The sequence below is a fragment of the Xanthomonas axonopodis genome, from assembly GCF_001304695.1.
GTDB lineage: Bacteria > Pseudomonadota > Gammaproteobacteria > Xanthomonadales > Xanthomonadaceae > Xanthomonas > Xanthomonas axonopodis.
The window spans coordinates 1-42,708 of the sequence record NZ_JFAQ01000075.1 but is presented as its reverse complement, the minus strand read 5'-3'; the positions used below and the strand labels follow the sequence as shown (position 1 = coordinate 42,708).

Below are 42,708 nucleotides of genomic sequence, written 5' to 3'. Positions count from 1 at the left end.
GCTCGGAATCGGCATGTACCACTTGGACACTGCGGTTCTGAGCGCCGTCCACACCCGCCTGACGACTGCTCGCTACGTTTTGTTAGCCGCTCTAAATGCCTTCGCGATCCAGTTCCCCTGCCTGTTCATGACATCTGTTTTGGCTTGGGGAAACAAGCACCTGTGACCAGCAGCCTTTCGGTCTTCCACCCAGCCCCAAACCCTAGTGCCAACAGCTCCGGATGCAGCGGCACCGTGCGCAGACTCATTTCGGTCTTGACCTTTCTGGTGCTCGCCTTCATCCGAAATCCGGATGCAAAGGATGTTGTCCTTCTTGAACACATCGGCAACCCGGGGTGGCGTCACCGCGGAGTTGATCGAATAGGCGAATAACACGCTGGCTTCGTAGTACAGCAAGACCAGGGCGCTTTTATTGGGCTCTTCCATTGCACTTGCTCCAGAGACGCTCGACGGCGTCCTGATCAAGTCAGAGCAACCGCGTGCCAGCGGTCAGGACTTCTCGCTCAGACGTGCTCGCGCTGCTCTTGCGTCTTGGCGTACATGGCTTCCAGCGTGACCATGCCGGCAATGCGGGCGGCGGCCATGGCGCTGCGATGATCGGGAAAGGTCGACGACAGCGCAGCGTCTGCCAGGTTGGCGCCCCGCCCGATGCCGATCTGCGCGATATTCCAGCCGGCAACCCAGCCATGGGCCGGAGTATCGCCTTTTGCGGCATGACAGGTGAGCTGGTAATTGCCTAGAAAAATGACCAACGGACGCCCTTTTTGGTGACTGCTTGCCAGGATACCGCCCTGCCGCCACGGTCGGGGGCAATGTGCCGTCTGCCAGCTGACTCGGTAAGCGAAGTGGAGCTTAGGCACGCGGCTTGCATCGGACTCGACCAGACAATCATGCCGGGGAACGCGGTGTTGACCAAAAGAACCAAACGTCGCGCTGCCGGAGCCTTGGTGGTGGGCGGGCTGATCTTTGTCCTGATCGGCGTGGGCGGGTACGCAGCGTTCGCTGTCGGACGCCGGCTGGGTGACGCATACGCAGGAAGTGATTGCCAGCATCGACGAAATCCAGGCGGGCATGCTGTCGGCCGAATCGTCGGCGCGCGGCTATGTCTTGACCGACAACGAGGCCTTTTTGGGTGTGTATGCCGACGCGATCGGCCGTCTGCCCGAGCGCATCGTGCGGCTGGACGCCTTGGTGCAGGACAACCCGGTGCAGCGGCGCAATGTGGTCGTGCTGGACCGTTTGGTGGACGCGCGCCTGGTGCAGATCGACGAATTGCTGCATCGCTATCACACGCAAGGCCTGGATGGCGCGCGGGCTGCCATCGCGCGCGGGGTGTTCCAGACCTCTTCATCGCTGCGCCGCCAGGTGCAGACCATGACGGAGCTGGAGCGGCAGCAACTGGTCAGGCGCAACGCAGCCACCACCCGCAGCGCGCAGTGGGTGCTGTGGGTGACTGTGATCGGCACTGTCAGCGGCTTGTTGGTGATGCTGCTGGCCTACCGCTTGTTGTCGCGCGAGCTGGAACGGCGTACGCGTGCCGAAGACGACGCCAGCCGGACAAGCGAGCGCCTGATCGAGTCATTTGCCGCACTCGAACGCACCTCCGCTGGTCTGGAGGCGCTGGCACGCTACTCCGGGCTGCTGCAGAACTGCCGCGATGCCGAAGAAGCGCTGGAAATCACTGCACGCACGATTGCACCGCTGATTCCCGGTGCCGCCGGTGCGGTCTACCTGCTGCGCGCCTCGCGCGATCGTGCCGAACAGGTGGTCGCCTGGGGCGAGATGGCCGACGACGCCAGTGCCAGCATCGCACCGGACAACTGCTGGGCGCTGCGACGCGACCGCACCCATGTGGTGATGGACGCCAGCGCCGGCATGCTGTGCCAGCATGCCGGCGTCAACCTCCCGGCGAAGGCGGCCACGGCCTGCATTCCGCTATCGGCGCAGGGCACGCAGTTGGGAATGTTGGCATTGCGTAGCGAAGACCTGGGCGATCTGGCCTCGTTGACCGTGGCCGAGGCAGCAGCGGAACAACTCTCCCTGGCACTGCACAACCTGCGCTTGCGCGAGACGCTGCGCCAGCAATCGATCCGCGACCCGCTGACAGGTCTGTACAACCGCCGCTATCTGGAAGAAACCCTCAATCACGAATTGGCGCGCTGCACGCGTCGGGTGCTGCCGTTGTCGGTGTTGATGCTGGATGTGGATCACTTCAAGCGGTTCAACGACCTGCATGAGCACAGCGGCGGCGACCGCGTACTGGCGGCCATTGGCGAATTGTTGCTGGCGCACACGCGTGGCGAGGACATCTGTTGCCGGTACGGCGGCGAAGAATTGACGATCATCCTGCCCGAGGTGGATCTGCAAACCGCGTGCATGATGGCGGAGAAACTGCGCGCAGCCATCGAGGCCTTGCAGGTGATGGGCGATGGCGTCTGTCTGCCGAAGGTTACCGCCTCGTTCGGTGTAGCGAGCTTTCCCGATCACGCCGGCACCGTGGCGCAGTTGCTGCGGCGCGCGGACGAGGCGCTGTATCGTGCCAAACAGGGTGGCCGTAATCAGGTGGTGAGTGCGCACTTGCTCGCAACCGCGGCCTGAGTGCAGCCAGCCGGGTGTGCTTCTGTGGTCTGCTGCAGAGACTTGTGGTGCCCGGTCGGCGCTCAGATCCGCATCGCGCGCGCGCGTCGCGAACCCGGGTGCGAGCACCTGCACGAACATGCTCGGATCATTCGCCGCCGTGCGCGTTGCAGCGATAAACGCTCAGGCACATGGGCTCATGCAAAGACGAAGCCTCACCGACAGGCTTGATCCACGTCGTCGGTGGGGATCAGACTGCAGCGGCCAGCATGCGGTCGATACGGGTGCGCACATAGGCGGCATCGTCCTGTGCGGCGCTGCTCAGAATCGCTTCGGCACGCGCCTGAAAATCCAGGTAGTCGAAGTCGGCATCTTCATCTGCCGACAACTTGGGCAACTCTTCCTGCAACGCGTCCAGGCGCGTGGCCAGTTCTTCGCGGGTGGGCATGGCAGACTCCGACAACCAAAACGATACGTTTGCGGCACAGCCGTCAAGGATGTGCGAAGCCTTGCGCTGCAACGCTTCACTTTCCTACCCGTTGCGGCAATGAAGACACGCTCAACTTTTGACCGCACTCAGCCGATAATGATGCCGACTCCTACAGAACCTTGCCTGTGATCCTCCACCTGCGGCGGGATTTCCGACTCGGCATCGTCAAGATGCTCGGGCCAATCACCGCGCTGTTGCTTTGCCTCTATGCGGTGTACCTGGCCATGACCGGTCAGGCAGTTGCGTGTCTGATCACCGCGGCGCTGGGCGTGCTGGCGGTCTGGCGCGGCTGGCAGATGCGCAGTGCCGAAGGCACCGACGCCGGCGGCGTATGGCTGGCATCGATCAATGTCGGCGGGTGCCTGGTGGCCTGCTGGACCGGTGGCGACGTCGCCCTGCCCTGGCTGTTTCCGGTGCTGGCCACCAATTATCTCTTGTGCGGGCCGCGACGCGCGGTGTTGTTGAGCTTGCCGCTGCTGGCCGCCTTGTTATTCTTGCCCGGCCTGATCATCAGCCCAGGCCAGGGCGCGTCGACGATCGTGGTGACACTCGTAACGCTGGCGGTGGGCTACGCATTTTCGCTGCGGATGCAGGTCGACCGCGTGCACCTGGAGGAACTGGCCTCGCTGGATGCGCTGACCGGCTTGCCCAACCGCCGCATGCTGGAACGTGCGCTGACCCACCAGATCAATCAAAGCCAATCGCGCGACCGGCTCGACAGCCTGATCATCCTGGATCTGGATCACTTCAAGGAGGTCAACGATCTGTACGGGCATGCCGCCGGCGATGCGGCGCTCTCGGACCTGGCCACCATCCTGCGCTTCGAAGTACGCGAACCGCACCAGGTGTTCCGTTTTGGCGGCGAAGAATTCGTGGTGCTGCTGCGTGCTGGCTCGCTGGCCGAACTGGAAGCGGCCACCGAACGCTTGCGCAATGTGATACGCAACGGCTTGCGCGGACCCGGCGGGCGCATCACCGTCTCGCTGGGCGCGGCGCGCCATGACGGCGAAACGCATTGGCAGGACTGGTTTTCGCGTGCCGATGCAGCGCTGTATCTGGCCAAGAACGGCGGACGCGACAGCGTGCGGGTTGCCGAATAAGCGCCTGGCGGGGCATGCGCAGGCGTGCGTGTAGGCACAGCTACGTGGCAGATGGGTCGATCGCATTGATCACAATGCGATGGTGCTGACCAGGGCGCCGGTAGCGCGCTTGTCAGGCAAGGCGAGCGAACTGTCGGCGTCGCAGGCATGGCCGGTGTCGCCAGCCATTACCCGCACACGTTCGACCACCTCGTTTAGCGCTGACACTGCAGCCAGGACTGCGGGGCGACCCACTGGCCGCCCCGCCTGCATCGTTCAACGATTGACCACGGCCACCGGTGCCGCAGGCGCCTGGTCCTGCTTCCAGCCACCCAGCGCCTTGTACACGCCAACCACGCCCACATTCACCGCCACTTCGGCCTGCGCCAACGCATCATCGGCGGCCAGTTGGGTGCGCTGCGCATCCAGCAGCGTGAGGAAGTCTTCCGAGCCCTCGCGGTAACGGATCTGCGCCAGCTGCTCGGCACGCCGCGCGGCATTGGCCTGCTCCACCACGATGGCCAGACGCGCCTGCTGGCGGCCATAGCCGATCAACGCGTTTTCGGTGTCTTCCAGCGCCAGCAACACAGTTTGCCGATACTGCGCCAACGCGCCTTCGGCCTGTGCCTTGCTGGCGCGCAAGCGCGCACGCACGGTGCCGAAATCGAAGGCGGCCCAGCTGATCGACGGCGTCACCGACCAGGCCTTGGCATTGCCTTCGGTCAACCTGGCTGCATCGCCGGTCAGGAAGCCGACGAACCCGCTCACGCTGATGCGCGGAAACAGGTCGGCAGTGGCCACGCCCACTTGCGCGGTGGCTGCCGCCAGCCGGCGCTCGGCACCGCGCACATCCGGACGCTGACGCAGCAAGCCGGCGGTATCGCCCAGCGGCAGCGACCGCGCGAACGCCGGCATCGCGCGCGCGGCCAAGGTGGCATCCAACGCATCCGGTTGCTGGCCCAGCAACACCGCCAGACGATGGCGGTATTGCGCCTCGGCGGTTTCCAGCAACGGAATATCCGCTTCGATCGCCTTCAACCGCGCCAGGCTGCTCTGCACATCCAGCTCGCTGCCGCCCCCCAGATCCCAACGCGTCTGCGTCAGCTTCTGGGTGTCGCGCAGGTTGGTGAGCGTGCGCTTGGAGACATCCAGCCGCTTCTGGGTACCACGCAGTTCGAAATAATTACGCGCCACTTCGGCTGCAACGGTGACCTGCACGTCCTGCAGGTTGGCCTGCTCGGCATCCAGGTCGGCACGCACGGCCTCCGATGCACGCCGTTGACGGCCGAACAGGTCCAGCTCCCAGGCCGCATCCAGACCAAGCGTGGTCTGCTCGGTCAGAAAGCGCTGATTGCCGGCGATCACCTGCTGCTGTTCGCGACGATCGAAGCTGCCCTGCGCCGTGATATGCGGCGCCTGGTCCAGACGGCGCTCGACGAACACCGCGCGCGCCTGCTTGACGCGCGCCACCGCGATGCGCAGGTCGTGGTTGGCAAACAAGGCGTCGCGCACCAGTTGCTCCAGCACCGGGTCGTCGAACTGCGACCACCAGTTGCCCACCGGCGACTGCGCGCTGTATGCCGGGTCTTGCGCGCCTTGCAGCGTCACCGCCGCCGGCGGATCGGGGCGGTAATCCGGCCCGACCGCGCAACCGCTGAGCACCAATGCGGCCAGGGCCACGCTCAGGACATTCCTTACCATGGCAACACCTCTCCCAGATGCGTAAAGCTGCCGGTGGCGCCGTGCGCATCCAACAGCGCCATTTGCACGCTGCTGGCAGCACCCTGCTCCACATCGAGTTCCCCACCACCGTTCATGTCGGTCTTGACCGAGCCCGGATGCACGGCATTGACCTTGATGACGGTGTCGCGCAATTCGTGGGCCAGATGCACCGTCCAGCTGTTCAAGGCGCTCTTGGAGATGTTGTAAGCCGGAATCTTGAAATCGTAGATCGGCGAGCCGGGTTGGCTATGCAAGGTCAGCGAGCCGAGGAGGCTGGACACATTGACGATGCGCCCGGCCAGCGAGCGACGCAGCAGCGGCAGGAAGGCCTTGGTCACCTCGACGACGGCGAACAGGTTGGTGTCGAAGGTGCGCTTCCACACCTCCAGGCTCTGCTGCGACGGTGTGCGCTGCATGTCATCGACCATGATGCCGGCGTTGTTGATCAGGATGTCCAGATGGCCATGGCGCTGCTCCACCGTGCCCACGGCGGTAGCAATGCTGATGTCGTCGTTGACGTCGAGCTGGATGGCCTCCACCGGCAGGCCCTTCGGCCTGCAATTTCAGCGCGGCGGCCACGGCGTCGTCGCGCTTGCGGCCGGCCAGCAGCGTGTGCACGCCGGACTGTGCGAGTTGACGAACGGTTTCCAGGCCGATGCCGCGGGTAGCGCCGGTGACCAATGCGATCTTGGTGTTACTCATGTGTAAATCCTTCGAATGTATGTAGGGGGAAGTAACGCGCGCTTAGGCGTTGACGTGGGCGTGATCGTGCGCAACCGCGGGCGGTGTCGCGGGCCCGCGACGGGTCACCCACTTACGCAGCGCCACATAGAACAGCGGCGTCAGGAACAGGCCGAACAGGGTCACACCCAGCATGCCGGCGAACACCGTGATACCGGTGACCGAGCGCACTTCGGCGCCGGCACCATGGCCGAACACCAGCGGCACGGTGCCGGCGATGAAGGCGATGGAGGTCATCACGATCGGACGCAGACGCAGGCGGCAGGCTTCCAGTGCGGCTTCGACAATGCCCTTGCCGTGCATTTCCAGTTCGCGGGCGAACTCCACGATCAGGATCGCGTTCTTGCACGCCAGGCCCATCAACACCACCAGACCCACCTGCACGAACACATTGTTGTCACCACTGGTGAGCCACACACCGAACAACGCCGACAGCAAGGTCATCGGCACGATCAGGATCACTGCCAGCGGCAGGGTCCAGCTTTCGTACAGCGCAGCCAGTACCAGGAACGCCAGCAACACCGCCATCGGGAACACGATCAATGCCGAGTTGCCTTGCGTGGACTGCTGATAGCTCAGGTCGGTCCACTCGATGTTCATGCCGTTGGGCAGCACCTGCGGCGCCATGCCGGCCAGCTTCTGCATGGCTTCGGTGGACGACAGCACGTGCGGATCGGCCTCGCCGATGAGATCGGCAGCCGGGTAGCCGTTGTAGCGGATCACCGGGTCCGGGCCGTAGGTCTGGCCCAGCGTGACCATGCTGCCGATCGGCACCATGTCGCCGTTGGCATTGCGCGTACGCAGGTTGGCGATGTCTTCCACGCTATCGCGAAACTGTCCATCGGCCTGGGCGATCACCTGGTAGGTGCGACCGAAGCGATTGAAGTCGTTGATGTAGGACGAACCCAGGTAGGTCTGCAGCGTGTCGAACAGATTGGTCAGCGGCACGCCCTGCGCCTTGGCCTTGTCGCGGTCGACCTTGGCGTCGAGCTGCGGCACGTTGGCCTGGTAGGTACCGATCGGGAATTGCATGCCCGGCGTTTGCGAAATCGCACTGGACATCGCATTCACCGCACTCTGCAACTGGCCATAGCCCAGGCCGGCACGGTCCTGGATGTACAGCGAATAGCCCGAGCCCTGGCCCAAGCCCAGAATCGGCGGCGGCATGAAGGCGAACGCGAAGCCCTGCTGGATCTGGCTGATGCGTGCGTTGATTTCCGCATTGATCTGCGCGGCGGTGCGGCTGCGCTGACTGAACGGCTTGAGCGTCAGGAACACCGTGCCGGTATTGGGTGTATTGGTGAACTGCAGCGGGTTCAGGCCGGGGAACGCGATTGCATGATCCACACCGTCGGTCTGCAGCGCGATCTGGGTGATCTGGCGGATCACTTCATTGGTGCGCTCCAGCGACGATCCTTCCGGCAGTTTGGTACCGGCGATCAGATACAGCTTGTCCTGGGTCGGAATGAAGCCGCCCGGCACCAGCTTGAACATGAAACCGGTACCGACCAGCAGCAGCAGGTAGACCACGAACACCGCACCTCGCTTGCCCAGCGCACGCGACACCGCACCTTGGTACTTGTGCGAGCTGGTGTTGAAGAAACGGTTGAACGGGCGGAACAACCAGCCGAACAAGCGGTCGATCAACCGCGACGGACCGTCCTTGGGCGCGTCGTGCGACTTGAGCAGCATCGCTGCCAGCGCCGGCGACAAGGTCAGCGAATTGATCGCCGAAATCACCGTGGAAATGGCGATGGTCACCGCGAACTGCTTGTAGAACTGGCCGGTCACACCCAACAGGAACGCCATCGGCACGAACACCGCGCACAGCACCAACGCGATGGCGATGATCGGCCCGGACACTTCGCGCATGGCCTGATGCGCTGCCGCCAGCGGGCTCAAACCTTCTTCGATGTTGCGCTCGACGTTTTCCACCATCACGATCGCGTCATCGACCACGATGCCGATCGCCAGCACCAAGCCGAACAGGCTCAGGGTATTGATCGAAAAGCCCAGCAGGTACAACGCCGCGAACGTGCCGACCACCGACACCGGCACCGCCAGCAACGGAATGACCGAAGCGCGCCAGGTCTGCAGGAACAGGATCACCACCAGCACCACCAGCAGCACCGCTTCCAGCAGCGTGTGCACCACCGCGCTGATCGAATCGCGCACGAACACGGTCGGGTCGTACGCCGCCGACCACGCCATATCCTGCGGGAACTGTTTTTGCAGCTCGGCCATCTTGGCGCGCACCGCATCGGACAATTCGATCGCGTTGGCACCGGGCGACTGGAACACGCCCATCCCCACCGCGTTCTGATTATCCAGCTGCGAGCGCAAGGTGTAGTTGCCGGCACCCAGTTCCAGACGTGCCACATCGCTCAAGCGCACGATCTCGCCGTTATTGCCGCTGCGGATGACGATATTGCCGAACTCTTCTTCGGTGGTGAGGCGGCCCTGCGCATTGATCGAGAGCAGGAAATCGCTCTTGTTGGGCATGGGCTCGGCACCGAGCTGGCCGGCCGAGACCTGCACGTTCTGCTCGCGGATGGCGGCGACCACATCGCTGGCGGTGAGCCCGCGTGTGGCCACCTTATCCGGGTTCAACTAGATGCGCATGGCGTAGTCGCCGGCACCGAAGATCTGGATCTGGCCCACGCCCGGCAGTCGCGACAGCTCGTCTTTGACCTTCAAGGTGGCGTAGTTGCTCAGGTACAGCGAGTTGTACTTGCCCTTGGGCGAGGTCAGATGCACCACCATGGTCAGCATCGGCGATTGCTTCTGCGTGGTCACGCCCTGGCGGCGCACGTCTTCGGGCAGGCGCGCCTGCGCCTGGCTGACGCGATTTTGCACCTGCACCTGCGCCTGGTCAGGATCGGTGCCGGGCTTGAAGGTCACGGTGACCACCAGCACGCCGTCCGAGCCGGCCACCGACTTCATGTACATCATGTTTTCCACGCCATTGATGGCTTCTTCAAGCGGCGTGGCGACGGTTTCGGCGATGACCTTGGGGTTGGCGCCCGGATACACCGCGCGCACCTGCACGCTCGGCGGCACCACGTCGGGGTATTCGCTGATCGGCAGCAGCGGCATGGCAATCAGGCCGGCGGCGAAGATGATGATCGACAGCACCGCGGCAAAGATCGGCCGGTCGATGAAAAAACGGGAAAAGTCCATTGGGATGGTCCTGAAAGAGGTTGCCGCCGGGTGGCGGCGCGGCACAGCGGCCCCGGGCCGGCCTGATAACAAGGCCGGCAGTCATGAGCTGCAATGCAGCGATACAGCAGTACAGCCGTTGCAGGTGGTGCGCAGTCGCCAGGCAGGGGCGACGGCGCAACACGCGTGGCGATCGCTAGTTGGAAGCGGTGCGCTTGTCCGCCGCCGGCGCCATGGCCACGGTCTTGGCGTCCACCGGCATGCCGGGCATGAAGATCTTCTGCACGCCATTGACCACGACGCGGTCGCCGGCGGCCAGGCCGCTACGCACGATGCGCAGACCATCGGCACTGCGGCCGAGCTCCACATCGCGGCGCTGCGCCTTGCCGTCCTTGTCCACCACGTACACGTACTTGCGGTCCTGGTCGGTGAGCACGGCCTTTTCGTCGACCAGCATGGCCTTGAACTGGCCGCTGCCCAGCAACTGCACATGCGCATACAAGCCCGGCGTGAATTGCCGTTGCGCGTTATCCAGTACCGCGCGGACGCGGATGGTGCCGGTGCTGCGGGTCACCTGGTTGTCCAGGAAATCCACGCGCCCGGTATGCGGGAAGCCTTGCTCGCCGACCAACCCGATCCGCACCGGCAACTCGCCGCCACGTTCGTCCGGGCGCTCGCCGTTGCGTGCCATCTGCGAATTCGGTGGAGATGGCCTGCTGCTCGGACAGTTTGCGTGCACGTGTGGCTTCGCTACGCGCCAGCGTGGCCTGGGTGCGGGCACGCACCAGCGAAGCGTTGGCACGCGCGAACTCGGCGCGGTAGCTACGCTCGTCGATGGTGAAGAGCACATCGCCCTTCTTCACTTCCGCACCTTCGGTGTAGTTGACCTTGTCGATATAGCCGGACACGCGCGGGCGCAGTTCGACGCTTTCCACCGGCTCGATGCGGCCGCTGAATTCGTCCCACTGGCTGATCTGCTTCATCAACACCGGCGCGACGCTGACGCTGGGCGGCGGCGGTGCGCCGGTCTCGGCGGCCTTGCTGCCGCAGCCGGCAAGCACAACCGCAAGCACGGTGCCCACCAATACGGTACGCAAGGGAAAACGGAACGGGGTGGCGTTCGGGGTCATGGGGAAATCTCTCGGGTGGGGATGGGAAACTGCAGACCGGCCAGCCGGCTCGCCGACGGTGCAGCTGGCGGGCGACGACTCACGGTCACGACGGCTTGTCCGGGCTGACCAGGTCCGGCAATCAGGGAAACAGCGGCGCGGCCGACGTCCACGGCACGGATCCATTCCGGACAGGCATCCTTGGCGCGACCGGGCGTGCAGACCGGCTGCTCGACCGAGAGCAACTGCACGCGGACGCCCAACGGCTTGGCCTCCTCGTGCAACACCTGGGCAAGCATGCGGGTGGCGGAGGCCGCAACCGACTGATCGCCATGCGCCGACCAGGCACGCAGCGCGCACGGGCTGCCGAGCAGCAGATAGCGGCCGCCGCCGTCGGCTTCGGCCAGCAGCGGCAGCAGGTGGCGGGCGGCCGCCAGATGCGGCAGCACGTCGCGCTCCAGGCGACGACGCAGGGCGGCCACCGGCCGATCCAGCAGCCGCCCGGCCTTCGGCGGGCTGCCCAGGCTGGCGATCACCGCGCCCAGCGGTCGGTGCCGCTGGGCCAGTTCGGTGGCCAGACGCTGCGCAGACGCATCGTCGGCCACAGATCCCTGCACGATATCCAGCAGCGGCGATTGACCATGCTGGGCACGCAGTGCGTCCAGCCTGGCGGCGTCGCGCCCAATCACCACGGTTGGCATGCCGGCGTCGAGCAACGCGGCGACGATACCCATGCCCACGTTGCCCGCGCCGCCAATGACGGCCGTCTCGGTTTGAACCATCCCGCTCATGGGATTTTCGCTGCCAAGATCGGGACAATTCCGCGCTGTGCCCAGCGCGTCTGCAGTCCAGTTCGCTGCGCAGGCGCGCCGCCTGCCTGCCGCCGTGGCGAGCTGGAGAATTCGCGCAAGGTACTGTTGCGAAGCCGATTTTCCGCAAAAACGACCGGATCGAAGGCGTTTTCGATCGCACTATGCTTACTGGAGGACACGCCGAAAACATTGCACAACCACATGGCCGTGCTCCTGCATGGAGGGGATGCCGCATAAATTAGGCTGCAAAGCAGCACTTGATTAGTCCGGATTTAGGGGAATAATCGTCCCGCAAACGGTCTAATCCCTCCTGACCCCCGGAAGGCATCCCATGACTCACGATCTCAACGACACCTTGATCTTCGTCAAGGTGGTCGAACAAGGCAGCTTCATCGCCGCCGCCAATGCGCTTGGCCTGCCCAAGACCACCGTCAGCCGCAAGGTGCAGGAATTGGAAACCCGGCTGGGTGTGCGCCTATTGCATCGAACCACGCGCCGCATCGGCCTGACCGAAGCCGGCTCGGTGTACCACGAACATTGCCAGCGCATCGCGCGCGAATTGGAAGAAGCCGAAAGCGCAGTGGGGCAACTGCAATCCGGCCCGCGTGGCTGGTTGCGTTTTACCGTGCCCTATTCGCTGGGCATTACCTGGATCGCGCCGTTGCTGGGCGAATTCCACGCGCAATATCCGGAAATCCAGCTGGACATGCATCTGGGCAACGAAAAGCTGGACCTGATCGGTGGCGAAGCCGATCTGGCATTGCGCGTCGGCGCGCTGCCCGATTCCAACCTGGTGGCGCGCAAGCTCGGCAGCTTGCGCACCCAGGTGTTCGCCAGCCCGTCCTACATCGAACGCTATGGCGAGCCGCTGCATCCGGACGAATTGCAGTTCCATCGCACGCTTGCCTTGCGCAAGAACCGCAATGTGCACAACAACCGCTTTTTCTGGTCGCTCAGCGACGGCAGCGATGTACGTGATTTCCCGGTCAATCCGCTGATGGTGGCCAACGATCCGGCTGCGCTCAACGGTGCAGTGTTGTGCGGCGAAGGCCTGCTGCTGACTGGCGATGTGATGGCCAAACCGTTCGTGCAATCGGGCCTGGTGCGCCGCGTGCTGGCCGGTTGGACCGGGCCCAAGGTGGACTTCAACGCGGTGTTCGCCGGCGGCCGCCTGGTGTCGCCGAAAGTGCGGGCGTTCGTGGACTTTTTGGTGACGCGCATGAACTTCGATGCCGATTACATGATGGCGCAGTGCCCTGCCCGTCTGGCCGCACAAAAGGCCGACAACGATGCGAAGGTCGAAGTGGGCGCAGAGGCGGAGTTGCGCGCCGAAGGCAAGCGCATTCTGGAAAACGTCACGGCATAGTGCCGAATCGAATGCGCCGACGGTGGACGCCGTCTGGCGCAGGCCGGAACTTCATCGATGCAGCGCAGTGCATGCATCTTTGGCTCCACCATCGCGTGCAGTCGAAGCCAGCTCGGTGCTTTGCAGATGATCACTGCACTGAGTGACGGGTTGGGAAGATGGGAGGCGTCAGCCGTCGTGTCGTTGGCTGTGATCGTCTGATGCGCGCAAAGCCGATTTGGCGGGCGTGCGGTGCCCGCGCCGCTCGCGGGACACGCCGTAAACCCATCCATGGGGGCTCGATGGCGGCATCCATGCCGCCGACGGTCCCGCAAGTGGCGAGGACTCCGCACCAGACAGTTGGCTGGTGGCTCGAGAGAGAACGCGTCATACGGAAAGGATTCGGCCTCTGCTTGGGCGCTACCATCTGGCCACCCTCGTCACGTCGCAGCGAACGTCGTCTGTCGCCTGCACTGACACACCAACCGTCTCGACTGGTCCTTGCCCGCTCACCGTCGCGGGACCCTTGGCAGCATGGATGCCGCCAAGGAGCGTACAGGTACGTACTTGCAGCGTTTCCGGCGATGGTGGGCGGGCAAGGACCCTGCACCAAAAGGACCCTGCACCAACACTCAGAGTTGCGGCTTTGAAGTTTTACAGTTCCGCAGACGTGCCAGCCGATGAAGTGAGAACGGTTGGGACTTCAAACCGCACAGACCAGCCGCTATATACCAAAGCGGTTGGGTTAGCTGTTCTTGATCACACATCATGCAGCACTAAAAAAAAAACAGGCCGCTTTCGCGGCCCGTTTTCAGCACATCCAATACACCGCAGATTAGAGTGGCTAACAAAACGTAGCGAGCGGTCGTCAGGTGGGCGTGGACGGCGCACAGGAACCGGAGTGTACGAGGGGTACATGAGGATTCCGAGCACCGGCCGCGCCCGCCTGGCGGCTGCGCAGTAGTTTTGTTAGCCGCTCTTAGTCATCCGACTCACCACGGGTTACTGCATCACACTCAGCGCATGCCGCTGTTGCTGGCAGCGCCTTCTGCACGCAAGGGAATCAGGCGGATTTCGACGCGACGGTTCTTGGCGCGGCCGGCATCGGTGGTGTTGTCGGCAATCGGATAACGCTTGCCCGCACCCATAGTTTCCATGCGCTCGCGCTGCACACCTTGCGCGGTCAAATACTGCGCAACTGCGCTGGCGCGCTCTTCGGACAGGCGCTGATTGGCCGCATCGCTACCGACGCTATCGGTATGCCCAACCACTTCCACCATGGTCTGGTTGTACTCGCGCAGGGTGGAGGCCACGCCGTTGAGCGCGGTGTAGAACTGCGGTTTCAAGGCCGACTTGCCGAAGTCGAAAGTGATGCCGTCGGGCAAGTTCAGGCTGATGTTGTCGCCCTGGCGCTGCACCTCGATACCGGTATTGGCGGTGCGCTCACGGAGTGCGCGCTCCTGGCGATCCTGGTACTGGCCGATCGCCGCACCGCTCAGTGCACCGATACCGGCACCGACCATTGCGTGCTGACGACGCTCCGTGGCGCTGTCGCCGCTGAGCAGGCCTGCAGCCACACCGATAGCGGTACCGATCAACGCATTGCGACCGGTGCGGTTCTGCTGTTGCGTCTGCTCGCCGTATTGGTCGCGCTGCACATACGAGCCGCCGGTGGCGCAAGCGGACAACGCAACGGCGCTGGCCAGTGCAACGGCAAGACTCTTGGTGGCTGCTGGGGACATGGTGTTCTCCTATGGCCGGACCATCCGGCGCTCAATCATGTGCGCGAGGATAAACAGATCCACGCGACTGGCGCATGATGAAAACCGCGGCAACCCGTGTGTAATGGGCATGCCATTCAGGAAAACGTTTTCGGCGATGACACGTACACGCGTGTCGCCGCATTCACCAGTGCGTGCCAGCAAACAGCACGCGTTCCATGCTCTCTACTCAATCATCAGACAGCACGGCATGCAACGTGGAAACAGGCGCACGCGCATCGACAAGCCGCGACTAGGCGCGCGATTTCGCATACGCGGCCAACGCCGCATCGCGGCCCTCGGCCAAGCCAATGATCGGGGCGCGCGGATACTCCGGTGCAAAGCGTGCCAGCGACAATGGATGCAACCACGGCGCGAAGCGTTCCTTCACCGCAAGCTTGGCGAGCTCAGGTACCCAGCGCGTGATGTATGTCGCGTGCGGATCGAATTTTTCTGCCTGCGTCACCGGATTGAAGACGCGGAAATACGGCGCCGCATCGGCGCCGGTGCCCGCCACCCACTGCCAGCCCAGTGTGTTGTTGGCCAGGTCCGCATCGACCAGGGTGTCCCAGAACCAGCGCGCGCCTTCGATCCAGTGGATGCGCAGATGCTTGCACAAAAAACTGGCGACGATCATGCGTACGCGGTTGTGCATCCAGCCGGTATGCCAGAGCTGACGCATGCCTGCATCGACGATGGGAATGCCGGTGCGACCGCGCTGCCAGGCCTGCAATGCCACCGGGTCGACCGTTGCCCAATCGAATCCTGCAAAGCGCGGATTGAGATTCTGGTTGGTGGTGTCCGGGAAGTGATGCAGCAAGTGATACGCAAAGTCGCGCCAGCCCAGCTGCCTGATATAGCCATCGATTTCCGCGCCATTGCGCGCAGTGCGCTGCGCCTCCAGCGCGCTGGCGATCCGCCACGGAGCAATCTCGCCGAAGTGCAGATGCGGCGACAGTTGCGAGGTGCCGACACGGTCGGGGCGATCGCGGTTTTCGCGATATCCAGACAACGCGCCGTCGATAAAGATCTCCAGCATTTCGTGCGCGCCGGCTTCGCCGGGCTGCCAGTGCTCCCAGAAGCCTTGGTCCCACTGCAAGCCCGGCACCAACTGCAGCGTGTCCAGCGCATCGGTCTTCAAGCTTGGAGGCAGCGGCGGCAGGCGACGTGGCGCAACCATCGCGGTTGGCAATTGCAGCTGCGTCAGCGCATTGCGCCAAAACGGGGTAAACACCTTGTATGGGCCGCCCTGCTGCGTGGACAACTGCCACGGTTCGAACAGCAGTGCGGCATTCCAGCTCTGCACCTCAATGCCGCGCTCGCGCAAATCGCGCTTGATCTGTGCGTCGCGCGGCTGCGTGGCCGGCTCGTATTTGCGGTTCCAGTACACCGCCACCGCGCCGGTCTGCGCGATCACCTTATCCAGCACCTGCGCGCTGCTGCCAGCGCGAATGACCAGACCGCTGCCGAGCTCGCGCAAGGCGCCATCCAGTGCTGCAAGCGAGCGATGGCGCCAGGTGCGCGATGCGGCGCCAAGCGTCCATTCGCCCTCTTCGTGCGGCGCATCGATGTACAACGGAATCGGGTGATGCCCCGCATCGAGTGCCGCGCGCAAGGCCGGGTTGTCTTGCAGACGCAGATCGCGACGGAACCAGACGATGGCGTATGACATACGAACTCGGCAGCGAACGATGATGCTGCGCAGCATAAGCCAGCGGGTGCAACGATGGCGCGATGCCGGGCGCCGGATGACCGCCCGGCCGATCTGCCGCAGCGCTTACTCGAAACTGCCCACCGAGTCGTGCGCCAGGTTGTCGAAGCGGGTGTATTCGCCGAAGAACTTGAGCTTGCACGAGCCGGTCGGTCCGCCGCGGTGCTTGCCGATGATGATTTCGGCCAGGCCCTTGTCCGGGGAATTTTCCTTGTTGTAGTAATCGTCGCGGTAGATGAAGACGATCATGTCTGCGTCCTGCTCGATTGCGCCCGACTCGCGCAAGTCCGCCATCACCGGGCGCTTGTCGGTGCGGGTTTCCAACGAGCGGTTGAGCTGCGACAACGCAATCACCGGCACGTTGAGTTCCTTGGCCAGGCCTTTCAGCGAGCGCGAGATTTCCGAAATTTCGGTCGCGCGGTTTTCGCTGTTGCCCGGCACCGACATCAGCTGCAGGTAGTCGATGACGATCAGGCCCAGGTCGTGCTCACGCTTGAGCCGGCGGCACTTGGAACGCAGCACTTCCGGCGACACGCCCGGGGTGTCGTCGATAAAGATCTTGGTTTCCTTGAGCATCTTGATCGCGCCGGTCACGCGCGCCCAATCCTCGTCTTCCAGCGCACCGGTCCGCAGGCGCTGCGCATTGATGCGGCCATTGGAGGAGATCAGGCGCATCGCCAACTGCGAGGCCGACATTTCCATCGAAAACACCGCCACGCCCTTCTTGGACTTGATCGCCGCATATTCGGCGATGTTCAGCGCAAAGGTGGTCTTGCCCATCGCCGGACGCGCCGCCAGAACGATCAGGTCGGTCGGCTGCAGACCGGCGGTCATCGCATCGAAATCGGTGTAGCCGGTCGGCAGGCCGGTGATGTTGCCGCCGTTTTCGAAGCGGTTGCGCAGCTCTTCGAACGCATCCTTCAATGCCCCGGGCATCGCCACGAAATCGGTTCGCCCGCGCGCGCCGGCTTCGGCGATCTTGAACACGGCTTTTTCGGCCGAGGACAGCAACTCGACGCTGTCGCGCCCTTCCGGCTGAAAGCCGTCGTTGACGATGGTGGTGCCCACTTCGATCAACTGCCGCAGCACCGCCTTGTCGCGCACGATTTCCGCATACGCGGCGATGTTGGCCGCCGACGGCGTTGTGCTGGCCAGCTCGATCAGGTACGCGCCATCGCCCACCTGCTCCAGCTTGCCTTGCGACTCGAACCACTCGCCCAGGGTCACTGCATCGAACGGGCGGTCTTTCTCGTTCAGCTCGCGAATCGCGCGGTAGATCAGCCGATGGTCGCGTCGGTAAAAGTCGTTTTCGGTGAGCTGGTCGTTGACCCGGTCGAACGCATCCGGCGCCAGCATCAAGCCACCCAGCACAGCCTGCTCGGCCTCGACCGAATGCGGCGGTACCCGCAGCTGGTCCAGACGCGGCTCGGGACGATCGTAATCGTCGTCGTCGCGATCGCGACTGCGCTTGGAACGGAAACCAGGACGAGCGGACATGGACAAACAAACCTGACACGGGCAGACGAGGGCAGGAAGCATAGTCATCGGCGCGGCCGGCGACCATGCACAACTCTGTGGATAACTGGTGGATAGCTGGTGCATGCGCGTTTTACGCGCCGGCCGTCGCAGATGCCGAGACCCTTGCACCGCTTGGGTTTCCGCCCTCCCCCAGGACCCGGCGGGGCGCCGCACCAATGCGCGGCGCCACTGTGGTCAACTCAGCGCTTGAGGTGCCCGATCAGGCCCAGGAACTGGTCAATGAAGCCCTGCAGGAACTTGCGGCTGTCGGCATTGGCGATCTGGTCGTCCGGCCCGAACAGGTCGTCCTTGTATTGCAGGAACACTTCCGGCTGGCCGAGCACGTGCATATCCAGATACGCCAACACGTTGCGAAGGTGCTGCTGCGCGGTGGCAGTGCCGATCGCGCCGACCGAGATACCCACCACCGCCGCCGGCTTGCCGGCAAACGCGCTATCACCGTAGGGACGCGAGCCAGTGTCGATGGCGTTCTTGAGCACGCCGGGAATGGAGCGGTTGTATTCGGGAGTGACGAACAGCACCGCATCGGCAGCACGGATCTGCTGCTTCAGGCGCGTGCCTTCGGCGGGATAATCGCCGTCGCGGTCCTGGTTGTACAACGGGATATCGCCGATCTCCAGGTACTCGAACACGGCCTTGTCGCCGGCCAGATGCTCCAGCGCGCGCGCCAGTTGGCGGTTATACGACTCTGCGCGCAGGCTGCCGACCAGCACGGCAATGGTGAGCTTGCTCATGGGGAATGCTCCGTGGAAACAGGGCCCCACCCTACCCAGCCGGATGCTCAGGGCTGGTGAAACGCCGCCAACATCTGCGGCGCAAGCGGCGGTGCATACATGCAAACACGGCAACGTTCATAGGTGGTTTCGCCCACGCCGACCCGTATGCACACCACGACGCCCGGCGTCAGCGTACCAGGGCCGCGCGCTGTTCGCGCCAGTGTGCCTGCCAGGCCTGGAACATCAGCACCGTCCAGAGATGCGTATGCCATTTGCGCTCGCCACCGTTGAAGTCGCGCCACAGGCGGGCCACGCTGTCGGCGGCGAACACGCCCTCGCGCTGCAGGGCGCCGTGCGCCAGCAGATCGTCCGCCCAGCCGTGCAGATCGCCGCGCAGCCATGCGCTGACCGGTGCACCGAAGCCGCGCTTGCCGCGATACACCATTGCGTCCGGCAGGTAGCGGCACAGCACACGCTTGAGCAGATACTTGCTCACTCCATCGCGATATTTCAGCGACAGCGGCAGCGACCAGGCGAATTCGGCCACGCGCCAATCCAGCAGGGGCGCACGCGCTTCCAGCCCCACCGCCATGGTGGTGCGATCCACCTTGCACAGCAGATCGTCCGGCAGGTAGGCGGCAAAATCGGCCAGCATCATCGCGTCGGCCGGCGTACCGGACCCATGCAGTGGGTCGGCCAGGCTGTAGAAACTGTCGGGTTCGGTGGCGCCCAGCACCACCGCGGCCGGATCGCGCCAGCGCGAAATGCGGTTGCGGTAGATGTCGCCGATGCCGCGTGCGCCGGCCTCGGCCACCAGCGCAGCGAGCCCGCCGGTGCGCGAGGATTCGCCATTGCGACGTGCCGCCGATGCCATCAGGCGACGCAGCGGGCCAGGCACCAGGCCATGCATGCGCCAATTGCGCAGTGCACGCTGATACCGCCCATAGCCGAAGAACAATTCGTCGCCACCATCGCCGGACAGCGCCACCGTGACCCCGCCGCGCGCAAGCCGTGCGACCAACGCCGTCGGCACTTGCGACGCATCGGCAAAGGGTTCGTCGAACATGTCCGGAAGGTTCGGCACCACCGCCAGCGCATCGGCGCCGCTGACAGAGAGTTCGGTGTGGTCGGTGCGCAGATGCGTGGCCACTTCGCGCGCCAGCGGCGCTTCGTCGTGATGCGAGCCTTCGAAGCCGATGCTGAAGGTATGCACCGGCTGCGCGCTCTGCGCCTGCATCATCGCAGTGACGATGGACGAGTCGGTGCCGCCGGAGAGAAACACACCCACCGGCACATCGGCCACCATGCGCAAGGCCACCGCATCGCGCAGCACGCCATCCAACTGCTCTTCGGCCTGCGCGTCGGTACCGGTGAACGGTGTCGCCAGCGCGCGTTGCATCGCCTCGCGCGCGTTCCAGAACGGTTGTTGCGCCTGATCGGGCCGATGCGCGGCCGCGCCGGCTGCCACGGCGTGCGCATCCATGCGTAGCACCCGGCCGGGCATCAGCTTGAAGGTGTGCTCGTGGATGCAGGCCGGCGCCGGGATATAGCCCAGCCGCAGCAGCAGCGTGAGCGCATCGCGATCCACGCCGTTGTCGAAGTCCGGATGCTGCCACAAGGCCTTGAGTTCGGAACCGAACACCAAGGTGTCGCCGGCCCACCCGTAGTAGAGCGGCTTCTTGCCAACGCGGTCGCGGGCCAGGAACAGGCAGTTGTCGCGCTCGTCCCACAAGGCAATGGCGAACATGCCGTTACAGCGGGTCAACGTCTCGTCCAGACCCCACTCCACCACTGCCGCCAGCAGCACTTCGGTATCGGAGTGGCCGCGGAAGCGATGCCCCAGCGCGGACAGTGCAGCGCGCAGCTGCGCGAAGTTATAGACCTCGCCGTTGTAGGCCAGCACGTAGCGGCCATCGGCCGAGCGCATTGGCTGATGGCCGAGCGGCGACAGATCCAGAATGCTCAAGCGTTGATGCGCCAGTGCGACGCCGGCCTGCGCATCGCACCAGGTACCGGCATCGTCGGGGCCGCGGTGGCGCAAGGCGGCCCCCATCGGCCGCACCAGCGCATCGAGCTGTTCGCCATGCAGGCGCGGCGAAGCCAGCAACAGTCCTGCCAATCCGCACATCGTCAGCGCTCCTGCCGGCCGGCCACGGGTAACCGGGCGACGCCGACACGCGTGACTCTTTTCAGCCGCCCGAGCAGGCGCACGGCAAATACCGATGCCGATGCCGATGCCGATGCCGGAGAGTAAAGGCAGCTGTCCGCCAAGCACACAGTCCTGAAGCAGCAAGCCGCGTGCAGATCGCGCAGACGGCTCATGCCGTCACCGACGCAGCGGCCGGCATCGGCACGAAGCGGGGCAGCGCCTGGACGCGCTGCAACCATTCGCAAATCGCCGGCGAGCGTTCCAGATCGAAACCGCCGTCTTCGGCGCAGTGGGTGTAGGCAAACAGGGCGATATCGGCGATGCCGTAGTCGCTACCGGTGAACCAGGCGTGCTGCTGCAGATGCTGCTCCATCACCGCCAGCGCCTGCTCGCCGCGTGCGCGCAGCTGTGGCAACTCGGCGCGGCGCGCGGCGGCGCGCGGCGTCCACAGGCTGATGAACCGCGCCACCCCCACATAGGGCTCATGGCTGTATTGCTCGAAGAACATCCAGCTCAATGCCTGCGCCCGCTGCCACGCATCGGTGGGCAAATACGGGGTGCCTTCGGCCAGCCAGAACAGGATCGCGTTGGATTCGGTCAACACGCGGCCATCGTCGCGCTCGACCATCGGCACCTTGCCGTTGGGGTTCTTGGCCAGATACGCGGGCGTGCGGGTCTGCCCGGCCACGCTGTCCACCTCAACCCAGTGATAGCGGCTGCCCAACTGTTCAAGCAGCAGGCGCACCTTGTAGCAATTGCCGGAACTGGATATGCCATGGACGGTCAACGGGGGACGCACGGTCGACATTTGGCTGGCTCCGCGGCAGCAACGAGGGGAGTGGCAGTGTCACAGCCCCGCGTGCCTTTGCAAAGCCCTGCACGCAGCAACGGCGCACCGATGCCGGTTTGCGTGCACTGCCGCGCGAGCTGCGTCAGGCCAAGGCCACCACCGCAACCGGCACGCTCAACACCGCAATCAGCATGCCCATTGCCGCCACCGTCAGCGCCCAGGCGCCGAACGCACGCGTGCGCGCACAGCCGGCAGCAGCGGCCGCCGCCTGCACCGAGCAGACCGGCCACCACAGCGCCCCCAGCATCAGCAGCAAGATGCATGCTGCCAATTGCGCCATGCCGGCCGGATCGGTCGCGCCGGTGCGCAGCAATGCAACCTGGCCCTTGAGCGCGACCACGGCCGCCAGCAGGCACACCAGCCACGGCAAGGCGCAGCCGGCCATCGCCGGCAACACCTGCCCAAGCGGGGCACCGCTGCCCATCCAACGCAGGATCTGCTTGAGCAGCACGCATCCCAGCAAGGCGATTGCAACCACGACAATGATCCCACCGGCCTTGGCCCATAGCGGCAGCGCGTGCAGCCACACCCACGCCGACAGCAGCGTGGTCGCCGCAAACACCGCCCAAGCGCTCCAGCGCAACCGAGCGTGCTGCGGCATCCGCGTCACCGTGGCATAGGGATCGAACATGATTCCGCCCAGCCCACCGCCGCGCCACCAGAAAAAGCAGGCCGCCAGCAACACCACCAAGCCAGCCAGCGGGTAGCTGAGCGCACGCCAGTCGGGAGGCTGGGTGCGCCGCTTCGGCGTGAGATCGTAATTGAAGTACAGCAGGTCGCGCGCGCGTTCCATGTCGGCAGCCGCGCGCGCCACGTCGTTGGCCGGAATGCGGTCGGTGAAGCGCTGCCATTCGCCCACGATGACCATCTTTCCCTCGCGCATCGCAATGCTGCGCGAGAAGCGGAACCACGGATTGGCGACCACTTGCGTGTCTGCCTTTACCTGGGTCGCCGGGTCGCTGTGCACGCGCACGGTCTGCCGAGCCAGCCGCGGGCCGCCCAGCGCCAGCGGGCTCTTGCGCGCCTCTTTCGGTAACGCATCCATCCACTCGCCAAGCTGGAACAACGGGAAACCCAGCTCATCGCCCTCCTCGGCTGGCCACTCCAGCCGGTAGGCCTCGTGCGTGCGCACATTGAGCGGGTCGGCAGCGTCGATGCTCGGCACGCGCACCTGGGTCAGCGCGGTGTAGTACTGCTGCATGAATTCCAGATAGTGCTCGCCTACGTTCTGCGCACCATCGTCGTCGAAGCTGCTGGCGACACGCTCGCCGCGGCCCTGGCGATACATGGTGTCCACCGTGAAGCTTGCCCAGCGCTGCGACTTGCGCAGCGAAATGGAAATTTCTTCGTTCACTTCGATCTGCGGCAACGCAGGCATCGGCGCAGGCACTTCAACCAATGTGTCCTGCCCCGCAATCACGGGCAATCCGCGCACGAACGGCAGCGGCCGACGCTGTGCCAACGGGCCCTCTTCGCGATCGCGCGTGGCATCTACCCACACCTCGCCCTGCGGCAGATGCACACGCACCACCACATGATCGAAGGCGTACGGACTGGGCAAGCGCTTTTCCAGCCCATGCCCTTTGTCGCTGTTGACCAGCACCGGCTCGGCGCGGATGCCGGCCAGCTGCAGCAGTGCGATCAGCAGCGTCGCCTTGTCCTTGCAGTCGCCGTAGCGGTTGCGCAGCGTTACTTCGGGCGCGTGCGGGGCGTGCGAGTTTTCGGCCATGTCCAAGCCGACGTAACGGATCTCGCCCTGCACGAACGCCACGGCGCGCAGCAATGCACCTTGCGGGTCGTCGCCGCGCAACATCAGGCTCTGCGCCATCTTGGCTGCCACCTGCGGCTGGTTGAATGCACGCGGGTACAACTGCGCCGCCCAGGCCGCCACCGCCCCCCAACTGCCGGCGGTGGACACTTCGATTGCGCCATACGGGTTCACATCGTCCGGCGCGTCTTTTTCTTCCTGCACCGCCGCAATGTTGCTGGCGCCGATGTCCAACTGCGTCACCCCATCGAGCGTGCGCACGTTCCGGCCGAACCCCGGTACGCTGATGCGCCACTGCAGCGGCATGTCGGCCCGATAGCGCACACGGACATGGCGTTCGCCCAGCGGCACGCCGTAGCGCGCTTCGAACACGTCGTAATAGCCTTTGCCGAATACCGGATTGCTGCCGCTGATGGTCACGCCATAGTCGACGCGATCGCCCACGCGCAGGTCGGGCAGGGTGATCGACAGGGTCAGCGCGCCATCGATCAAACCGTTCTCCAGCCCGCTCTCGCGCCGCAATCTGGCGTAATGCGCCTGGGTGCGCATATCGATGCGCTTGCCGGCGCGCCAGACATCCAGGCTGTTGAGCTCCAACTGCTGGTATTGCGGCTGATAGTCGATGGAAATCTGCCCGGCTTCCTCCAGGCTTTTGGCGCGCTGCACGGTGTAGCTGAGCCGGCGGTAAGCCGGCGGCACGCGGCCGGTCAGATCAACCTGGTCGGACACCAGCTCATAACGCAGCCCGGCAGCGCCAGGCACGTTCTCGGCAACGGCATCTGCCACCACCCAGCCCGGCGTCGGCGCCATGCGTGGCGCCTCGTTGGCCCGTGCTGGCACGATGCCCCGCGCCGGCCAGCAAACACATCGTCCAGAACACGCCGCACAGGCGTCGCATCACATTCTTGCTGATCAAGCCCCCACTCCTCGTCAAAACGCATTGAGTCTTGTCAGCGCACGGCCCACCACCAGCCGATGCACGGTTTCAGTGCCTTCGTAGGTGATCACCGATTCCAGGTTCAGCGCATGCCGGATCGCCACATGCTCGGTGGTGATGCGGGCCGCGCCCAGCAGGTCGCGGCATTGGCGCGCCACATCCAGCGCCATGCGGCAATTGTTCCATTTTGCCAGCGAGATCTGCTCCGGCTGCAATGTCCCGGCTTCCTTCAAGCGCCCAAGCTGCAAGGCGAGCAGCTGGGCGGTGGAATCCGCCGCGCCATGTCGGCCAGTTTGATCCGCGCGCTTTGCGTGGCAGCCAGCGGCCGGCCGAACAGGATGCGCTCGCCGGCATAGGCCAGCGCCTCGCGCAGGCAGGCCACTGCCGCGCCGATCGCGCCCCAGGCAATGCCGTAGCGTGCCTGGTTGCGGCAACTCAGCGGCGCCTTCGAACCGGCCGCCCGCGGCAACCGCATCTGCTCGGGCACGAACACATTGTCCAGGAACAGGCCCGAGGTGACCGACGTACGCAGGCTCATCTTGTGGCCGATGTCGTGCGCGCTGAAACCCGCACTATCGGTCCCGACCAGGAAGCGGCGCACGCCATCGTCGGTATGCGCCCAGATGATCGCAAGCCCGGCAATGCTGCCGTTGGTGATCCACAGCTTGGCGCCGTTCAAGCGCCAGCCGTCGCCTTCGCGCACCGCCCGCGTCGTCATCGCGGCCGGGTCCGACCCGCCCTGCGCCTCGCTCAGGCCGAAACAGCCGATGACCCGGCCTGCCGCCATTTCCGGCAGCCAGCGCTGCCGCTGTTCGTCGCTGCCGTAGGCGTGGATGGGGTACATGCACAACGACGATTGCACGCTGACGAAGCTGCGCAGGCCGCTGTCGCCGCGCTCCAGTTCCTGGCAGATCAATCCGTAGGACACCGCGCCAAGGCCCGCACCGCCATCGCGCGCCGGCAGGCTGGCACCCAGCAGCCCCAGTTCCGCCAACTCGGGGATCCACTCGCGCGCAAAGCGCCCGGCATCGAACCCATCGCCGATCGCCGGTATAACCCGCGTATCGGTGAAGCGCGCGACCGCATCCTGCTCCGCCCGCTCTTCGTCGGTGAGCAGCGCGCGTACGTCGAACAGGTCATCGGGGCGCACCGGCATGTTGGCTTCCATCGCAAGCTGAAACCTCGATTATCTGACAGTTGCCGGCCCAACATGGCAGTGCAGCCGCCCGGGAATGGCGCAAATGAAAAGAGCCGGCAATGCCGGCTCTCTTCTCACTGCTGCGCTGACTGCGCGTCGCTGCGGCTAACCCGTTACTGCCGGGTACTCAAACCGTCCTGGCGTACGTTGGAGTCGCCCGCCGTCGATGCCATCTGGGTCACCAGCTGGCCATCGACCACCGGCAGACGGTCGCTGGTGGGCTTGTCGTTCATGCGCACGGTCTTTTCGAACCCGTCGTAGCGGTAGGTGACGTCATAGGCCACCACATTGTCGGCGTCGCCCAGCGAGATGCGTTCGCCCGGCTTGCTGTCCATGCGCATGGTGCCGGTGGTGCCATCGGCATTGCGGTAGGTCACGTCGTAACCGACCACGCGCGAGGACGAGGAGTTGGCATTTTCGGTATGGCACTGATGCTCGGTGCGATCCACTACACGGCCGCCGACGTGGTTGCGGTCGATGCGGTTACCGATGAAGCCGCCACCCACCGCGCCTGCGGCGGTCGCCAGCTTGCGACCATTGCCGCCACCCACCTGGTTGCCGATCAGGCCGCCGATGAGCGCACCGGCCACGGTGCCACCCACGTTACCGTCGCGCTCGGGCAAACGCTCCTGCACCACGACATCGCGGCACACTTCGCGCGGCGAGGTGCTAGTGGTGGTTTCGCGGACGGCGTTGCTGTTGATCACCTGCGCGTACTGCGGCTCGCGCTGGGTAATGGGGGCGACCTTGACCACATCGGCATATTCCAGGCCGCGCGGCGCCGGCTGGCCGTTGGCGACAAAATCGCCGGACGACGGGCGGTTATTCATGAAAGCGGCAGTGGCAACGCCTCCGACCAGCAAGGCACCAGCAGCGACCAGTATAGTTGTCGTATTGCTCTTCATCACCAGCTCCCTGCGGACGCACCGCGTTGTTGACGGCCGTAATTCCAGCATGGGAACCCTGAACAAAAAGGCGCTCGCTCATGAACACGACGGTTAAGTTCAGCTAGCGGTTACTTCATGCATCTCTAACAGCCGGAGCATTCGCATGCGAAATCCCCTGACCGCACGGGCGCTGGATTGGGCCAGCACGCTGCGCTATCCCACCTTGTTCAAGCTGGCTGCCGCGCTGTTTCTGATTGACGTGGTGATGCCGGACCCGATCCCGTTCCTGGACGAAGTGCTGTTCGGCCTGACCACGTTGCTGCTGGCCAACTGGAAAACCCGCAGGGCGCCAGTGCCGGCACCGGTACGCCGCGACTGATGCGGTTGATCGACAGCCATTGCCATCTGGATGCAGGCGAGTTCGACCACGACCGTACGGCGGTGATCGCTCGCGCACAGGCCTCAAGCGTCATGCAGCAAGTGGTGCCGGCGATCACCACTGCCAGCTGGCCGGGCCTGCGTGCGGTCTGCGATCAGGCGCCCGGCCTCTACCCGGCCTACGGCCTGCATCCGCTGTTCCTGGATAAGCACCGCCCCGCGCACCTGCAGGAGCTAGCCGAGTGGATCGAACGCGAGCGGCCGTGCGCGATTGGCGAATGCGGCCTGGACTTTTTCGTCGACGGACTGGATGCGCAGGCGCAGCGCACCTATTTCGATGCTCAGCTGCAACTGGCCAAGCGGTTCGACCTGCCGCTGATCGTGCATGCGCGCCGCGCCACCGAGGAAGTCATCACCCGCATCAAGGCGGTGGGTGGCCTGCGCGGCGTGGTGCACAGCTTTGCCGGCAGCCCCGAGCAGGCGCAACAGCTGTGGAAACTGGATTTCATGATCGGCCTGGGCGGCCCGGTGACCTACCCGCGTGCCAATCGCCTGCGCGGGCTGGTGGCCAGCATGCCGCTGCAGCACCTGCTGCTGGAGACCGACGCGCCGGATCAGCCCGACGCCGGCAACCGCGGCCAACGCAACGAGCCGGCGTATCTGCGCACGGTATTGGACTGCATCGCCCAGCTGCGCGGGCAAGACCCTGCGCACATCGCTGCGCAGACATCCGCCAACGCACGCAGTCTGTTCGGCCTACCGAACTGAGCGCAGCGTGCGTATCAGCGCGCGGTCAGCACGACAGCGCGCAGGCAACATCACGAGGCCGCAACCGCCGCGGCTGCCGGCGTCGCCGCCGCAGCCTTGGGCTTGAGCAACATGTCCAGCGCCTTGCCCACTGCCACGAATGCGAAGGTGCCGGTGATATGCGTGGCCGCACCCAGCCCTGCCCCGCAATCCAGCTTGAGCGTGGCATCGGCATCGAGCTGCGGGCGGATACCGCAGACGCTGCCGTCGGCCTGCGGGTATTTGACGTTTTCCAACGAATACACCGCGGGCACGCCGAAGTAACGCTGCGGGTTCTTGGGGAAATTGAATTCGCTGCGCAGCTTCTTGCGGATCAGCGCCAGCATCGCATCGTGCTCGGTGCGCGAGACATCGCGCACGCGCACCAGCGTTGGGTCGGTGCGCCCGCCAGCCGCGCCCACGGTCAGCAGCGGCAACTTGCGCCGCCGGCACCAGGCGATGGTTTCCACCTTGACCCGAAAGCTGTCGCAGGCATCGATCACCAGGTCCAAGCCCTCACCCAGCAAGGTGTCGATATTGCCCGAGGTCAGGAAAGCCTCGACCGCGTCGGCGTCGATGTCGGGATTGATCGCCACGCAGCGTTCGGCCATCGCACGCGCCTTGTTGCGCCCGTACTGCCCGGCCAGCGCCGGCAGCTGCCGGTTGGTGTTGGACACGCACACGTCATCGGCATCGATCAGGCGGATGTGCCCCACCCCGGTGCGTGCCAGTGCCTCGACCACCCACGAGCCCACACCACCCATGCCGACCACCGCCACGCGGCATGCCGACAAGCGCTCGACCGTGCCGACCCCATACAGCCGGTCGATACCGGCAAAGCGTTCACGCCATTGTGCTTTCATCGACCTATTTTACGCGCGCCACCCAGGGCGCGCCCACGCTGCCGCAACGCACGTTGCGTCCCAGGAGCCACCTGATGCACGCCCCGCCTCCCCCCCAATCCCGTGCGGCCCGTTACGCCTTCATGCTGGTGCTGGGCCTGCTGATCGGCCTGGTTGCCACCGTCATGGTCGCCAACGCACTACGGGTGCGACGCGAGCCGGTGCGCGACAGCTTGATGCAGATCATGGCCTACCAGTTACGCATGCTGCGACCGGACGCAGGCGCCGCCTGCACGCCGGCGCAGCAACAGCGACGGCTGCAATCACTGCGCCTGCTGGCCGACGAAGTCGAGCCGGCATTCCCCGCGATTGGCGAGGACCGTCGCTTCAGCGAGCACGCACAGGCATTGTGCGCCGCGTTGGATCAGGCCCAGGGCGTGACGCTGACCGATTGCAGGCAGCTGGACCAACTCCACACACGCATCTCCGACGCCTGCGAGGCCTGCCATCGCGACTTTCGCTGAGGTTTGATGAATACGGCGCTCGGGTTTCGTTAAGCCTGCAGTGCCGTAGTTGGCAGGCCGTTCACCTGGACCATCACACGATGACGTCGCCGCGGCCCCGGCCGCCTTTTCGAACCACCCGGAGAGATTTCATGAAGACCCGACTGCTCGTTATCGGCCTGGCCGCAACCGCGACCCTGGTTGGCTGCGCCACCTCCCAACCCCAATACGGCAGCTATCGCGGCGACCGTGGTTACGACCAGGGCTACTCGCAGACGCAGCCTTGCGTGGATTGCGGCATCGTGACCCGGATCGACGAAGTCGGCCCGACCCGCACCGCGCCGACCGGCACTGGCGCCGTGCTCGGTGGCATCGTGGGCGCGGTGGCCGCCCGCCAGATTTCCAAGGATACCGGCGGCAGCACAGGCAACAAGAACGTTTCGGCCGTCGCCGGTGCCGCTGCCGGCGCGCTGGCAGGTAACGCCATCCAGAACAACGTCACCAGTTCCAGCTTCGACGTGCAGGTGCGCATGGACGACGGCCGCGTGATCGTGGTCAATCAGCGCGACCTGGCTGGCGTGCGCGAGAACGCATATGTACGCGTGGTCAACGGCAAGGTCGTGCTGCGCTGATCCATCAGCTCGGCGGCGTACACGCCCTGCCACTGCGTCGCCAGTTGGAAAGGGCCGGGGACAACACCGTTGCAAACAAAAAGGCCCGCTGACGGGCCTTTTTGTTGCGTGGCTGATGCGCTCCGCGCAGCGGCTCAGACCACCTGCACTGCATCGGCCTGCAGGCCCTTCTGGCCTTGCACGACCGTGAAGCTGACCTTCTGACCTTCCTTGAGACTCTTGAAGCCCTGGATCTGGATCGCGCGGAAATGCACGAAGACGTCTTCGCCATTTTCGCGGCTGATGAACCCAAAGCCCTTGGCATCGTTGAACCACTTCACGACACCATTTTCGCGTTCGATGTTGGACATCTCGACTGACTCCCTACGACACTGTGATGGACGAGCGGTGGTGGCTGTGATTGCAAGGAGGAAGCGAGGTACAAGGATGTAGCGGATCAGAAGATCTGCCGCATCAGGCCACGATTCACGGTGACCTTTGCAAACAGCAGCGGCTGCAAATTAACCCGCACAAAATGAATTTTCAAGCACTCCTAGCGCCTTTTTGTCAAGCCTGAATTTGGACCTGGGTAACCATCATGGACACCGCCGTCGTTTACTACGTTCTGGCCGCAGCGCTGGTGCTGATCGGCCTGGCTGGCGTCTTCCTGCCGGCCCTGCCGGGCCTGCCACTGGTGTTCGCCGGCCTGCTAGTTGCCGCCTGGACCGACAATTTCACCCACATCGGTTGGGTGACACTGGTGGTGCTGGGGTTGATCACCGCGCTGTCGTATCTGGTCGACTTCTTGGCCACGCTGTACGGGGCGCAGCGGGTAGGTGCCAGCAAGATGGCGTTGTGGGGTTCGGTCATCGGGGGCATTGCGGGCATTTTCTTCATGCCGATCGGGCTGTTCGTCGGCCCGTTCGCTGGCGCCTGGCTCGGCGAGTATTACCAGACACGCAAGTCCGGCCAGGCCACCAAGGTCGGTATCGGCACATGGGTGGGCATCATGCTCGGCACCGCCACCAAGCTGGCGCTTGGCCTGTGCATGCTGGGCGTGTTCGCGATCGGCTGGTTTTTCTAGGAATTTGGAAAGGCTGACTGCGGTGCACGCGCTTGTTGTCCAGGAGGCACGTGCCGGCCACATGCGCGCATTCGGCTGACGTGTGCCGGGCACACGATGCGCATGCCCGCCTAGGGCAGCACGTTGCAAGCAGACGCTGGGACAAGGCGGTTCGGGCGAATGTTATGCCGCCGTGTACACATTGCATATGCAGACGCGACCGTTAAGCTGCGTGTCTCTGCGCCTGCCTGGCGCCTTCACCTCGGCCAGACCGCCCATGTCCAAGCACCACACCCGCCCCCTGATGCTGATCGCACTGGCCGCCGCGCCGTTGGCACATGCACAGGAAATCGCACCGCAGCCGGCCTCGCCGCAAGCCTGCACCTCGGTGACGTCCGATGCCGCTCGCCTGGCCTGTTACGACAAGGCACTGGGCTACACGCCGCAGCAAACAGCAGAGGCAGATGCCGCAGCGCAATTGGCCAAGCAGAAGGAAGCCAAGCCCGACGATACGCGCACCATCAGCCGGGTCGGCGATTTTTTCCGCGCCGACAGCCAGGACCAACCGAAAGAAGAAGCCGTGGCCAACGCCGGCCGCGGCTCGTTGCTGGACCGATGCTGGGAACTGGCCAAGGACTCCAAGTTGGGCACCTTCCAGCTACGCGGCTACAAGCCGGTGTACCTGTTGCCGGCCTTCTGGACCAGCGACACCAACCGCACCCCGCAATCGCCGAATCCGGCCAACTCGGTCAACACGCCGCAGCAGCTGGACAGCACCGAGCTCAAATTCCAGCTCAGCTTCAAGACCAAGGTGGTGGAAGACCTGTTCGGCGACAACGGCGATATCTGGATGGGCTACACCCAGAGCTCGCGCTGGCAGGCCTATAACGCCGATGCGTCGCGCCCGTTCCGCGAGACCAATTACGAGCCCGAAGCGATGCTGGTCTTTCGCAACAACTACAGCATCTTCGGCTGGAAGGGCCGCATGAGCGGCATCAGCCTCAATCACATGTCCAACGGGCGTGCCGACCCGCTGTCGCGCTCGTGGAATCGAGTGATCCTGAACTTCGGGCTGGATCGGGAGAACTGGGCGCTGACACTGCGCCCCTGGTTCCGCATCAAGGAAGACCGCGCCGACGACAACAATCCCGATATCGAGGACTACATGGGCCGCGGCGATGCGACGCTGGTGTACAACAAGGACGGCCACGAATTGGCGCTGATCGCACGCCATTCGCTGCGTGGCGGCGACCGCTCGCACGGTTCGGTGCAGCTGGATTACGGCTTCCCCATCACCAACCTGTTGCGCGGCCATGTGCAGGTGTTCGATGGCTACGGCGAAAGCATGATCGAGTACAACCACAAGGCAACCTACATCGGTGTGGGCGTGTCGTTGCTGGAGTGGTTCTAAGCACCGCCAGCACACCGAGCGCGTTTGCCGCCAGGCGGGCGCAGCCGGTGTTCGGTGTTTACCACTTCAATTCTGCGGGCCCCAAGCGCCGTACGGACTGCTCTGGCGAGGCTTCTTGATCGCCGTGGTCGCGGTCAATGGTGTTGCAGGTGCTCACGACAAGCGCTGGCGCCGATGATCGATCGCCTGCCCCGTGGTCCGGCGCATCGTACGATGGGGGCAATCGGCAAACTGCATCGAGTTGATCAAACGAAAAGGCCGACATGTGCGCATGTCGGCCTTTTCGTTTTACACACCCATGCGGCATGACACGTGCCCGCGGACCAGAGCATATTGCTATGGCCGGGGCTTGCCTGCATTCGACTCAAACGTCGAAAAAGTCAACCTTGCCGTCCTGCAAGGTGTAGTACGCACCGACCACGCGCACATCGCCGGCGCGCAATGGTTCGAGCAGCGCAGGTTCGGATGCGGCGCGCAAGCGGTCGACAGTACGCTTGACGTTGGCCTTGACCGAGTCGGCCAGCAGGTTTGCACCGCCCTTGGCCTTGGCGGTGAGCACCGCCGGGACGATCGGTTCGATCATCGCGCTGTTCGACGCGATGCGGAATGCGACATGGACGAGCCCCTGCTCGCTGGTTGGCGTCGCGATCCTACTATGTGGCGGACGCGACCAAACGGGCCGGATGGAGATTCTGCGATCAAAAGACGCGGCCCGCCGCTGCAGGTTCAGGTCCAGTCCGTCAGGCCTTCCCGGCGATAGGTTTCCTGGAATGCTGGGCGAGCCTTCATCCGCATTGCGTGCGCCCGCAGCGCCGGCCAGGTATCTGTCGGCCGCGGCATATTGCGCGACCAACGCATGAGCATGGTCAACATGAAGTCGGCCGCCGACAGCTGCTGCCCCAGCAGGTACGGGCCGTGCGCCTGCAGATACGTATGCACCTGCGCCCAGGCCGCTTCCAGCTGCGCGCGCGCCAGCGCCTGGGCGTGATCGGCATGCGCGGCACCAGCGGGTTCGTCGGGATAAAACCAGGCGCGGTACGCCGGCTGCAGGGTGTTGGCGCAGAAGAACATCCACTTGTAGTACGCCGCACGCGCCGGTGTCCCGACCGCAGGCGCGAGTCGAGCCTGTAGATACAGGTCGGCCAGATGCAGGACGATCGCGGCCGCCTCGGTCAGTACCTGCCCGTCCAGCACCAGGGTGGGCACCACGCCAGCCGGATTGATCGCCGGATATTCGGGTGATTTGTGTTGGCGCTGAGCAAAGTCCAGCGCATGCAGCGTGTGCGCCACATCCAGTTCGATCAGCAGCCAATGCACCACCAACGCGGCGGTGCTGGGGGAGTGGTACAGCGTGGCGACCATGCGCGCTCCGGGATCGGTCGGGACAGGCGCGCAAGGCGGGCAACGCCCGCGCGGCTCGCTGCCAGTATCGCTGCTTTATGGGGCTGTCGAAGACCTGTGTGGGGCAATCACCGCTGCACAGGCGCGCGCACGACATCGCAACACCTCAACACGATGCCGCATGCGCGCATTGCCCCTACCGCCACAGGCACCGGCCACACCTGCGCAACGGCGGTGCAGCCGGCTTGATCGCCGCAGTTACTCCACCACCACCGGAATCTTGCCGATCCGCGACTGCCACTGCCGCGGGCCGGTCTTGTGCACCGATTCGCCGCTGGAATCCACCGCGACCGTCACCGGCATGTCCTTGACCTCGAATTCGTAGATCGCCTCCATGCCGAGATCCTCGAACGCCAGCACGCGCGCTGCCTTGATCGCCTTGGACACCAAATACGCCGAACCACCGACCGCCATCAGGTAGACGGCCTTGTTGTCGCGGATCGCCTCGATCGCCGCATCGCCCCGCTCGGACTTGCCGACCATGCCCAGCAGGCCGGTCTGTTCCAGCATCTGCCGGGTGAACTTGTCCATGCGCGTGGCGGTGGTCGGGCCGGCCGGGCCCACCACTTCGTCGCGCACCGGATCGACCGGGCCGACGTAGTAGATGAAGCGATTGGTGAAGTCCACCGGCAGCGTTTCGCCGCGGTTGAGCATGTCGATCATGCGCTTGTGCGCAGCGTCGCGGCCGGTCAGCAGCTTGCCGTTGAGCAGGATCACCTCGCCCGGCTTGAAGCTGGCCACTTCGTCCTTGCTGATGGTGTCCAGGTTCACCCGGCGCGCATTGGTCGGGTTATAGGTGAGCTTGGGCCAGTCTTCCAGCGACGGCGGGTCCAGCATCACCGGGCCGCTGCCGTCCAGGGTGAAATGCGCGTGGCGGGTGGCGGCGCAATTGGGGATCAAGGCAACCGGCAGGTTGGCCGCATGGGTCGGATAATCCTTGACCTTGATGTCCAGCACGGTGGTCAGGCCACCCAGACCCTGCGCGCCGATGCCCAGCGCATTGACCTTTTCGTACAGCTCAAGCCGCAGCTCCTCGACCCGATTGGAGACGCCGCGCGCCTGCAGGTCGACGATGTCGATCGGCTCCATCAAGGCTTCCTTGGCCAGCAGCATCGCCTTCTCGGCGGTGCCGCCGATGCCGATGCCCAGCATGCCCGGCGGGCACCAGCCGGCGCCCATGGTCGGCACGGTCTTGAGCACCCAGTCGACGATGGAGTCGGACGGATTGAGCATCGCGAACTTGCTCTTGGCCTCCGAACCGCCGCCCTTGGCCGCGACGATCACCTCGACATGGTCGCCGGGCACGATCTTGGTGTTGACCACTGCCGGCGTGTTGTCGCGGGTGTTGGCGCGCTTGCCGGCCGGGTCGGCCAGCACGCTGGCACGCAGCTTGTTGTCGGGGTGGTTGTAGGCGCGGCGCACGCCCTCGTTGACCATGTCTTCCACGCCCATGGTGGCGTCGTCCCAGCGCACGTTCATGCCGATGTCCAGGAACACGGTGACGATACCGGTGTCCTGGCAGATCGGGCGGTGGCCTTCGGCGCACATGCGCGAGTTGATCAGGATCTGCGCAATGGCGTCCTTGGCGGCCGGCGATTCTTCGCGCTCGTAGGCGGCGGACAGGTTCTTGATGTAGTCGACCGGGTGGTAGTAGCTGATGTACTGCAGCGCATCGGCGACGGACTGGATGAGGTCTTCCTGTTTGATCGAGGTCACGGCTGGCTCTACGGCTGGCGGGGGTGCAAGCCAGGCATTTTAGAGCAAACCGCAGGCGCGTCCGGGCGCGACGTCTATCGCTGCGATTGACCGATGCGGTCTTTCGCCGATCGTCGACGCAGCGCTGCGATATTGCTGGGGCGATGGCAAGCGAGGAATCCGCCGACCGCTGCCGGCGCAACGGCTGGCGGTGAGCCCTGTGTGCCGATCGGCGAGCACGCGCCAGCCTGGGCCCTGCCTCTTCCGTGTAGATGGCCCAACACCCCGCGCCCACGCCGGGCGCGGCACACTAGCGCGATGTCAGCTTCCCGTTCCGGCGCCACTGCGCCCGCCGCTCCCCGTACCGGCCCTACCCTGCGCGAGCGCCTGGATGCGCTGCGCAATCTCCCGCCGTTCCTGCAGCAGATCTGGCAGACCAGCCGCTGGCTGAGTGCCAGCAGCATCGGCTTGCGCGTGCTGCGCGCGCTGATGCCGGTGGCGACGCTGTACATCGGCAAATTGATCATCGACGAGGCGATCCACCTGGTCGGCCAACCGCAGGCATTCGACTCGTTCGCGCAGGCCCTGGGCAGCGGCCGCCTGAACCGGCTGCTGGAATTGCTGGCGCTGGAACTGGCGCTGGCGATCGGCTCGGACCTGCTCGGCCGGCTGGTCGGCTACGCCGATGCGCTGCTGTCGGAATTGTTCAACAACGCCGCCAGCGTGCGGCTGATGGAACATGCCGCACAGCTGGATCTGGAGGATTTCGAAGACCCGGACCGGCAGGACAAGCTGGATCGCGCGCGACGCCAGACCATGAACCGCATGAACCTGATGAGCCAGCTGTTCGGCCAGGCGCAGGACGCCATTACCGTGGTCAGCCTGGCGGTTGGCCTGGTGGTCTATGCACCGTGGTTGATCGTGCTGCTGGCGGTCGCGCTGATTCCGGCCTTCATCGGCGAGGCGCACTTCAATGCGCTTGGTTATTCGCTCAATTTCCAGTGGACGCCGGAGCGGCGCCAGCTCGATTACCTGCGCCAGGTCGGCGCCAGCGTGGAGACGGCCAAGGAAGTCAAAATCCTCAACCTGCACCGCTTCCTGATCGCGCGCTACCGCCGGCTGGCCGACAAGTTCTTCCAGGCCAACCGAGCGCTGGCACGCAAGCGCGCGATGTGGGGCGCGCTGCTGGCCGCGCTCGGCACCTTGGGTTACTACATGGCCTACGGCTACATCGCCTGGCGCACGGTGCGCGGCGACTTCAGCATCGGCGACCTGACCTTTCTGGCCGGCAGTTTCCTGCACCTGCGGCAGTTGCTGGAAGGCTTGCTGATCGGCTTTTCGCAGGTTGCAGGCCAGGCGCTATATCTGGACGATCTGTATTCGTTCTTCAACATCGTGCCGGAAATCCGCTCGCGCCCGAACGCACTGCCGGTGCCGCGCCCGATCCGCCAGGGCTTCGTGTTCGAAGACGTCGGCTTCCGCTACCCGGACGCGGAACAGTGGACGGTGCGGCATCTGGATTTCGAATTGCGCGCTGGCGAAGTGCTGGCGCTGGTGGGCGAAAACGGCGCCGGCAAGACCACCCTGGTCAAGCTGCTGGCACGGCTCTACGACCCCGACGAAGGGCGCATCCTGCTCGATGGCCACGATCTGCGCGACTACGATCTGGACGACCTGCGCGCCAATCTGGGCGTGATTTTCCAGGACTTCGTGCGCTATCACCTGAGCGTTGGCGAAAACATCGGCGTCGGCCAGGTGGACGCGATGGACGATACGCCGCGCATCCGCGCCGCCGCACAACGCGCGATGGCGGGCGAGCTGATCGACAGCCTGCCCGACGGCTACAACCAGCTGATCGGGCGGCGCTTCAAGAACAGCGTGGATCTGTCCGGCGGGCAATGGCAGAAGATCGCCATCGCCCGCGCCTACATGCGCGATGCGCAGCTGATGATCCTGGACGAACCCACCGCCGCGCTGGATGCGCGCAGCGAATTCGAGGTGTTCCAGCGCTTCAAGGAATTGTCGGACAACCGCACCGCCGTGCTGATCTCGCACCGCTTCTCCAGCGTGCGCATGGCCGACCGCATCCTGGTGCTGGCCGCAGGCCGCATCGAGGCCAACGGCACCCACGACGAGCTGATGGCGCAGGGCGGGCGATATGCGGAATTGTTCGAATTGCAGGCGACGGGGTATCGGTGAGGCCGGGATTCGGGATTCGGGATTCGGGATTCGGGATTGGGGATTGGGGATTGGGGATTCGGCATTGGTAAGAGCTGCCGGTTCATCCGCGAGCCCGGCACGTCCAAGACCCAGGATCTGCTCTTGCAAATCCCCAATCCCGACTCCCGAATCCCTGCACCCAAATGAGAGTTCATCTCATTTGGCCAGCTTGAGGTAGAATTGGCGCGTACTCCTCCCACGACATGACCGGTATGTCTTCCGCTTTTGGCGCCGAAACGGTGCTTGAGGTCCGTCATTGGACCGATGCCTACTTCAGCTTCACCACGACCCGCGATGCCGGCTTCCGTTTCGAAAACGGGCAGTTCGTGATGATCGGGCTGGAAACCGAAACGCGTCCGTTGCTGCGTGCGTATTCGATCGCCAGCGCCAATTGGGAAGAGCATCTGGAGTTTTTCAGCATCAAGGTGCCGGACGGCCCGCTGACCTCGCGGCTGCAGCACATCCAGCCCGGCGACAAGGTGCTGGTCGGCAAGAAACCGACCGGCACGCTGCTGATCAGCGACCTGCACCCCGGGCGCAACCTGTATCTGTTGGGTACCGGCACTGGGCTGGCGCCGTGGTTATCGATCATCAAGGACCCGGAAACCTACGAGCGTTTCGACAAGGTGATCCTCACCCAGGGCGTGCGCTTCGTGCAGGATCTGGCCTACCGGGATTACTTCGAACGCGAGTTGCCGCAGCACGAATTCCTCGGCGACCTGCTGCGCGAAAAATTGCTGTATTACCCGGCGGTCACGCGCGAAGCCTTCGCCAATCAAGGCCGTTTGACCGAGATGATGGCTGATGGCCGCATGCAGCAGACGCTCGGGTTGCCGACCCTGGATCCGGCCAACGACCGCTTCATGATCTGCGGCAGCCCGCAGATGCTGGGCGACCTGCGCACCCTGCTCGATAGCCGCGGTTTCCAGACCTCCCCGCGCATCGGCACGCCGGGGCATTACGTGTTCGAGCGTGCGTTCGTCGAAAAGTGATGCGCCGCGCATGAAAGACCCGCGCGGCGCAGCGTTTCATCTGAAGAACCTGATGTCGTATGAGCACACCCGGGCGCGCTCCTACGGGTTGAGTACCGTGCCCCGCCGGATCAAGCGCCCAGCGCGCGCTCGATGTCGGCAGCCAACGCTTCCGGCTTGGTGGTGGGCGCATAACGTTCCAGCACGCGCCCATCGCGGCCGATCAGGAACTTGGTGAAGTTCCACTTGATCGCTTCGGACCCTAGCACGCCGCGTTGTTCGTGCTTGAGCCATTGCCACAGCGGATGCGCGCCGTTGCCGTTGACCTCGATCTTTGCTGCCAGCAGAAAATCCACCGCGTAGTCGAGCGAGCAGAACTGGCGGATCTGCGCCGCATCGCCCGGCTCCTGATGCCCGAACTGATCGCATGGAAAGCCGATCACCACCAGCCCACGTTCGCGATAACGCTGCCACAGCGCCTGCAGCCCCGCGTATTGCGGCGTAAACCCGCACTTGGAGGCCACATTGACCACCAGCAGGACTTTGCCGGCGTAATCGCGCATCGACTGGGTGCGACCTTCCAGGTCGGTAAAGGCGAAGGTGGAGATGTCGCTCATGGTTGCCCTGCAGTGTGCGAGACGGGCAGCGTAACGTAGTCGCCTGCACGGCGGCCACGCAGCGGAAAAAGATTGCAGAGGGGCAATCGTGCGGCAGATCGCCTCCCGCGCGACAGCCCGGGATCATCAAGCAGATGGCCCGGCAGCTCGCCAAGGCCGCTCGAAGACAGCCAGCTCGGGCCTGCCACGGAGTACAACGGGCACGCGTCCGGCGGCGGATACTACTCCGCTTGCATCGGCTCCTGCGCTCGCACCGCGAGCAACGGTCGTGCCCGTCTGATTGCGTTGCATTGGCTTGGCAGCCATGCCTTTTGTCACACGCCTGTCCCGACTGGCTGGGTTAGCCTCGGTTCGCACTTTGGAGCAACCCTCTTGACCACCCGTCTCGCTTTTGCCCTAGCCGCCTCCCTGGGACTTGCCATGCCGTCCTACAGCATCGCCGCACCCGCCGCCACGCAGGCAGCCACCCAGGCCAACCCGTTCTTTGCCGACAGCACGCTGCCACTGCATTACCCGCAGTTCGACAAGATCAAAGACAGCGATTTCGCACCTGCCTTCGATGCCGGCATGGCCGAGCAGTTGAAGGAAGTGGAAAAAATCGCAAACCAGAAGGCCAAGCCCAGCTTCGACAACACCATCATCGCGCTGGAAAAGAGCGGCGCCACGCTCGACCGCGCCACCACGGTGTTCTTCAACCTGGTCGGTGCCGACACCAACGACGCGCGCAAGAAACTGCAGGCCGACTATTCGGCGAAGTTCGCAGCGCACCGCGATGCCATTTCGCTCAACAGCAAGCTGTTTGCACGCATCCAGAGCCTGTACGACCAACGCGCCAAGCGGGGGCTGGATGCGCAGGGCGTGCGCATGGTCGAGAAGTACTATAGCGATTTCGTGCGCGACGGCGCCAAGCTCTCCGACGCCGACAAGACCACGCTCAAGGCGATGAATGCCGAGCTGGCCAACCTGGGCACCACCTTCAGCCAGAACGTGCTGGCCGAAGTGAATGCCGCCGCTGTGGTCGTGGATGACGTCAAGCAACTGGACGGTTTGTCGCAGAAGCAGATTGCCGCTGCCGCCGAAGCCGCCAAGGCGCGCAAACTCGATGGCAAGTACGTCATTGCACTGCTCAACACGACCGGCCAGCCGCCACTGACCCAGCTGAAAAATCGCGAGCTGCGCAAGAAGATCTACGAGGCCTCGGTGTCGCGCGGCAGCCACGGCGGCCAGTACGACAACACCGCGCTGGTCTCGCGCATCATGAAGCTGCGTGCCGACAAGGCCAAGCTGCTGGGCTTCCCCAACTATGCCGCCTACTCGCTGGAAAACCAGACCGCCAAGACGCCTGAAGCGGTCAACGCGATGCTGGGCAAACTGGCACCGGCCGCGGTAGCCAACGCCAAGCGCGAAGCCGCCGATCTGCAGGCGATGATCGACAAGGAGCAAAAGGCCGCGCGCAAGCCGACCTTCAAGCTGGAAGCCTGGGATTGGGCCTACTACAGCGAGAAGGTACGCCAGGCCAAATACAACTTCGACGAATCCCAGCTCAAGGCGTACTTCGAACTGAAGAACGTGCTGGAAAACGGCGTGTTCTATACGGCCAACCAGGAATACGGCCTGACCTTCAAACAGCGCAGCGACCTGCCGACCTACCGCGACGACATCACTGTCTATGACGTGTTCGACGCGGACGGCAAGCAGCTGGCGATCTTCATTGCCGACATGTATGCGCGCGAATCCAAGCGCGGTGGCGCATGGATGAATTCCTATGTGTCGCAGTCGGCGCTGACCGGCTTCAGGCCGGTGGTGGCCAATCACCTCAACATTCCCAAGCCGCCGGCCGGCCAGCCGACGCTGCTGACCTGGGACGAAGTGACCACCATGTTCCATGAGTTCGGGCATGCGCTGCACGGCATGTTCTCCGACGTCAAATACCCTTATTTCTCCGGCACCAGCGTGCCGCGCGACTTCGTCGAGTTCCCCTCGCAGGTCAACGAGATGTGGCCCGACGAGCCGTCCATCCTGAAGAACTACGCCAAGCATTATCAGAACGGCACCCCGATGCCGCAGGCGCTGCTGGACAAGGTGATTGCCGCCTCCAAGTTCAACCAGGGCTTTGCCACCACCGAGTACCTGGGTGCGGCGATGCTGGATCAGAACTGGCACCAGGTCAGCGCCAGCCAGGTGCCGGACGCCGCCGGCGTGATGGCATTCGAGGCCAAGGCGCTGCAGCAGGATGGCATTGCCTATGCACCGGTGCCGCCGCGCTACAAGACCCCGTATTTCAGCCACATCATGGGCGGTTACGCGGCAGGCTACTACGCCTACATCTGGTCCGAAGTACTGGACGCCAATACCCAGCAGTGGTTCAAGCAGCACGGTGGCCTGAGCCGCGCCGATGGCGACCGCTTCCGCAAGACCCTGCTTTCGCGCGGCGGTAGCGTGGATGCGATGGAGCTGTTCCAGAACTTTGCCGGGCATGCGCCGCAGATCGAGCCGTTGCTCGAAAAGCGCGGTCTCAGTGCGCGAGGCGGCGATGGTGCCACTCCGGAAGCGGCGCAGTCCAAGCCGTAAATCGGCTGTACGATCCGCGCGCGGTCATCAGGCCGCGTGCTTGGCTCCAGGATCGGCATGTCCCATGCGGGCATGCCGATCTCGGACACCAAACGAGACATCCAACTGCTCGCAATGGTATCGGCAAGTCCTTGTTCGAGAACCGATGAGATGACAACGCCGCCCCCGAGCGATCAGGGCGGCTTTTTTGCTGCTGTGCTTGCAGCGCCTTAGAGCACGCGCAACGCGGTCCTTAGAGTTCCACCGCGTCCACGCCATCCAGGAGCTTTTTCAGTAGCTTCTCCAAACGTAGCTGCTCGGCCTCGCTCATGCTGGCGGTCTGCGCATGCAACAGCGTGCAGGCCTCGGGCAACAGGCGCTCGATCAAGGCCGAGCCTGCAGGCTGCAGCGTCAGGACGATCTTGCGCCGATCTTCGGGGCTGCTGGTGCGCGCGATCAGGCCTTTCTCGCACAGCTGATCGGTGAGCCGGGTGATGTTGGCTGGCTTTTCGCTGGCGGCTTCGGCCACCTCGGTAGGGGTGATCGACTGCTCCGGCGTGCCATAGAGCATCATCAAGATCTCGTATTCCGGCGGACTGATGCCATAAGGCTTGAGCCGCACGCACCCGATCGTATGCAGGCGCTTGTAGAGATGCTTGATCAGTCTCACCAATATTGCCGGCTCCCGCGGGAAGGCCGGATAACGCACGCAGGTGTGGTCCACGCGACTTGCGGTTGAGTCGAAGCTACTCATATCACCCGTTGGAGTAGGTTGCTGAATGGCCGGGCCATTCCATCACATCGTGCGCGATGCGACACCTCAGCGCGCGAAGAGATGTACATATTCCGGTGCGACCGAAGGCAATAACGTGGAGGCAGCGACCTCTGCCATCTGCGTGCCATCCGAGTACGGACCAACCTGATAGGGCGGAAACACAAAGCGCACGGCCGTGATCTGCCCAGTTGCATTCAAAACCGGAACTAAGGCAACGCTGATCAAGCCCCGTTCCCGCGTTTCGCGGGAGGTTGGATGCACATAGACGATGGGGCGCGTAGATCGCTTTGCCCATTCAGGGCAATCCCGGTGATCGAGGCCTCTGTTGGGAGGCCT

30 protein-coding genes, 2 other RNA genes and 10 pseudogenes are annotated in these 42,708 nt (G+C 64.4%); 13 read left to right on the top strand and 29 right to left on the bottom strand.

Going from position 1 to position 42,708, the window contains the following annotated elements; genetic code table 11:
- Positions 1–13: 13 nt before the first annotated feature.
- A non-coding RNA gene (locus XAXN_RS20970) (sX9 sRNA) lies at positions 14–88 on the top strand.
- A 5-nt stretch (positions 89–93) separates the two neighbouring features.
- Here XAXN_RS20970 and XAXN_RS23020 read toward each other — a convergent pair.
- Positions 94–330 (bottom strand): annotated as a pseudogene (locus XAXN_RS23020) (site-specific integrase); the annotation flags it as partial.
- Between the two features lie 173 nt (positions 331–503).
- Positions 504–752 (bottom strand): hypothetical protein, encoded by a 249-nt coding sequence (locus XAXN_RS08080; RefSeq protein WP_054319164.1) that lies wholly within the window; start codon positions 750–752, stop codon positions 504–506.
- Positions 753–890: 138 nt separating this feature from the next.
- Here XAXN_RS08080 and XAXN_RS08075 point away from each other — a divergent pair.
- A pseudogene (locus tag XAXN_RS08075) lies at positions 891–2,598 on the top strand (sensor domain-containing diguanylate cyclase).
- 194 nt (positions 2,599–2,792) lie between these two features.
- On the opposite strand, the pseudogene XAXN_RS08070 reads toward XAXN_RS08075, so the two are convergent.
- Positions 2,793–3,097: pseudogene (locus XAXN_RS08070) on the bottom strand (hypothetical protein).
- Positions 3,098–3,192: 95 nt separating this feature from the next.
- Here XAXN_RS08070 and XAXN_RS08065 point away from each other — a divergent pair.
- Positions 3,193–4,167 carry a GGDEF domain-containing protein gene (locus tag XAXN_RS08065; RefSeq protein ID WP_054319163.1) on the top strand — a complete coding sequence of 325 codons (975 nt, stop codon included), beginning with the start codon at positions 3,193–3,195 and terminating at the stop codon, positions 4,165–4,167.
- Between the two features lie 69 nt (positions 4,168–4,236).
- Here XAXN_RS08065 and XAXN_RS22435 read toward each other — a convergent pair whose 3' ends face one another.
- The 7 genes and pseudogenes from XAXN_RS22435 to XAXN_RS08035 form a co-directional block, all read right to left on the bottom strand.
- Positions 4,237–4,374: a hypothetical protein gene (locus XAXN_RS22435; RefSeq protein ID WP_164514250.1), complete on the bottom strand. Its 138-nt coding sequence runs from the start codon at positions 4,372–4,374 to the stop codon at positions 4,237–4,239.
- 48 nt (positions 4,375–4,422) lie between these two features.
- Entirely contained in the window at positions 4,423–5,847 is a 1,425-nt protein-coding gene (locus XAXN_RS08060) for an efflux transporter outer membrane subunit (RefSeq protein WP_054319162.1), read from the bottom strand.
- A pseudogene (locus XAXN_RS08055) lies at positions 5,841–6,570 on the bottom strand (SDR family oxidoreductase). The gene XAXN_RS08060 and the pseudogene XAXN_RS08055 overlap by 7 nt, the downstream one beginning before the upstream one ends.
- Positions 6,571–6,612: 42 nt before the next feature.
- A pseudogene (locus tag XAXN_RS08050) lies at positions 6,613–9,789 on the bottom strand (efflux RND transporter permease subunit).
- A gap of 175 nt (positions 9,790–9,964) precedes the next feature.
- Positions 9,965–10,898 (bottom strand): annotated as a pseudogene (locus XAXN_RS08045) (efflux RND transporter periplasmic adaptor subunit).
- The gene (locus tag XAXN_RS08040; RefSeq protein ID WP_054319161.1) at positions 10,895–11,668 is read right to left on the bottom strand and encodes an SDR family NAD(P)-dependent oxidoreductase; all 774 of its coding nucleotides are present in this window, start codon (positions 11,666–11,668) and stop codon (positions 10,895–10,897) included. The pseudogene XAXN_RS08045 and the gene XAXN_RS08040 overlap by 4 nt, the downstream one beginning before the upstream one ends.
- Positions 11,665–11,892, bottom strand: coding sequence for a hypothetical protein (locus tag XAXN_RS08035; RefSeq protein ID WP_054319160.1), 228 nt, complete (start codon positions 11,890–11,892; stop codon positions 11,665–11,667). The genes XAXN_RS08040 and XAXN_RS08035 overlap by 4 nt, the downstream gene beginning before the upstream one ends.
- A 128-nt stretch (positions 11,893–12,020) precedes the next feature.
- On the opposite strand from XAXN_RS08035, the gene XAXN_RS08030 reads away from it, so the two are divergent.
- Positions 12,021–13,055 (top strand): XC_2801 family transcriptional regulator, encoded by a 1,035-nt coding sequence (locus XAXN_RS08030; protein ID WP_054319159.1) that lies wholly within the window; start codon positions 12,021–12,023, stop codon positions 13,053–13,055.
- Between the two features lie 168 nt (positions 13,056–13,223).
- On the opposite strand, the pseudogene XAXN_RS23015 reads toward XAXN_RS08030, so the two are convergent.
- The 11 genes and pseudogenes from XAXN_RS23015 to XAXN_RS07985 all read right to left on the bottom strand — a co-directional run.
- Positions 13,224–13,404, bottom strand: a pseudogene (locus tag XAXN_RS23015) (hypothetical protein); the annotation flags it as partial.
- A 472-nt stretch (positions 13,405–13,876) separates the two neighbouring features.
- A non-coding RNA gene (locus XAXN_RS20965) (sX9 sRNA) lies at positions 13,877–13,952 on the bottom strand.
- Between the two features lie 98 nt (positions 13,953–14,050).
- A complete protein-coding gene (locus XAXN_RS08025) occupies positions 14,051–14,776 on the bottom strand; it encodes a YiaD family glycine zipper/OmpA-like lipoprotein (protein ID WP_054319158.1) in 726 nt (241 codons plus the stop codon).
- A gap of 271 nt (positions 14,777–15,047) precedes the next feature.
- Positions 15,048–16,466, bottom strand: a complete 1,419-nt coding sequence (locus XAXN_RS08020; RefSeq protein WP_054319157.1) for a cryptochrome/photolyase family protein — start codon at positions 16,464–16,466, stop codon at positions 15,048–15,050.
- 105 nt (positions 16,467–16,571) lie between these two features.
- Positions 16,572–18,002, bottom strand: coding sequence for a replicative DNA helicase (locus XAXN_RS08015; RefSeq protein ID WP_054319156.1), 1,431 nt, complete (start codon positions 18,000–18,002; stop codon positions 16,572–16,574).
- 221 nt (positions 18,003–18,223) lie between these two features.
- Positions 18,224–18,778 carry an NADPH-dependent FMN reductase gene (locus tag XAXN_RS08010; RefSeq protein WP_054319155.1) on the bottom strand — a complete coding sequence of 185 codons (555 nt, stop codon included), beginning with the start codon at positions 18,776–18,778 and terminating at the stop codon, positions 18,224–18,226.
- 169 nt (positions 18,779–18,947) lie between these two features.
- Entirely contained in the window at positions 18,948–20,888 is a 1,941-nt protein-coding gene (asnB, locus tag XAXN_RS08005) for an asparagine synthase (glutamine-hydrolyzing) (RefSeq protein WP_042821829.1), read from the bottom strand.
- A gap of 190 nt (positions 20,889–21,078) precedes the next feature.
- Positions 21,079–21,717, bottom strand: a complete 639-nt coding sequence (locus tag XAXN_RS08000) for a glutathione S-transferase family protein (protein WP_054319154.1) — start codon at positions 21,715–21,717, stop codon at positions 21,079–21,081.
- A gap of 124 nt (positions 21,718–21,841) precedes the next feature.
- Positions 21,842–24,337 (bottom strand): DUF3857 domain-containing protein, encoded by a 2,496-nt coding sequence (locus XAXN_RS07995; RefSeq protein WP_054319153.1) that lies wholly within the window; start codon positions 24,335–24,337, stop codon positions 21,842–21,844.
- A gap of 120 nt (positions 24,338–24,457) precedes the next feature.
- Positions 24,458–25,632, bottom strand: a pseudogene (locus XAXN_RS07990) (acyl-CoA dehydrogenase family protein).
- Positions 25,633–25,775: 143 nt separating this feature from the next.
- Positions 25,776–26,567 carry a glycine zipper 2TM domain-containing protein gene (locus XAXN_RS07985; protein WP_054319152.1) on the bottom strand — a complete coding sequence of 264 codons (792 nt, stop codon included), beginning with the start codon at positions 26,565–26,567 and terminating at the stop codon, positions 25,776–25,778.
- Between the two features lie 145 nt (positions 26,568–26,712).
- Here XAXN_RS07985 and XAXN_RS07980 point away from each other — a divergent pair, with 145 nt between their 5' ends.
- Complete coding sequence (locus XAXN_RS07980) at positions 26,713–26,928, top strand: DUF6116 family protein (RefSeq protein WP_042821823.1); 216 nt, start codon at positions 26,713–26,715, stop codon at positions 26,926–26,928.
- The gene (locus tag XAXN_RS07975) at positions 26,928–27,695 is read left to right on the top strand and encodes a TatD family hydrolase (RefSeq protein ID WP_054319151.1); all 768 of its coding nucleotides are present in this window, start codon (positions 26,928–26,930) and stop codon (positions 27,693–27,695) included. Before XAXN_RS07980 ends, XAXN_RS07975 begins: the two co-directional genes overlap by 1 nt.
- A gap of 50 nt (positions 27,696–27,745) precedes the next feature.
- On the opposite strand, the gene XAXN_RS07970 is transcribed toward XAXN_RS07975, so the two are convergent.
- Positions 27,746–28,576, bottom strand: a complete 831-nt coding sequence (locus XAXN_RS07970) for a tRNA threonylcarbamoyladenosine dehydratase (RefSeq protein ID WP_054319150.1) — start codon at positions 28,574–28,576, stop codon at positions 27,746–27,748.
- 74 nt (positions 28,577–28,650) lie between these two features.
- Between XAXN_RS07970 and XAXN_RS07965 the strand changes: the two genes are divergently transcribed.
- The gene (locus XAXN_RS07965) at positions 28,651–29,079 is read left to right on the top strand and encodes a hypothetical protein (protein ID WP_054319149.1); all 429 of its coding nucleotides are present in this window, start codon (positions 28,651–28,653) and stop codon (positions 29,077–29,079) included.
- Positions 29,080–29,210: 131 nt separating this feature from the next.
- On the top strand, positions 29,211–29,690 hold the full coding sequence (locus XAXN_RS07960) for a glycine zipper 2TM domain-containing protein (RefSeq protein WP_054319148.1): 480 nt from the start codon (positions 29,211–29,213) through the stop codon (positions 29,688–29,690).
- Between the two features lie 134 nt (positions 29,691–29,824).
- Here the strand turns inward: XAXN_RS07960 and XAXN_RS07955 are convergent, their stop codons facing one another.
- The gene (locus tag XAXN_RS07955; RefSeq protein WP_003483561.1) at positions 29,825–30,040 is read right to left on the bottom strand and encodes a cold-shock protein; all 216 of its coding nucleotides are present in this window, start codon (positions 30,038–30,040) and stop codon (positions 29,825–29,827) included.
- Positions 30,041–30,267: 227 nt separating this feature from the next.
- On the opposite strand from XAXN_RS07955, the gene XAXN_RS07950 reads away from it, so the two are divergent.
- Both XAXN_RS07950 and XAXN_RS07945 read left to right on the top strand, forming a co-directional pair.
- Positions 30,268–30,753, top strand: a complete 486-nt coding sequence (locus XAXN_RS07950) for a DUF456 domain-containing protein (RefSeq protein ID WP_054319147.1) — start codon at positions 30,268–30,270, stop codon at positions 30,751–30,753.
- Positions 30,754–31,009: 256 nt separating this feature from the next.
- Positions 31,010–32,143 (top strand): phospholipase A, encoded by a 1,134-nt coding sequence (locus XAXN_RS07945; RefSeq protein ID WP_054319146.1) that lies wholly within the window; start codon positions 31,010–31,012, stop codon positions 32,141–32,143.
- 364 nt (positions 32,144–32,507) lie between these two features.
- Here XAXN_RS07945 and XAXN_RS07940 read toward each other — a convergent pair.
- The 3 genes and pseudogenes from XAXN_RS07940 to XAXN_RS07930 form a co-directional block, all read right to left on the bottom strand.
- Positions 32,508–32,729: pseudogene (locus XAXN_RS07940) on the bottom strand (carbonic anhydrase); the annotation flags it as partial.
- Positions 32,730–32,869: 140 nt separating this feature from the next.
- A complete protein-coding gene (locus XAXN_RS07935) occupies positions 32,870–33,505 on the bottom strand; it encodes a glutathione S-transferase family protein (protein ID WP_054319145.1) in 636 nt (211 codons plus the stop codon).
- 237 nt (positions 33,506–33,742) lie between these two features.
- Positions 33,743–35,260, bottom strand: a complete 1,518-nt coding sequence (locus tag XAXN_RS07930) for a fumarate hydratase (protein ID WP_054319144.1) — start codon at positions 35,258–35,260, stop codon at positions 33,743–33,745.
- 297 nt (positions 35,261–35,557) lie between these two features.
- Between XAXN_RS07930 and XAXN_RS07925 the strand changes: the two genes are divergently transcribed.
- Complete coding sequence (locus XAXN_RS07925; protein WP_054319143.1) at positions 35,558–37,438, top strand: ABC transporter ATP-binding protein; 1,881 nt, start codon at positions 35,558–35,560, stop codon at positions 37,436–37,438.
- A gap of 233 nt (positions 37,439–37,671) precedes the next feature.
- Complete coding sequence (locus tag XAXN_RS07920; protein ID WP_054319166.1) at positions 37,672–38,451, top strand: ferredoxin--NADP reductase; 780 nt, start codon at positions 37,672–37,674, stop codon at positions 38,449–38,451.
- 110 nt (positions 38,452–38,561) lie between these two features.
- Here the strand turns inward: XAXN_RS07920 and XAXN_RS07915 are convergent, their stop codons facing one another.
- Positions 38,562–39,047, bottom strand: a complete 486-nt coding sequence (locus XAXN_RS07915) for a glutathione peroxidase (RefSeq protein ID WP_054319142.1) — start codon at positions 39,045–39,047, stop codon at positions 38,562–38,564.
- A gap of 372 nt (positions 39,048–39,419) precedes the next feature.
- Between XAXN_RS07915 and XAXN_RS07910 the strand changes: the two genes are divergently transcribed.
- The gene (locus XAXN_RS07910; RefSeq protein ID WP_174515521.1) at positions 39,420–41,618 is read left to right on the top strand and encodes a M3 family metallopeptidase; all 2,199 of its coding nucleotides are present in this window, start codon (positions 39,420–39,422) and stop codon (positions 41,616–41,618) included.
- Positions 41,619–41,850: 232 nt separating this feature from the next.
- Here the strand turns inward: XAXN_RS07910 and XAXN_RS07905 are convergent, their stop codons facing one another.
- Positions 41,851–42,351, bottom strand: a complete 501-nt coding sequence (locus XAXN_RS07905; RefSeq protein WP_054319140.1) for a MarR family winged helix-turn-helix transcriptional regulator — start codon at positions 42,349–42,351, stop codon at positions 41,851–41,853.
- Between the two features lie 66 nt (positions 42,352–42,417).
- Positions 42,418–42,708 (bottom strand): annotated as a pseudogene (locus XAXN_RS23010) (RsiV family protein); the annotation flags it as partial.

Bases quoted from the DNA above. Each gene is read 5' to 3' on its own strand.
- XAXN_RS08035 (WP_054319160.1), bottom strand. From the start codon at position 11,892: ATGTGGTTGTGCAATGTTTTCGGCGTGTCCTCCAGTAAGCATAGTGCG.
- XAXN_RS07965 (WP_054319149.1), top strand. From the start codon at position 28,651: ATGCACGCCCCGCCTCCCCCCCAATCCCGTGCGGCCCGTTACGCCTTC.
- asnB (WP_042821829.1), bottom strand. From the start codon at position 20,888: ATGTGCGGATTGGCAGGACTGTTGCTGGCTTCGCCGCGCCTGCATGGC.
- XAXN_RS08010 (WP_054319155.1), bottom strand. From the start codon at position 18,778: ATGAGCAAGCTCACCATTGCCGTGCTGGTCGGCAGCCTGCGCGCAGAG.
- XAXN_RS07980 (WP_042821823.1), top strand. From the start codon at position 26,713: ATGCGAAATCCCCTGACCGCACGGGCGCTGGATTGGGCCAGCACGCTG.
- XAXN_RS07925 (WP_054319143.1), top strand. From the start codon at position 35,558: ATGTCAGCTTCCCGTTCCGGCGCCACTGCGCCCGCCGCTCCCCGTACC.
- XAXN_RS07995 (WP_054319153.1), bottom strand. From the start codon at position 24,337: ATGGCGCCGACGCCGGGCTGGGTGGTGGCAGATGCCGTTGCCGAGAAC.
- XAXN_RS08060 (WP_054319162.1), bottom strand. From the start codon at position 5,847: ATGGTAAGGAATGTCCTGAGCGTGGCCCTGGCCGCATTGGTGCTCAGC.
- XAXN_RS07920 (WP_054319166.1), top strand. From the start codon at position 37,672: ATGTCTTCCGCTTTTGGCGCCGAAACGGTGCTTGAGGTCCGTCATTGG.
- XAXN_RS07905 (WP_054319140.1), bottom strand. From the start codon at position 42,351: ATGAGTAGCTTCGACTCAACCGCAAGTCGCGTGGACCACACCTGCGTG.
- XAXN_RS08000 (WP_054319154.1), bottom strand. From the start codon at position 21,717: ATGTCGACCGTGCGTCCCCCGTTGACCGTCCATGGCATATCCAGTTCC.
- XAXN_RS07975 (WP_054319151.1), top strand. From the start codon at position 26,928: ATGCGGTTGATCGACAGCCATTGCCATCTGGATGCAGGCGAGTTCGAC.
- XAXN_RS07935 (WP_054319145.1), bottom strand. From the start codon at position 33,505: ATGGTCGCCACGCTGTACCACTCCCCCAGCACCGCCGCGTTGGTGGTG.
- XAXN_RS07950 (WP_054319147.1), top strand. From the start codon at position 30,268: ATGGACACCGCCGTCGTTTACTACGTTCTGGCCGCAGCGCTGGTGCTG.
- XAXN_RS08040 (WP_054319161.1), bottom strand. From the start codon at position 11,668: ATGAGCGGGATGGTTCAAACCGAGACGGCCGTCATTGGCGGCGCGGGC.
- XAXN_RS08020 (WP_054319157.1), bottom strand. From the start codon at position 16,466: ATGTCATACGCCATCGTCTGGTTCCGTCGCGATCTGCGTCTGCAAGAC.
- XAXN_RS07955 (WP_003483561.1), bottom strand. From the start codon at position 30,040: ATGTCCAACATCGAACGCGAAAATGGTGTCGTGAAGTGGTTCAACGAT.
- XAXN_RS07915 (WP_054319142.1), bottom strand. From the start codon at position 39,047: ATGAGCGACATCTCCACCTTCGCCTTTACCGACCTGGAAGGTCGCACC.
- XAXN_RS07960 (WP_054319148.1), top strand. From the start codon at position 29,211: ATGAAGACCCGACTGCTCGTTATCGGCCTGGCCGCAACCGCGACCCTG.
- XAXN_RS08015 (WP_054319156.1), bottom strand. From the start codon at position 18,002: ATGTCCGCTCGTCCTGGTTTCCGTTCCAAGCGCAGTCGCGATCGCGAC.
- XAXN_RS07945 (WP_054319146.1), top strand. From the start codon at position 31,010: ATGTCCAAGCACCACACCCGCCCCCTGATGCTGATCGCACTGGCCGCC.
- XAXN_RS08030 (WP_054319159.1), top strand. From the start codon at position 12,021: ATGACTCACGATCTCAACGACACCTTGATCTTCGTCAAGGTGGTCGAA.
- XAXN_RS08025 (WP_054319158.1), bottom strand. From the start codon at position 14,776: ATGTCCCCAGCAGCCACCAAGAGTCTTGCCGTTGCACTGGCCAGCGCC.
- XAXN_RS07985 (WP_054319152.1), bottom strand. From the start codon at position 26,567: ATGAAGAGCAATACGACAACTATACTGGTCGCTGCTGGTGCCTTGCTG.
- XAXN_RS07970 (WP_054319150.1), bottom strand. From the start codon at position 28,576: ATGAAAGCACAATGGCGTGAACGCTTTGCCGGTATCGACCGGCTGTAT.